Raw genomic sequence first — 57,004 nt, 5'->3', positions numbered from 1 at the left:
GCCGCCACCGCTGGGCAGCAGCGTCAACCGATAGCGCGGCCGCCGCGACGCCAGAGCCTGTCCGGCGGCCGCGCTGGAAGATCGCGCTCGGTGCCGCGCTCGTGGCCGCCGGCCTCGTGCTCGGCTACGGGATCGTCGTGGTGGCCACGGCGGACCTGCACCGAGCGGAGTCGGATGTGCTGGCCTCGGTTCCCGTGGCCAGCCAGCCTGCGGGCGATGGCGGGAACGGCTCCGGAGCGCCCAATGCCGTAGAGGACGATGCCTCCCCGCCCGGGGACGGCGGGGACACGGCCGCCCCACCCAATGCGGAGGTCCCGGGGCCTTCCGCAGCGGCACCCGGAGCGAAAGGCCTGGTCGTGCACGTGGCAGGTGCCGTCAAGAAGCCTGGCATCGTCAGGCTCGCCGCCGCGGCACGCGTCTTCGAGGCCTTGGAGGAAGCGGGCGGCGCGCTGCCCGAGGCTGACCTGGCGGCGCTGAACCTCGCGGCAGTGGTGAGCGACGGGCAGCAGATTTTCGTGCCGTCTCCGCAGCACCAGCCCTCGGGCGGGGCCGCTGCCGGAGACCCTCCGGGTACGTCCGGCGGCCCGGCCAACGCGGACGGACGGGCCGCCGGCGGGGAGGCTGGCGGCAAGGTCAATCTCAACACAGCGACCATCGAGGAGCTGACCGGGCTGCCTCGTGTCGGGCCGGTGCTGGCACAGAGGATTATTGACTACCGGGAACAGCACGGCGCCTTCACCCGGCCGGAGGACCTCGACGCGGTACCAGGGATCGGGGAGGTGATGCTGGCCAACCTGATCGAGCTGGTCACGGTATGACGGGCAGGCCGCGCTGGCACGACTATGCCGCCGCCGCCCGCGTCCGGACGCCGGCTGACTTGGGGAAACGCGGCGCCGGGGAGACCTTGGGCCGCGGGGAGCCTGCGGGCCTCAGCCAGCCTTTGGGCCGCAGCCAGCCTTCCGGCCTCAGGGGAGGCGAACGCCTCGTCGGCCTAATCCTCGCGCGTGCCCGGGCTATCAAGCAGGACCGGGGAATCCTGTCCCACCGGGACGCCAGCACGGCGCGGCTGGACCTGCGACTCGCGGGTGCGGCCCTGACCGGATGGCTCCTCGTCTTGGGCCTGCTGCGCGCCAGCGCAGGCGTGAGCCTGTCCCTGGCGGGGTTCTGCAGCGGAGCGGCGCTGGTCCTCGCGGGCTGGCTCGTGCTGCGCCGCCGGCGGGGGAAGCAGCTTGGTCTGTTGGCCGGCACCGCGCTGCTGCTGGTGTGCCTGCTGGCGCTGCTGTCGCTGGTCACCGGCGTGAGGCTTGCCGAACGCCTGTCAGGTCCAATCGCCGAGACAATCGGCACGAAGGCTTACGTCACCGTCGAACTGGTGGCCACGTCGGACGCCGCCCGGTCCAGGGCTCCGTCCCGTTTCGGAGGCGAACGGTACCTGGTGTCTGCGCGGATTGTGTCCGCGGCGGGCGGCGGCAGGAAGTTCGAGGCGGCAACTCCGGTACTGGTCCTCGGCAGCGAAGCATGGAAGTCCGTGCGCTACGCGGACCGCATCAGGACCGCGGGGACACTCACGGCCAGCGAACCCGGGTCGGCGGAGCAGGCGCTGCTGAACGCGTCGGCCGCACCGGCGGCTGTCGGCTCGCCGGCATCGGCAGAAACAGTCAATCGCATCCGGGCGGCCTTCATCGTGATGACGCGGCCCCTGCCGGAGGACGCCCGCGGGCTGCTGCCCGGAATGGCCTTCGGAGACCGGGAACAGCAGACGGACGAGCTCGCGGACGCAATGCGGCGTACCGGGCTGACCCACCTGCTCGCTGTCAGCGGTGCCAACTGCAGCTACCTGCTGGGTTTCGTGTTCTTGCTGGCTCAATCCTGCCGGGTATCCCGTTGGTGCGCCGCGGTCTGCGGAGTGGCAGCCCTGGTGGGATTCGTCATGCTGGTGCGGCCCGAGCCCAGCGTGCTACGCGCGGCGGTAATGGGCGCGGTGGGCGTTGCTGCGCTCCTGACCGGGCGGCGGCGCGCATCGCTGACGTTCCTGTCGGTGGCAGTCCTGCTGTTGCTGGTGGCCGATCCCTGGCTGGCCGGGGAATACAGCTTTATCCTCTCTGTCCTGGCGACGCTGGGCCTGGTGTTGTTCGGCAGCAGATGCTCGGAATGGCTGCAGCGGTGGCTACTGAAACCGCTGGCCGATGCCATGGCCGTCCCGATCGCGGCGCAAGTGTTCTGCACGCCCGTCCTTGTCTTGCTCCGGCCCGAGCTGGCCCTCTATTCCGTTCCGGCGAATATTCTCGCCGCACCGGTGGTCCCGATCGTTACGATCACGGCGATGGCCGCGCTGGCACTCCTCCCGCTCCTGCCACTGGTTGCAGGCTGGCTGGTTTATGCCGCCGGTCTGCCGACACTCTGGGTGGCCTGGATCGCACGGACGTTTTCCGAGCTGCCCTTTGCCGCGCTGCCGTGGCTCCAAGGCGGTGCAGGCTCTTTGGCCGCCGCAGCTGCCGGCGGCGGCGTCCTGCTGGCGCTTTGTCTGGCCGCCACATGGAATACGCGGCGCGAAGGACAGGAAGCGTTGGCGGGCCGAGCACGCTCCTTGATGCGGCCCTGCCTACGTCTCCGCTCGATCGTAAGGGCTGCACGACGGCCAGGCCGGAGGACTGTACGGGGACCCGCTCTGCGAGTCGGCAGACGGAAGGACTCCGCGCGGTTGGCGGCCTGGACGCTGGCACCGGCGCTGGCCGTCGGCTCGCTCGCGGGGTGGCTGGATGGCCAGTCGGCGGGGAGTGCATCGGCGGACCGCTGGGATGTGGCCGCGTGCGACGTGGGGCAGGGGGACGGGATAGTCATCCGCACGGGGCCGTCCCGTGCCATGGTCATTGATGCGGGTCCGGAGCCGGGACCGATGGACACCTGCCTCGACCAGCTCGGTATCGAGAGCGTCGGGACATTGGTGCTGACGCACATGCACCTGGACCACTACGGCGGCATGGCAGGAGTCTTCGACGGCCGCGAGGTCGGATCGGTGCTGCTCGGCAGCGCGAAGCCGGATCTGCCTGGGGAGGTTACTGCCGAACTACGGCGCCAAGGTATCACTCCCGAGCGCGGGGCTGCGGGCCGGCACGGCGCGGAAGGCTCCGCTTCCTGGAGTGTGCTGTGGCCGACGAAGGCCGGGGCCGGAGGTAACGAGAACGATTCCAGCATCGTCCTGCTCGTCGAGGTCCGCGCCGAGGACGGCGCCGCCTTTCGGCTGCTGCTGACCGGGGACCTTGAATCTGAAGCGGCCGGGGTCATGCTCCGCGGACTCGGAGGGCAAGCCCCGGTGGTTGACCTGCTCAAGGTCAGCCACCATGGGGCCCGCAACGGCGGCACCAATATGCTCGAGCGGCTGCAGCCCCGTGCGGCGCTGATTTCGGTCGGCAAGGACAACGACTATGGCCACCCCGCCCCGGAAATCCTGTCGGCGCTGTCCCGGCATCAGATCCCGGTCTTCCGGACCGACGTGATCGGGACGGTGCTGGTGGAGCTGCGTGACGGGCGCATGCTGGTCACGGGCCTGCCTTGAGATCCATGCCGCGCTTGGGAAATCGCCGTCGCCGTGGAAAAGTTGAGGATTGGAATGAGGAGGCCCTGACCAGTGAACCCCAGCCCGGCACGTCCGGCGAACCGCAAGACCGCTGCCCGGACCGTATCCTGGCGGGATGTCGAACCCGCCGGCGTTGTCCTGATCAGCGGGCCCGAAGAGTACCTCGCGCATCGTGCCAAGGACCGGATCCGGTCTCTCGTCCGCGGAATTCATCCGGACGTGGAGCTGACGCAGCTCGACGCTTCCAGCTACGCGGCCGGCCAGCTGACGATGGTCGCAAGCCCGTCGCTGTTCGGCGAATCCAAGCTGGTCGAAGTCGCCTCCGCCGCGCAGATGAATGACGACTTCCTGGCCGACACCTTGGCGTACCTGAAGACTCCGGCCGAAGAAGTCACGCTGGTTATCCACCATTCCGGCGGGACACGCGGGAAGAAGCTGCTGGATGCGATCAAAGCCAGCGGATCCCCTGTGGTGGACTGCCAAGCCATGAAGAAGGACTCGGAGAAGCTGGAATTCGTCCGCGCCGAGTTCAAGGCCGCGCGAAAGGGACTCGAGCCGGCCGCCGGGCAGGCATTGGTTGCGGCCGTCGGAGCCTCGCTTCCGGATCTGGCCGCAGCGTGTTCCCAGCTGATCTCGGACGCGCAGGGCACGGTAACCGAAGCCACGGTCGATCAGTACTACGGGGGACGCGTCGAAGCCACAGGCTTTAAGGTCGCGGACGCAGCGATTGCAGGCCGCGGAGCAGCGGCCCTGTCGATGCTGCGCCATGCCCTGGCGACTGGACTGGATCCGGTGCCCATCGTCGCCGTCCTGGCGATGAAGCTGCGCCAGATTGCCAAGGTCAAGAGTGCCTCGGTCAGCGCGAAGGATGCGGGGATGGCGCCGTGGCAGTTCGACCAGGCACGTAAGGAGGCGCGGGCTTGGGACTCGGCGGCACTCGCGCGGTGCATCCAGTTGCTGGCGGAAACCGATGCCCAAGTCAAGGGTGCGGGGCGGGACCCGGAATACGCCGTCGAGCACGCCGTCCGCATCATCGCCTCCAGCGTAGCCCGGCACTGACGCGGCACTACAAAGCGCGGCGCTGGAAAGCCGGCCTCGTCGGCTGCCGCCGCTGAAGGCCGGGCGGAGAGCGTGGCAGCCGGTGCCAGCAGCACTCATCTGGCACAGCGGTAGAAGAGCTCATCGGCGTCACGCCGAAGCGGCCGGCCCGCACCTACCGCTTCGCCGCGACCGTGTTCGCGATCAGCCCCACCGGACCGGTCGACTGGGGCGACCTCGCCGGTGGCGCAGGCTACTTCGACCAGGCCCACTTCGGCCACAAATTCCGGGCCCTCACCGGGCTCGCGCCGACCCGGTACGTCGAAGTCCGGCTGCGCTTCCTGCGCGAACATCCCGGGCACGCGCTGGACGGCTGGCCCGCTGCCGGCCGATCAATTTCTTACAAGAGCGACAGCTCACGACACGCTAATATGGGGGCACCCAAAGCAGAGGAGAGCCCCGTGGGCAAGGTGGTCATGTACGGCTCGGTGTCGGTGGACGGCTTCGTTGCGGACGAGAATGACCAGCCCGGACCGCTGTTCGACTGGTTGACCAGCGGTGACGTGCCGTTGGACGAGAGCGGCGAGGTGAAGGTGTCGCAGATCTCCTACGACTACACCCGGCCGTACTGGGACCGGATCGGGACGACAATCGCCGGCCGCCACGTCTTCGACATCACGGACGGCTGGGACGGGAAGCCTCCGGCCGGGGTCGACCACGTGGTCGTCGTGACGCATCGGCCAAAGCCCGTGGGCTGGGACCCCGAGGCGCCGTTTCACTTCGTCGACGGCGTCGAGGCAGCCGTGGCCAAGGCGCAGGAACTCGCGGGTGACCGCATCGTCGAGGTCGCCGCTGGCGACGTCGGTGGCCAGGTGCTCGCCGCAGGCCTGGTCGACGAGGTGCGCATGGACGTCGTGCCCGTCGTGTTCGGGTCCGGCAAGCGCTACTTCGGGTCGGTCCACGCACAGCACCTGTTGGATGATCCCGACGTTGTGATTCAGGGCAACCGGGTGCTTCACCTGCGCTATCGGGTGCGCCGTTGACCGATCTCAGCGGGTACGCGAAGAAGTCCACTGCGAACGGTGACACAAGGGTGACACAAGGTTGGGCCTCCGGCTGCGTTTGCGCATCGCTGCCCGGACCGACGCGCCAGCCAACATCCAGCCAGCGATTACACCCTCAACTGTGAAGAGCCCGTTAAGCGTCCTGGCCGCTTGCTGAGCCGACATGCCGGTCACCGGTCGAATCTGCCATCGGGCAAGCTACCCCGGTTAAGCAGTAGGGGCTCCCGCTCAATCGAGCGGGAGCCCCTACATCCTCGGTCCGGCAGACCTTGGAAAAACCGGGATCCTAGAGGGCGTTGACCTTCTTGGAGATTGCCGACTTGCGGTTGGCGGCGTTGTTCTTGTGGATGACACCCTTGCTGACGGCCTTGTCCAGCTTGCGGCTGGCGGCGGTCAGTGCAGCCGAGGCGGCATCCTTGTCAGCGGAATCGACGGCCGTGCCGACGGCGCGGATGGCAGTCCTCAGTTCGGACCGGACAGCGGCGTTGCGCTGGCGGGCCTTCTCGTTGGTGAGGATGCGCTTCTTCTGGGACTTAATATTGGCCACTTATAAACTCTCTTTGTATTGCGGACTGGTCGGTGAGGGCAGTCAGACCCGGCCATTGACTGAGCGGCGTGGGGATACCGTAATGGCAGCCGGGCTGAGGTGCCCGTCGACCTGCGCGGACACACAGCTGACAATGTTAGCAGATCAGCGGCCGGCGTGCGCGTTGCAGGACGGTGCGGCGCGGCGTTTCCTAGGTCCACTCGTAGCGGCGCCGCAGTTCCGCCGCCACTCGCTCGAAGGCGGCCCGGTCCAGCACCGCTCCTTCCCGGCGGATGTCCTGGGGATGCACCTGCAGGATCCGGTCGAGCTTGACCTCGCTCGGGCGCCGCTGCCGGTCCCAGCGGCCCGTTCCGACGTCGACGTAGTCCGGATCGCTGCTCCGGCCATTGTTGCGGTCCTTGGTGGTCAACATGAGGGCCAGCAGCCTGCCGCCGTGGTGTCCGACCAGCAGTACCGGCCGGTCCTTGCCTTGGGTGTGGTCCTCTTCGTAAGGCACCCAGGTCCAGACAACTTCCCCCGGATCCGGCTGGCCGTCCGGTTTGGGGGCATACGCGATGCTGGCGGCGCCCCGGAAGTCGCCGGCGTAGGGGGAGCTGAGCGTCGGCGCCTGGGCCTGCGGAACCTGCCCCGCCACGTCGCGTCCGCGGGCCGGGGGAGGAGCAGCTGCGCTCCGCTGCAGTTTGCGCAGTACATCGGCGGCGCCGCGCAGGAGACGTCCGATCGTGTTCGCATTGAAGGCCATGGTGCAACGCTAGCGCCCGGTTGCCGGTGCGGAGCCATGCGCAACGTGGCGATTCTCGTGGGAGACTATTAACTTGGCATCTGTTGCAGCCAACCCCCGCACCCCGCTTGACAGTTAGGAACCCGCTGTGTCCCCCAAGGCCCGCACCGCACCGGTGCCTGCCGCCACAGATCCGGCGCTCATCAGGAACTTCTGCATCATCGCGCATATCGACCACGGCAAGTCGACGCTGGCCGACCGGATGCTGCAGCTGACCGGGATCGTCGAACAGCGTGACATGCGGGCCCAGTATCTCGACCGGATGGACATCGAGCGGGAGCGCGGGATCACGATCAAATCCCAGGCGGTCCGCATGCCGTGGGCCCTGGACGACGTCGACTACGCCCTGAACATGATCGACACCCCGGGCCACGTGGACTTCACCTATGAAGTGTCGCGCTCACTGGCAGCTTGCGAAGGCGCAATCCTGCTCGTGGACGCCGCCCAGGGCATCGAGGCCCAGACGCTGGCCAACCTGTACCTGGCCATGGAAAACGACCTGACGATCATCCCGGTGCTCAACAAGATCGACCTCCCGGCGGCGCAGCCGGAGAAGTACGCCGCGGAACTCGCCACCCTGATCGGCGGGGACCCCAAGGACGTCCTGAAGGTTTCCGGCAAGACCGGCGAAGGCGTCGAGGCACTGCTCGACAAGATCGTCCGGGATCTGCCGGCCCCCGTCGGCGACGCGGACGCTCCGGCACGCGCGATGATCTTCGACTCCGTGTACGACTCCTACCGGGGCGTGGTGACCTACGTGCGCGTGGTGGACGGGAAGCTCAATCCGCGCGAACGGATCCAGATGATGTCGACCAGGGCGAGCCACGAGCTGCTGGAGATCGGCGTCAGTTCCCCCGAGCCGACGCCCACCAAGGGCCTCGGGGTGGGCGAAGTCGGCTACCTGATCACCGGCGTGAAGGACGTACGGCAGTCAAAGGTCGGCGACACGGTGACCAACCTGGCCAAGCCCGCCGCGGAGTCCCTCGGCGGCTATGCAGACCCCAAGCCCATGGTCTTCTCCGGCCTGTACCCCATCGACGGCAGCGACTACCCAGTGCTGCGCGACGCCCTGGACAAGCTCAAGCTCAACGATGCCGCGCTAATCTACGAGCCGGAGACCTCGGCGGCGCTCGGCTTCGGCTTCCGCGTCGGCTTCCTGGGCCTGCTGCACCTGGAGATCGTCCGGGAGCGGCTGGAGCGCGAATTCAACCTTGACCTGATTTCCACCGCCCCGAACGTGGTGTACGAAGTCACGCTCGAGGACAAGAAGGTCATCACGGTCACCAACCCGAGCGAATATCCGGACGGCAAGGTTTCCGAGGTCCGCGAACCCATGGTCTCCGCGACCATCCTCGCGCCCAACGAATTCGTCGGCGCCATCATGGAGCTCTGCCAGTCGCGCCGCGGCGATATGAAGGGGATGGACTACCTCTCCGAGGACCGGGTGGAGCTGCGCTACCGCCTGCCGCTGGCGGAGATCGTCTTCGACTTCTTCGACATGCTCAAGTCCAAGACCCGCGGCTACGCGTCGCTGGACTGGAAAGCGGACGGGGACCAAGTCGCGGACCTGGTCAAGGTGGACATCCTGCTGCAGGGCGAACAGGTGGACGCGTTCAGCGCCATTACGCACCGGGACAAGGCCTACGGCTACGGCGTCATGATGACGTCGAAGCTGCGCGAGCTGATTCCGCGCCAGCAGTTCGAGGTCCCCATCCAGGCGGCGATTGGCTCCCGGATCATCGCCCGCGAAAACATCCGCGCCATCCGCAAGGACGTGCTCGCGAAGTGCTATGGCGGCGACATCAGCCGTAAGCGCAAGCTGCTGGAAAAGCAGAAGGAAGGCAAAAAGCGCATGAAGATGGTCGGGCGGGTTGAAGTGCCCCAGGAGGCCTTCATCGCGGCGCTGTCTTCGGATGATTCGAAAGACAAGGCCAAGAAGTAGCCGCATGAGCATTACGACGACGGCGGTCCGCCGCCGTGCCTAGTACCCTTCCGCTGGGCGATCCCGCGCCGGCAGACGGCTTGCTGCCGGCGCAGGCCGCCGAGGGAGCAGCAGGACGCGACTTCTGCCTCTATGTCCACATTCCCTTCTGCGCCGTACGCTGCGGCTACTGCGACTTCAATACCTATACCGCCAAGGAACTGGGCGGCGGCGCATCGCAGGCCGAGTACGCCGGCACAGCCAGCGCCGAGCTGGATTTCGCCGCCCGGGCCATGTCCGCCTCCGGCCTGCCGGAACGGAAGCTCTCGACCGTCTTCTTCGGCGGGGGAACACCGACCCTCCTGCCGGCGGCTGACCTGGCGTCGATCCTGCGGCGGGCAGAGCGGCTGTGGGGCCTCGAAGCCGGAGCTGAAATCACCACGGAAGCCAATCCCGATTCGGTGACGCCTGAATCGCTGGGCCTGCTGGCGGAAGCCGGCTTCACGCGGGTGTCCTTCGGCATGCAGTCGGCTGTCCCGCATGTGCTCAAGGTGCTGGACCGCACCCACGACCCGGAGCGCGTGCCGCTCGCCGTGCAGTGGGCACGGGAGGCCGGGCTGAAGGTGAGCCTCGACCTGATCTACGGCACGCCGGGGGAGTCCATGGCCGATTGGGAGACCAGCTTGCTGGCGGCCATCGCCTGCGGCCCGGACCACATCTCCGCCTACTCGCTCATTGTCGAGGACGGCACGAAGCTCGCCGCCAGGATCCGGCGCGGGGAAATGCCCGGGATTGACGACGACGACCATGCCGCGAAATACCTGCGGGCCGAGGAACTGCTTGGCGCCGCCGGCTACTCCTGGTACGAAGTCAGCAACTGGGCCCGTTCCGAGGCAGACCGGTGCCGCCACAACCTGGCGTACTGGCGCGGGGCGGACTGGTGGGGTGCCGGCCCCGGCGCGCATTCGCATATGGGCGGGGTGCGGTGGTGGAACGTCAAGCACCCGGCGGCTTATGCGCAGCGGCTCGCGACCGCGGTTTCTCCGGCTGCTGGACGGGAGACCCTGGACGAGGAGACCCGCCGGATGGAGCACATCATGCTGCAAACCCGGATCATCGATGGACTTGGCACCGCGGAACTAGATGCCGAGGGACGCAAAGCCGTCGCCGGGCTGATCGCGGAGGGACTTCTGGACGGCGCCGCCGCTATCGCCGGCACGGTCAGGCTGACGCTGCAGGGCAGGCTGCTGGCGGACGCCGTCGTACGCCGGCTGCTCGGGTACTAGGCCGGGCAGCCGCCCCTGGCCGCGCCTAGCGGATGAAGCGCAGGTTGAGCGGGTACTGGTAGGGCCGACCGCGGTTGACCTCAATGCCCGCCTTGACGGAGAAGACCGTCAGGAAAACCCAAATCGCGGCCGCCACCACGGCGAAGAATCCACTCACCGCCGGGATCAGGATCAGCAGGTTGGCGACGATGGCCACGACGGTCGGCGGCAGGGTGAAGTTCAGCGCCTCCTTCGATTCCTGCGCGGTGAATGGCCCGCGGTCCTTGAAGATCAGGTAGATCACCAGCGAGGGGAGGCAGCCCAGGATGCCGCCGAAATGCGCCATCGTGGCCCACTGCCGGTCCTCGGACGGCGTCAGCGGCAGGGCCGATGAAGCAGCGCTTTGGTACTGCGTCCGGCGCGCCGGTGGACGCCCCGAAGGCTCGTTGCGCGCGGTGTTGTCTGACACAGGACCTGCCTCGTAATAAGTGGTGTTGCTCGATTTCACTTCTATGAGGGTAAGTTGAGCACGCAGTGGCTGCAAATGGCAGATTGGTCGCTGCATGGTCCCAAAGGCCCTCAGGCGGTGAGGAAATCGATCACTTCCTCCACCCGCCCCAGCAATGACGGTTCGAGGTCGGCATAGGTTCGGACGCTGCCCAGCAGCCGCTTCCAGCCGTCCGCGATGTCCGCCTGCGTGCTGTGCGGCCACCCGAGTCCGGTCAGGATCCCGGTCTTCCAATCGGTGCCGCGCGGCACGGTTGGCCACTTGTCCAGCCCGATAACCGAGGGCTTGATGGCCTGCCACACGTCCACGTAGGGGTGCCCGACGATCAGCACGTTGCCACGGGCGGCCGGAACGGCCATCGCGGCTTCGGCGATTCGCCACTCCTTGGTGTTGGGGAGCAGATGGTCCACGAGGATGCCAAGCTTCCGGTCCGGCCCGGGGCCGAAGCTTTCGACGGCGGCAGCCAGGTCGTCGACGCCGTGCAGGGGTTCGACGACGATGCCTTCGACCCGCAAATCGTGCCCCCAGACCTTCTCGACCAGTTCCGCATCGTGCTTGCCTTCGACCCAGATCCGGCTCGCCTTGGCGACCTGGGCGCGCAATCCCTCCACCCGGACGGAACCGGAAGCGGTTCGCTGCGGACCGGCGGGCCGCGCCTTCGGCGTCGCGGCGACGACCTTCACCGGCTCACCCTCGAGCAGGAAGCCGAAACCCAGGGGGAAGGACTTGGTCTTCCCGCGCCGGTCCTCGAGCGAGACAAGGTGGACGCCGCCCGACTTTTCCACGCGGACGACGGCGCCGACCCAACCGGACTGGACGTCCTCCAGGACAAGGCCGGGCTCGGCTGGGACCTCGCGCAGCTGCCGGGCCTTGGGGGCGGAGAGATCCTGCGGGCCCCAACCGTAACTGCTCATAGCGACTTCCTTTGTTCGTGCCGTAGTGAGTGGAGAAGACGGGAGCGGCTTCCGCCGCGGCGGGGCCGCCAGCGGAACCGCGGGACGGCCTCGGGCCGCCCGACAATGCTAACAACGGCCGTAACGTATTAGACTTAGCACTTAGGCGTGTTGAGTGCTAATGCTGTGCGCGTGCCGGCCAAGCAGAATCAGGAGGTGTACCGTGAGCGAAGTCCGACGGCTGGAAGTGCTTCGCGCGATCGTTGAAGACTACGTTCATTCGCGCGAGCCTGTCGGTTCGAAGGCCCTCGTGGAGAGGCACCACCTCGGTGTTTCATCGGCCACGATCCGCAACGATATGGCGGCGCTGGAGGAAGAGGGGCTCATCGTGGCCCCGCACACCAGTGCAGGGCGCATCCCGACGGACAAGGGCTACCGTCTGTTCGTGGACCGCATCTCGGACGTCAAACCGCTCTCGCAAGCCGAACGCCGGGCGATCCAGACCCTCCTAGAGGGCGCGGACGACCTCGATGACGTGATGGAGCGGACGGTGCGGCTGCTCTCGCAGCTCACGCACCAGGTCGCGGTCATCCAGTACCCGCAGCTGGGCCGCGCCAGGCTGCGGCATATCGAGTTCGTCCTGCTGGCGCCAGCGCGGGCCCTGGTCGTGGTGATCGCGGACAACGGCAAGGTTGAGCAGCAGGTCATCGGCCTCCCCGCGGAGGTGACGGACCAGCAGCTGTCCGACCTGCGGACCGCTTTCCTGTCCGACTTGTCCGGCCACCCGCTGGAAGCCCTGCGCCGTCTGGTGGACGGCACGGTGCAGAGTGTCCGGCCCGAATCGGCCGCCGTGGCACGGGAACTCGGGGCGGCGCTGGTGAAACTCGCCGAAGCCACCCACGAGGAGCGGATCCTGCTGGCTGGCACGGCCAACCTCGCCCGTTCCACCATGGATTTCCCGCTGACCATCGGGCCCATCCTCGAGGCCCTCGAAGAGCAGGTGGTCATGCTCCGGCTACTGTCGGAGATGCAGCAGGATGCGCGAGGCGTCTCGGTGCGGATCGGCAGCGAGAACCCGTACGGTTCGCTGGCCGAGACCTCCGTGATTGCCACGGGCTATGGACCGGATGCCTCCGCGAAGGTCGGCATCCTCGGTCCGACCCGGATGGACTACCCGACGACGATGGCGGCAGTACGTGCGGTCGCACGCTACCTTTCGAGGATCCTCGCCGGCTAGGTGCCGGCAGCAAGCAGCAGTTGGACAGCCACTGTCCGCCAACCGATTCCAGGAAAGAAGTTAACCAGGTGAGCAACCACTACGACGTTCTCGGTGTCAGCCAGGATGCCACGGCTGAGGAAATCAAGAAGGCCTACCGCAAGCTGGCACGGAAGCTGCATCCGGATGTCAACGATGGCCCCCAGGCGGCCGAAGAGTTCAAGCGTGTCAGCCACGCCTACGAAGTGCTCTCCGACCCGCAGAAGCGCCGGGTATACGACACGACCGGCAACGAGAACGGTACGGACAGTGGATTCGGCAGCGGCTACTCCGGCGCAGGCTTCGCCTTCCAGGACATCTTTGAGACCTTCTTCGGCGGCCCCGGAGGCGGCGGGGGACCGGCCTCGCGCCGCCAGCGCGGGCAGGACGCCCTGATCAACGTAAAGATCGACCTTAAGGACGCCGTTTTCGGCGTCAACAAGAAGATCGAGGTGGATACCGCCGTCATCTGCCCGACCTGCGACGGCAGCTGCTGCCGCCCAGGCACCAGCCCGCGCACCTGCGACATCTGCGGCGGGTCCGGCCAGGTCCATCGCGCCGTCCGCTCCATCCTCGGCCAGGTCATGACCGCCGCCCCCTGCGGCAGCTGCCAGGGCTACGGCACGGTCATTCCCGATCCGTGCAACGAGTGCAACGGCGAGGGCCGCATTCGCAGCCGCCGGTCGCTGACCATCAAGATCCCGGCCGGTGTGGCCACCGGCACCCGCATCCAGCTGGCGGGACAGGGGGAGACCGGTCCCGGCGGCGGACCGCAGGGCGACCTGTATGTGGAGATCCGCGTGGCCCAGGACAAGAACTTCCTGCGGGAAGGCGATGACCTGCACGTCACGATGTCCGTGCCCATGACCGCGGCCGCCCTTGGCACCGAGCTCGAGCTGGACACCTTCGACGGCCCCCAGCAGCTGGACATCAAGCCCGGCACGCAGGCGGGCGAGATTATTAACCTGCGCGGCCTGGGCGTCACGCACTTGCGCGGCTACGGCCGCGGCGACCTCAAGGTCCACATCCACGTCGAGACGCCGACCAAGCTCGATTCAGAGCAGGAGAGCCTGCTGCGGCAGCTGTCCCAGGCCCGCGGCGAGCAGTACACCGAAGGGAAGCTCGCCGGCAGTGGCACCGGCGTCTTCGCCCGGCTCCGCGACAAGCTCGGCCACCTCTGACCCATGACCAACCCGGTCTTTTTCGCTGAGCCTTCAGAGTTCGACGGCGTTGCCCCCGGCGCGCTGTTCGTCCTCACCGGCGCGGAGGCGCGGCACGCCGTCGCGGTCAAGCGCCTGGCCGCCGGTGAAGCGGTGGACATCGTGGACGGAACCGGGAAGCGCCTCTCCGGCACGGTTACTGCCGTTGCGCCCCAGGAGCTGACCGTCCGGGCCGAGTCGGTAGCCGTCGATCCCGCGCCTCCCTACAGCCTGACGCTGGTCCAGGCGCTGGCGAAGGGCGACCGGGACGAGATGGCCATCGAAGCCGCCACGGAGCTCGGCGTCGACCGCGTGGTGCCGTGGCAGTCGGAGCGCAGCATCGTCCGCTGGCGGGATGCGAAGGCGGCCAAGGGACAGGCGAAGTGGGAGGCGACGGTCAGGGCGGCGGCGAAGCAGTCGCGCCGCGCGGTCATCCCGGAGGTCGGCACGCTCGTGGGCCTGAAGGACCTGTGCCGGCTGATTGCCTCCAGCCGAGTTGCGCTGATCCTCCATGAAGACGCAGCGCGATCGCTGGCTGACGCGGTGGCAGAGGCCGGACTGCCAAGTGACGGGGATGGCAGTGTCCTCATGATTGTGGGGCCGGAAGGCGGCATGAGCCCGCAGGAGGTCGAGCAGATGCTCGCCGCCGGCGCGGTCGCCGTCCGGCTGGGGCCGCATGTGCTGCGCTCGTCGACCGCGGGACCCGCGGCCGTCACGCTGCTGAGCGTCCAGCTGCGGCGCTGGTAGCCGCGCCGGCCTGCCCGCTACTGCTGGATGAGCGGCTACTTGACGCTAAAGGTCTTGCTGTCCGGATTCAACTCCGTGGCGGCCGCCCCGTCCTGGGCGGCATCGAACACGCTGAGCCGGTACGTCCCCGCGGGGAGGTCGAGACCGAACCGGAACTCTCCGGAGGCGCCGTCGGGGGCGTTGATCCCGACTGTGCCGGACTTGACCTTGCTGCCGCTGCCGGTGTCCTCGGCATCCTTCAGCCGGGAGACCTGCCACGACAGCTCCGCGTCGATGGCGACGGCGCGGCCGTAGACCTCCAGCCGGTCGTTCAAGGCTGCATCCTGCTGGGGGTCGATGACCCAGATCGGCGCCGTCAGTTCAGGATTTCGGGTCATCAGGGCGCCGAGTTTCACATAGCCGAAGGCCATGTACCCGCGGTGGCCGTCCACCAGGATTTCCACTTCGAGGGGGTTGCCCGGGGTGCTAAGGCCGGCGTTGGCGGCGGCGGCCGTGGCTGTGTAGACCAACTGCTGGATGGCGCGCTCGGCGATGCCTTCGTCGACGTTGGCCTTGAAGGCGTCCGAGGAGATGTCCAGCGTGATGACCGAGCCTTTGGTGATCGACGTGCCGACCTTGGAAGCCGGCCGCCACGGATTGAAGTAGTCGGAATCGAGCGGCTGCAGCGACAGAGCGGCGTTGACCGCCGTCGTGATGGGATCTCCGAGGTCCTCCGCCGAACGGAACTCGCGGTAGAGGAAGACGCTGTCCGCGTTCTCGCCGAGCCAGTACACGGGCGAAAGCGACGTGCTCTCCGGTGTCTCCAAGGGGGCACTGGTGACCAGCGGGCTGCTCATGATGGTGGGGCCCCCCGTGCTGGGCGGCATCGACGTTCGTGGCTCACTGCCGGGACCCGCCGGGGAACAGCCGATCAGCACGACGCTGCCGAGCGTCAGGACGGCCAGCCAGGCGCGGAACTTGCGCGTCGGGGCCGGGTGCCGGGTCTGTTCGGGGGAAATAGCTGCGTTCCTTTATCTTGCGGCTGCGTTCGTCGTCCAAGTCCAAGGAGGACCTGCGGAAACCGGCCGGTGCCGGTGTCCGAGAGACTAGCTTGGCACATACCCGGTCCGTGCCGGGGACGATTCGGGTCCTCTCAACCGGACTGATGCAGGATCGAAACAGGATCGATACCGAACGGCCGGTGCGCGCACCATGGGTCGACGGCGGTTGCGTGCCGTAGCATTGATGTATGAATCGCGCGCCCGTTCGGGCGGGCGGAACCGAGCAGTAGGCCAGCAGCCGAACACTACTGAAGGGGCGATGGAAGGCCGGGTCAGGCCGCACTATGTCGGAAACACAATTGGATGTTGATCCGCTAGGATCCGGTAGTCTCTCTGTGCACTTCGAATCGCCCGAGCATATGGTCAGGGCACTGGGTGCCCAGGACGAGGTGCTGCGGCTGATCGAGTCCGAGTTCACCGACGTGGACCTGCACGTGCGCGGCAATGAGCTGTCCATAACGGGCCCGCCCCAGGCCGTGGAGCGCACCGGGCGGCTGCTGGCAGAGATCAGGACCCTGGCCGCCAATGACACGCGCGTGACGCCCCAGGTCGTCGAGCAGCTGCTGCGCATGCTGAGCGAACAGTCGGTCGCCAGGCCTTCCGAGGTCCTGACGCTGAACATCCTGTCCTCGCGCGGGCGGACCATCCGGCCCAAGACGCTGAACCAGAAGGACTACGTCGAGGCCATCGACAACCACACGATCGTTTTCGGGATCGGCCCCGCCGGCACGGGCAAGACCTACCTGGCCATGGCCAAGGCGGTCCAGGCCCTGCAGCACAAGGAGGTCAACCGGATCATCCTGACGCGTCCCGCTGTCGAGGCGGGGGAGCGGCTCGGCTTCCTGCCGGGAACGCTCAGCGACAAGATCGACCCGTACCTGCGCCCGCTCTACGATGCCCTGCACGACATGATGGACCCGGACTCCATCCCGCGCCTGATGGCTGCGGGCACCATTGAAGTGGCGCCGCTGGCCTACATGCGCGGCCGGACGCTCAATGACGCATTCATCATCCTCGACGAGGCCCAGAACACGACCCCTGAGCAGATGAAAATGTTCCTGACCCGCCTGGGGTTCGGCTCCAAGATGGTGGTCACCGGCGACGTGACGCAGATCGACCTGCCCGGCGGTTCCAGCTCGGGCCTCAAGGTGGTCAGCGAGATCCTGCAGGGTGTCGAGGATGTGAGCTTCTCCATCCTGGATGCCTCCGACGTGGTGCGGCACCGGCTGGTCAGCGACATCGTGAATGCCTACAGCCGCTGGGACGACACCCGGCGGCAGCGCGTACCCGCCAGGAACAGGCCCCCGAGGGAAGGACAGCATTGAGCATCGAGGTCAATAACGAGTCAGCCATGGCCGCGGACGAGGCCGAGCTGGCGCGGCTGGGCCGCTTCGTGCTCGACAGCATGTATGTCCACCCCGAGGCTGAGCTCTCCATCATCCTGGTGGATAAGGAGGCCATGGAGCGCCTCCACATTGAATGGATGGACGAACCCGGGCCCACCGACGTCCTCTCCTTCCCGATGGACGAGCTTCGCTCGGGTACGCCTTCCCAGAAGACCCCGGCGGGTGTGCTCGGAGACGTCGTGCTCTGTCCGCAGGTCGCCGAGGAGCAGGCCCGGAAGGCCGGGCACAGCATCGGCGAGGAGCTGCTCTTGCTGACGACGCACGGGATGCTGCATCTGCTCGGCTACGACCACGCCGAGCCCGAAGAGGAACAGGAAATGTTCGGGCTGCAGCGGCGGCTGCTGGCCGACTTCCTCGGCAAGGAAGCGCCCACGGAGACCACCCTTTGATCATTTGGATGCTGACCGGCCTCGCGCTGGTCTTTATTCTGCTGGCCGCCGTCCTCACCGCCGCGGAAGCGGCCTTCACCTACCTGCCCCGGCAGGAAGCGGAGCAGCTGCTCTCCAGCGGGCGGGGCCGCCGGCTGGCCACGATCCTGCAGGAGCCGGTGGCGCACATGCATGCACTGCGCTTCTGGAGGATCTGGTTCGAGACCGCCGGCGCGGTCGCCGTAGCACTCCTTTTCTACGACCTGATGCGCAATGTTTGGCTGGCCGGGCTGCTGGCGACCGCCGCCATGGCGGCGGTCGGCTTTGTCCTGGTCGGCGTTTCGCCCCGGCAGTTCGGCCGGATGCACGCCACGGGCGTAGTCCTGGCGACCGCCCCTGCGATCAGGCTGCTGTGCGGGATCCTTGGCCCGATCCCGGGATGGCTGGTCCGGCTGGGCAGTGCCGTCACCCCTAACGCGCCGCGGGCGGACGCCGCCTTCTTCTCCGAGGAGGAATTCCGCGACTTCGTGGACCGGGCCAGCGAGGCGGACATGATCGAAGACGCCGAGGCGGAACTGATCCAGTCCGTGTTCGACCTTGGCGACACGAAGGTGCGGGCCGTGATGGTCCCGCGCACGGACATCGTCACCATCGATTCCGGCGCTTCGCTGAAGCAGGCGATGTCGCTCTTCCTGCGCTCGGGCTACTCCCGGATCCCGGTCATCGGCGAGAACACCGACCAGATCAAGGGCATCCTCTACCTGAAGGACGTGGCCGCCCGCCTCCACACCAGGCCGGAGTCGGCGGCCCGGACCTCCGTGGACGAAGCGTGCCGCGACGTCCGCTACGTCCCCGAGTCGAAGGCCGTCGGCGAACTGCTCAAGGAACTGCAGCGCGAGTCGACCCATGTGGCGATCGTCATCGACGAATACGGCGGCACCGCCGGCCTGGTGACGCTCGAGGACCTCATCGAGGAGATCGTCGGCGAGATCGTGGACGAGTATGACTCCGAACGGCCGGAAATCGAGGCCCTCGGGCAGGGCCGCTACCGGATCAGCGCGAGGACCTCGATCGACGACGTCGGCGAGCTCTTCGGGATGGACCTCGACGACGAGGAAGTGGACACCGTCGGCGGCCTGCTGGCCAAGTCCCTCGGCCGGGTGCCGATCGTCGGCAGCGAGGTGACGATCGACGGGCTGCACATCCACGCCGAGCGGCTGGAAGGCCGGCGGAACCGGGTGTCGCACGTGCTGGCATGGCGGGAACCCGCCGCGACCGAGGCCGCCGCCGGCGGCCATGAACCAAGACACACCCCTGCCAGAGCAGAACCGGAGCCGGAAAAATGACAGCACACGATGACAAAGCCATGGCCATGGCCACCAGCGGATGGCCCGAGGACTACCGTGCCGGTTTCGTCTCCCTGGTGGGGCGGCCCAACGCCGGGAAATCGACCCTGACCAATGCCCTGGTCGGCCAGAAGGTGGCCATCACCTCGGCGAAGCCGCAGACCACCCGGCACACGATCCGCGGCATTGTGCACCGCGCCGATGCCCAGCTGGTGCTCGTGGATACACCGGGGCTGCACCGGCCCCGGACCCTGCTGGGCCAGCGGCTGAACGATCTGGTGGCGGACACCCTGTCGGAAGTCGACGCCATCGGCTTCTGCCTCCCGGCCAATGAGAAGATCGGCCCCGGGGACCGCTTTATCGCGAACCAGTTGGCTGCGCTGTCGCGCAAGCCGGTCGTAGCGCTGGTCACGAAGACGGATCTGGTGGACCGCAGCGCGCTGGCGGAACAGCTGCTGGCCGTTGCCGCCCTGGGCACGGAAGTTTTCGGCGCTGACGGATTTGCCGACGTCGTTCCCGTGTCCGCGGAGGATGGCTTCCAGGTGGACACGGTCGCCGACGTGCTCGTCTCCAAGATGCCGCTGTCGCCTCCTCTCTATCCGGACGGTGAGCTGACGGACGAGCCGGAGGCTGTCATGGTCGCGGAGCTGATCCGTGAGGCCGCATTGGAGGGTGTCCGCGATGAATTGCCGCATTCGCTGGCCGTCGTGGTGGAAGAGATCGTGCCCCGCGAGGGCCGCAGCGAAGACAATCCGCTGCTCGACGTGCGGGTCAACCTCTTTGTCGAGCGGTCCAGCCAGAAGGCCATCATCATCGGCAAGGGCGGAGCGCGGCTGCGCGACGTTGGCACCAAGGCCCGGCGCGGCATCGAAGCACTGCTGGGTACCCGTGTGTATCTCGATCTGCATGTGAAAATTGCCAAGGACTGGCAGCGGGATCCGAAACAGCTGGTCAGGCTCGGTTTCTGAGCGGGCCAGGGCGCCGGGAACTTTTGTCGTTACGTGTCCGTGTGCATGAATAGCACTCTTCACGTTTATCCTTTTATCTGGTCCGTGCTGGTATTACCCCCGAAAGGCAGGCATCCGTGGGTCGTCGCGGCAGTTCGAGTGATGATCCGCTGCATCACGAAGGCGGTGTTCCTCCGCGGCCGGCAGCTCAAAGGCATCCGGCTGTGCACGGAAGTGCCCGGCACATGCGCTCGGGGAAGCGGTTCACGTGGCTGAAGATCGTTTCTGCCGTTCTCGCCTGCGCCCTGGTTGCCGGGCTCGGGGTGATCGTCGTCAAGGTGGTTGGCCTGCGCGCCAGCCTGACGACGGAGCCGCTGAACCTCGGCACGGAGGCCCAGGGCCTGCCGGTCGACCTGAGCACAGATCCGGTGCAGATCCTGATCCTGGGCACGGATTCCCGGGCCAAGACCGGCGGTTCGTACGGCCGTGACCCGTCGTCGGACGGCAAGGGCAATTCCGACGTCATGATGCTGATGAACCTCTCCGCGGACCGCCAGCGGGTCACCGTCGTGAGCCTGCCCCGGGACCTCCTCACCGACATCCCCGCCTGCGAGGATCCGCAGACCGGCGAGATCTACCCCGAGCAGCAGTCCGCCCAGCTCAACATGGCGCTGAGCTACGGCGGTGCCGGCTGCACCGTCGCGGCGATCAACCAGCTCACCGGCATGGAGATCGACCATTTCATGATGGCCGACTTCAACGCGGTCAAGGAACTGTCGACCGTCATCGGCGGCGTGCAGGTCTGCGTCAATGAGCCGATCAACGACACCTACTCCAAGCTGACGCTGCCCGCCGGCATCAGCGAAGTGCAGGGCGAGCAGGCGCTGGCGTTCCTCCGTACCCGCCACGCCTTCGGCGACGGCGGCGACCGCGGCCGGATCCGCGCCCAGCAAAGCTTCCTGGCGTCCATGGCGCGCAAGCTCACTTCCGAGGGGACGCTGACCAACGTGCCGCGCCTTTACAACATCGCCGACGCCATTGCCCGCAACCTGACCGTTGACGAGGGGCTCACCGACGTGTCGAAGCTCCTGGCGCTGGCCGACCGGCTGAAGAACGTGGACCTGGGCAAGGTCGCCTTCGTCTCCCTGCCGACGACGCTTTACGAACCGAACCCCAACCGCCTGGTGATGGATGAGGTCGAGGGGGAGAAGCTGTTCAGCATCCTCAGGGCCGACGGCGATGTCACCGCCACGGCCGAAGAGAAGCCCTCCGCTTCGCCGTCACCTGGGCCCGGCGATGACGCCTCCACCCCGGCCACTCCCGAGCCGGAGGCGCTGCCCTTCGATCCCGCGACGCAGCCGGTGGAGGTCGTCAATTCCTCGGGCGCAAAGGACCGCGGCGCTGAACTCGCCGAGCAGCTCCAGGCGCTCGGGTACGTGCTGGCGTCGGGTACCGAGACGGAGAAAACCAATCCGGCGACCCAGATCTTCTACTCCTCCGGGTTCGAAGCCGTGGCCAACCAACTGGCCAAGGAACTCAACGTTCCCAAGGCCAGCGTCCTCTCCTCCGAAAGCAGCTACGGCGTCCGCATCGCGGTCGGATCGGACTTCACCACCGGCAAGAAGCTCAAGGCCACCGGGGGAGTCGGCGGCAACCTCCGCGGCCAGACGGCCGACCAGGTCACCTGCCAGGGTTCCGGCGGTTTCTGACCTGGAGCAGGTTCCCCGGCAAAAAAACGAAGGCCGTGCCTCCCGAGCCCGAAGGCGATCGGGAGGCACGGCCTTCCTGCCGGCAGCTACCAGATCCGGACGCGCTCGGCCGGATCGAGCCACAGACCGTCGCCGGACTGCACCTCGAAGGCGGCATGGAACTCGTCCATGTTCCTGACCACCTGGTTGCAGCGGAACTCGTTGGGCGAATGCGGATCAATGGACAGCCGCCGCTGGGACTCTTCGCTCCTGATCTTCTGGCGCCAGCATTCGGCCCAGGAGTAAAAGAAGCGCTGGATCCCCGTGAGCCCGTCTATCACGGGCGGCTCCTGTCCGTCGAGGCTGAGCTGGTAGGCCTTGTAGGCGATGATCAGGCCCCCGAGGTCGCCGATGTTCTCGCCCAGCGTGAGCTCGCCGTTGACCGTCTTGCCGGCCGCCTCTTCGGGGCTGAGCTTCGCGTACTGGTCGACCAGCCGCGCCGTCAGGGACTCGAAGGCTTTGCGGTCTTCGTCGGTCCACCAGTTGCGCAGTGCGCCGGTCCCGTCGTACTGCGAGCCCATGTCGTCGAAGCCATGCCCGATTTCGTGGCCAATGACTGCCCCGATGGCGCCGTAGTTGGCGGCAGGGTCTGCCTCGGCGTCGAAGAACGGCGGCTGCAGGATCGCGGCCGGAAAGACGATTTCGTTCATGGTCGGCATGTAGTAGGCGTTCACCGTCTGGGGGGTCATGTGCCACTCTTCGGTGTCGATCGGCCCGCCCAGCTTCTCCAGGTTCCGGCGGACCTCGAATTCGTTGGCGCCCAGGACGTTCTGCCAGACATCACCACCCGGCAGATACGAGGAGTAGTCGATCCACTTGGTCGGGTAGCCGATCTTTGTCCGGAACGCCTGCAGCTTCTCCAGGGCACGGCCGATGGTCTCGGCGCTTAGCCACTCGAGCGAACCGATGCTTTCGCGGTAGGCGCCGATCAGGTTGGCTACCAGTTCCTCCATCCGCTCCTTGTGGGACGGCGGGAAGTGCCGGGCGACGTACTCCTGGCCGATGGCTTCACCCAGGGCGCCTTCAACGAGGGCGACGCCGCGGCGCCAGCGTTCCTTGATCTCGGGCGTTCCGCTGAGGATCTTTCCGTGGAAATCGAAGTGCGTCTGGACCGCCTCGCCATGCAGGTACGGCGCTGCCGAGGTCAGCAACTGGAGCCGGAGCCAGGCCTTCCAAACCGCGAGCGGCTCGTCTTCGATCAGCCGTGCCAGGAGGGCAACAAAGTCCGGCTGGGACACGACCACCTCCGTAATGCCCGCCCCTTGGCTGCCCAGACCTTCGAGCCACTGCCGGATGCGGGGAAAGCTGCCGGCCAGCTCGTCGACGCCGCGAAGGTTGTAGGTCTTCTGCGGGTCCCGGCAGGAAACCTTGTCCAGATGCCCGGCCGCGAGCTTGTGCTCCAGCCCGATCGCTGCCGTAGCCTCGGCGGGATCGAATCCTGCCTGCTCCATGATGGCCGCAGCGTACTCGGCGTAGCGCGCCCGGATGTCCTTGAACTCGTCTTCGCGGTAGTACGACTCGTCCGGCAGACCCAGCCCCGCCTGGTAAAGGTAGACGAGATACCGGGTGGGGTCACCGGCGTCGTTGTTGACGTAGAACGCCAGCGGGTAGGCAGCACCCTGGCGGGTGAACTTCGCCAGCAGGTCCAGCAGCGCGTCCCGGTCCGCCACCGCGTCGATCTCCGCCAGATGGTCCGCAAGGGGGGAGAACTTGCGGGCCTCGGCCCCGGCTTCGTCCATGAAGCTGGAATATACGACGCCGATCTTGCCGGCCGGGGTGCGCGCGTCCGGATCCGCTGCGGATGCCTCGATGATCTGCCGGACCGCGGCCTCGGCCTCGTCCCGTAGCGCGGTGAACGAACCCTCCAGCGGGCGGTCGGGGCGGATAGTGGTTTCGGCCAGCCACCTGCCGTTGACGTGGCGGAACAGGTCGTCCTGCGCGCGGACGGAGGGATCAACGTGGTCAAGGACGATGCCGGAACGGGTCATGGCAGCACCTTTCTGAAGTAGCAGCGGTTGACATGTTCTTCCTCATCCTACGCACCGTGCTAGGGTGAAATTGTGCGTGCTGGAATGCTTCTTCTTAGCTGCCGCGGCGAGGCCTAAAGAACTCTTGTTTGACGGCCGAATCCTCGCCGCGGAGTTCGTGTTGCCCGGCCGATGCCGCCACAGGAATTAGCAGAAAAGGCCAAGACCATGCGAAACGCGCAGAAACCCTCCGGAATGCCCATCCATAAGTACATTCCGTTCCAGGACCAGATCAACGTCCACCTCCCCGACCGCACCTGGCCGGACAAGGTCATCACGAAGGCGCCGCGCTGGTGCGCCGTGGACCTGCGGGACGGAAACCAGGCCCTGATCGACCCGATGAGCCCGGAGCGCAAGCACAAGATGTTCGACCTGCTGGTCAGGATGGGCTTCAAGGAGATCGAGGTCGGTTTCCCGTCCGCATCGCAGCTGGACTTCGACTTCGTGCGGCAGCTGATCGAGGGCGATCGCATCCCGGACGACGTGACCATCCAGGTGCTGACGCAGTCGCGCGAGCATCTCATTGAACGCACCTACGACGCGCTCGAGGGTGCGGACCGGGCCATCGTCCACCTGTACAACTCCACGTCCGTGCTGCAGCGGCGGGTGGTATTCAACCAGGACATGGACGGCATCGTGGACATCGCCCTGCAGGGTGCACGGCTCTGCCGCAAGTACGAGGAGGGGCTGAAGGGAACCGACGTCACCTACGAGTACTCGCCCGAGTCCTTCACCGGTACCGAGCTGGAGTTCGCCGCCCGCATCTGCAACGCGGTGACCGACGTCTTCGAGATCTCCCCGGACCGCAACGTCATCCTCAACCTGCCGGCTACGGTCGAGATGGCCACCCCCAACGTCTACGCCGACTCGATCGAGTGGATGTCGCGGCACCTGGACAACCGGGAGAACGTCATCCTCTCGCTCCACCCGCACAACGACCGCGGCACCGGCGTGGCGGCGGCCGAGCTGGGCTACCTGGCCGGCGCGGACCGCATCGAGGGCTGCCTGTTCGGCAACGGCGAGCGGACGGGCAACGTTGACCTGGTCACCCTGGGGCTGAACATGTTCGGCCAGGGCATCGACCCGATGATCGACTTCTCCAACATCGACGAAGTCCGCCGGACGGTCGAATACTGCAACCAGCTGCCGGTGCCCGAACGCTCTCCCTACGGCGGCGACCTGGTGTTCACCGCGTTCTCCGGCTCGCACCAGGACGCCATCAAGAAGGGCTTCGAGGCCATGGAGCGCGATGCCGCGGCCGCGGGGAAGACCGTCGACGAAATTCCGTGGGCCGTTCCCTACCTGCCGGTGGATCCCAAGGACCTGGGCCGCAGCTACGAGGCCGTCATCCGCGTCAACTCGCAGTCCGGCAAGGGCGGGGTGGCGTACCTGCTGAAGAACGAGCACAGCCTGGACCTGCCGAGGCGCGCCCAGATCGAGTTCTCCGGCGTGATCCAGCGCCGCACCGACACGGTGGGCGGCGAAGTCAGCGGCGCCCAGCTGTGGGAAATCTTCAACGACGAGTACCTGCCGATTCCCGAGCGTCCGTGGGGACGCTACACCCTGGGCTCGGTCAAGACGGACTCCGCCGAAGACGGCTCGTTCCAGCTGAGCGTCTCGCTGATCGTGGACGGCGTGCAGCAGCGCAGGACCGCGGAAGGCAACGGTCCGATCGCCGCACTGCTGGACATCTTCCGCCAGGACGGCGTGGATGTCCGGGTCCTGGACTACAGCGAGCACGCGCTGTCCGAAGGCGGCAATGCACGCGCCGCGGCCTATGTGGAATGCGCCGTGGCGGAGCGAGTGCTCTGGGGTGTTGGTATCGATACCAACACGACGATGGCGTCGCTCAAGGCGGTCGTGTCCGCAGTGAACCGGGCCATCCGGGACAACGTGGCGCAGTCCGCGGCGGCGGGCGAAGCCTCGGCCCAGTAGCCCGTCCGGCCGCGCCCGGCCCGCCGATGTGCGGGCCGGGCGCAGTCAGTGGGACAATGGGCCTGTGTCCAACCGATCCTTCGCCTCCCGAACCTACCGGGATGAAGGCGTCATCCTGCGGACCCACAAACTCGGCGAGGCAGACCGCATCATCGTCCTGCTGACCAAACGCCACGGCCAGGTCCGTGCCGTCGCGAAGGGAGTCCGGCGCACCAGCAGCAAGTTCGGCGCGATGCTTGAACCGTTTATGGTGGCGGACCTGCAGCTCATTGCCGGACGCAACCTCGACATCGTCACGCAGGCGCAGACGCTGGGCCCCTACGGGCGCGAAATCGTCGCCGACTACGCCAAGTACACCGCCGCAGCAGTCATCTGCGAGACTGCTGAGAAGCTGACCGACATCGACGGCGAATCCGCGGCGGTGCATTATGGCCTTGTCATCGGTGCACTGTCCGCCCTCAGCCGGAGCCGGCACGCACCGGAGCTCGTGCTCGACTCCTACCTGCTGCGGGCCCTGGCAACCGCAGGCTGGGCCCCGAGCTTCACGGACTGCGCGCGCTGCTCGGCGCCGGGACCGCATTCGGCTTTTTCTGCACCGCTGGGCGGCGCCGTCTGCCACGACTGCCGCCCGCCCGGCTCCGCATCCCCGGCACCGGAGACCATGTTGCTGCTGGCCGCGCTGCTCAGCGGTGACTGGCCGGCGGCCGACGGATCGGCGCAGACCTCCCGGCGGGAAGCCGCCGGCCTGGTGGCCAGCTACCTGCAGTGGCACCTGGAACGATCCGTCAGATCCCTCAAACACGTGGAGCGAGTGTGACTACCCTGAACCCGAGCAAACCTGCTCCCCATCCGTCCGGCGCCCGGGCCCCCCGGCTACCGAACGGTTTGGTCCCGCAGCACGTCGCCATCGTGATGGACGGCAACGGCCGCTGGGCCAACCAGCGCGGCTTGCCCAGGACGGAAGGGCACCGCGCCGGCGAAGCTGCGCTGCTCGACGTCATGGCGGGCGCGATCGAGATCGGGGTGCGCCACGTCAGCGTCTACGCGTTCTCCACCGAGAACTGGAAGCGGTCGCCGGAAGAGGTCCGCTTCCTGATGGGCTTCAGCAAGGATGTGCTGCGCCGCCAGCGGGACCAGCTTGACCAGTGGGGTGTGCGCATCCGGTGGTCGGGCCGTCGCCCCCGCCTGTGGCAGTCGGTCATCAAGGAGCTTGAGGTGGCCGAGCGGCAGACCGCCGGCAATGACGTCTGCACGCTCAACATGTGCGTCAACTACGGCGGCCGGGCGGAAATTGCCGACGCCGCGGCGGCCATCGCGGCCGAGGTCGCCGCCGGCCGGCTCAAGCCTTCCGCCGTGACCGAGAAGACGATCCAGCGCTACCTCGATGAGCCGGACCTGCCCGACGTCGACCTCTTCCTCCGCACCTCCGGGGAACAGCGCTTCTCCAACTTCATGCTCTGGCAGTCCGCCTACGCGGAGATGGTCTTCATGGACATTCTGTGGCCGGATGTGGACCGCCGGACGCTCTGGGAAGCCGTGGATACCTACGCTCGGCGGGACCGGCGATACGGCGGCGCGGTGGACGCCGCCTCCGTATCCGCCGGCTGAACCGGCTGCACTAGCTGGCCAGGATGTACGCCTTGGCCCAGCGCTCCAGCCGGGCGTAGGCGTCGGCGCGGACCTCGGGCGGCGACAGGAAGATGTCGTGGAGCGCCGCCTCGATCCGCTCGACGGTGACGCTGGAGCCGAGTTTGACCGCGCTGGCGGCCATCGTGCCCACGTCGAGGACGGCGTCGGCCGCCTTCATGTCCTCGTGCCACAGTGGCCCGTAGACGCTCCGCGCCGACGTCAGGACCAGGATCGGCACCGCAATGGCGAGCCCCTTGTCCACTTCGGCCTGCCCGTGCCAGATGGCGCTGAGCCAACCGGCGCGGACGGGGAACGCGAACGGCGGGCGGAGGTCCGGGTCCAGGTCCCACTCGCCTTCCGCTGTGCTGCTGATGGTCCGCCAGTAGAACCCGCGGGCCGGCAGTTTGATCTCCGCCTCCGGCTTGAGCCGGGAGAGCGGGTCGAGGACCCTGGCCGCCGCACGCCGCACGAGCGAGCTGCGGTGCATCTCGAGCCACGGGCTGTTCAGCACCAGCGCCTTGACCGCGCCCGGGTTGCGGTTGGCCCACAGCGCTGCCACGAGGCCCCCGGTCGAGTGGCCCATCAGGGTGAGCGCGATGTCTGCCTCCGCCAGCCCAAGCCGGGCCGCGCTGTCCTGGCGGACGGCTGCCATCGCAGTGGCAATCTCGTCGTCGTAATCCCTCAGGTCCGAGGCGTAGCCGGCCAGGTCGCCGCCACCGACGGTCCTGGCCCCGGGATCCGCTCCGGAGGAGTCGTCCGCGGCCGCGTCGGCCGGGTCCGGCTCTCCGATCCGCAGGTTCCGGCCGTGGTTGTGGACGTCGAGTGCGTAGAACGCCACCCCCAGCTGGTGCCAGAAAGAGGCAAGCTCGGTATTGAAGAAGTAGTCGCTCCAGCCGTGCAGGTACAGCACCACGTTTCCGCCCTGGGCCGGGCCGCGGTTCGCGGGGAGATGCCGCACCAGCGTGGCCCGCCGCGTCCTGCTCCCGGCCGCCGGAACCTCCAGCGCCGTCGATTCGAATCCGGCGCCGAGAATGTCCTCGATCCAGACCGTTGGCATCCTACTTCCCTTCCTTGCCTTCATGCTAAGCCTGCCCGGTTTGGCCGAAGGATGCCTTTGGCGGAAAACTAGGCTCATGCGTCTGTACCCACTCTTCTTCCGCGCCGCCTTCTCCTGGATGGACCCGGAACGTGCCCACACTATCGGTTTCCGGATGATCCGCCTGGCCCACTCGGCCGGTGCCGGCGCGCTGCTTCGGCGGGTCACGGCGCCCGCGCCCTCCCTGCGGACCGAGGCGCTGGGGCTGACGTTCCCGTCGCCGTTCGGACTCGCGGCGGGCTTCGACAAGGAAGGCCACGGCATCGAGGCGCTGTTCGACCTGGGCTTCGGCGCCGTCGAGGTCGGGACCATCACGGGATCGGCCCAGCCCGGCAATCCGAAGCCGCGGTTGTTCCGGCTGGTCGAGGACCGTGCGGTCATCAACCGGATGGGATTCAATAACGACGGCGCAGCCGCCGTCGCGCCGAGGCTTTCCGCTGCGCGGCGGTCCATCGAGCGGCGCTTTGGCGCGAGCCGGCCGGTGATCGGCGTCAATATCGGCAAGACCAAGACCGTGGAACTGGCGGACGCCGTCGACGATTACCTCAAGAGCACCCGCCTGCTGGCCCCGCACGCGGACTACCTGGTGGTCAACGTGAGCTCACCAAACACCCCCGGGCTCCGGCTCCTGCAGAGCGTGGAGACCCTGCGGCCGCTGCTGGCCGCGGTGGGGGAGACGGCCGATTCGGTGGCGCGGAGGCACGTCCCGCTGCTGGTCAAGATCGCGCCGGACCTGAGCGACGAGGACATCGACGACGTGGCCAACCTGGCGTTGGAGCTGAAGCTGGATGGCATCATCGCCACGAACACCACGATCGGCAGGGCAGGCCTGAAGTCGGACGCGGCCAAGGTCGCTGCCTGCGGGGACGGCGGCCTGTCGGGGGCACCGCTGAAGCAGCGTTCACTCGAGGTGCTCCGGCGGCTGCGGGTGGCCGCGGGGGACAGGCTGGTGCTGGTCGCGGTCGGGGGCGTGGAAACCGCGGACGACGTAAGGGAGCGCCTGGACGCCGGCGCGACGCTGGTCCAGGGCTACACGGCGTTCCTCTATGAGGGACCGTTCTGGGCGGCGCGCATCAACCGCTCCTTGGCCCGCCGGCGGTAGGGGCTTAAGACCAGAACGGGCCGGTTCCCACAGTGGGAGCCGGCCCGTTCGCGATGTTGGTCCGCTGCTGCAGAGCCGGTCAGGAGGGGTACTGGCCGCGCTTGACCTGGGGCTTGGGCAGCCGCATCCGGCGGAGCTGCAGGCCGCGCATGACGCCGTACCAGATGGCGCCGCGCTCGACCTCGCCGAACTTTGCCACCAGTCGCGACTTGAGCTGCCGGCCAAGAATGAAGGCGTCGACCGCCACCAGGCCCAGCAGCACCCAGAAGCCGACGAGGATGAAGGCCTGGACGTTCAGGTCGCGGACAAAGCTGAGCAGGACGAAGATGAGGGCGAAGATGATGAGGAATTCGCCCAGGACCCAGCGGGCGTCGACAAAGTCGCGCACGAAGCGTTTCTGCGGGCCCTTGTCCCGCAGCGGGAGGTAGCGTTCATCCCCGGTATCCATCGCCTGGCGCATCCGGATCCGCTCTTCCTGGGCGGCATGGCGGCTGGATTCCTTGGCGGCCTTGCGGTCGTTCGGCACCAGCGGCCGCTTGCGCGCGGCTTCCTGGTCCTTCCGGCGAGGAGTCGGCGTGCCCTTGCCCGGGCCGCGGTTGGCCTCCGGTGCAAGCTGGTCTGTGGTTTCCGGCGCGTTCGCAGCCTCTTTTTTACGTCCAAACACCCATCAAGAATACCCTGCAGGCGCTTGCCTGCCGCGCGCCCGCCGGGAGTAGGGTGGCCGGTATGACCACTCGTGAAGAAACCGGCCGACCTGCACCGCAATCCGACGAATGGAACGTCGACGCTGCTGCCTTGGCTGCCGCCGTCGACGGCCGAATGGGCCAGACGATTTCGACGCTGGAGCAGCTCGTTGCCATCCCCGGCATCGCCTGGGAGGCCTTCGACCCGGCGGACCTGCTGCATAGCGCCGAGACCGTGGCGGACCTGATCCGCGGCCTGGGAATCGAGGACGTGCAAGTGCTGAGTGTTCCCAACGGCGAAAAGCCCGGCGGCCCGGCCGTCGTGGCCCGGCGCCCGGCCGCACCGGGCAAGCCGACCGTCCTGCTGTATGCGCACCATGACGTCCAGCCGCCCGGGGACCTCTCGCTCTGGAAGACGGAGCCGTTCGCCGCCACCGAGATCGACGGCAGGCTCTACGGCAGGGGGGCCGCGGACGACAAGGCAGGCATCATGGCGCATGTCGGCGCCGTCGAAGCACTTCTGGCGCACCAGGGCGATGATTTCGGCCTCGGCCTGACGTTCTTTATCGAGGGCGAGGAAGAAGCAGGCTCCCCAACCTTCCGATCCTTCCTGGAAACCCACCGTGAGCTGTTGCAGGCCGACGTCATCATCGTGGCGGACTCCGGCAACTGGCGGGTGGGGGTGCCGGCGCTGACCACGAGCCTGCGGGGACTGGTCGATGGCGTGGTCGAACTGCAGGTCCTTGACCACGCCGTCCATTCCGGTATGTTCGGCGGGCCGATCCTCGATGCGCCGACGCTGCTGGCCCGGTTGATCGCGACCTTCCATGATGAGACGGGCGCTGTGGCCATCGAGGGGCTGGTCAGCACGGAGTCGGCCGCGGTCGACTATCCAGAGTCCGACTTCCGCCGGGACAGTTCGGTCCTCGAATCCGTCCAGCTGGCCGGGACGGGGCCGATCGCGGACCGGCTGTGGAACAAGCCGGCTCTGTCCATCATCGGGATGGACGTCCCCAGCGTCGCCCTCAGCTCCAACACCTTGTTGCCCTCGGCGCGCGCAAAGCTCAGCCTCCGGCTGGCACCGGGCCAGGATCCGGCGGCGGCCGTGGAAGCCCTGGCCGCCCACATTGATGCCCATGCTCCTTTCGGCGCAATAGTGCGGTTCGTTCCGGGCGAGCAGGGCAGCGCGTTCGCCACGGACACCACCGCCCCGGCCGCCCAGGCCGCGCTGTGGGCGCTCGGCAAGGCGTGGGGGACCGGGCCGGTGGAGACGGGCGTTGGCGGCTCCATCCCGTTCATCGCGGACCTGGCCGAGCTCTACCCGGCTGCCCAGATCCTGATCACCGGCGTGGAGGACCCGGACTCCCGGGCGCATTCTGCGAACGAGTCCCTGCACTTGGGAGATTTCCGCAATGCCATACTCGCCGAGGCCCTGCTGCTGGCCCGGCTCGACAGCGAAGGCCTGTAGGAGGACGGACCGGTGGCCGTCGGCAGCCAGCATGTCACGCCCGCCGGCGGCAGTGCTGGAACCAAGTTCCAAGCGACGTACCATGGAAGCGGAGCCACAGCACCACTGAGTGATAGCAGAAGGTCAACTGATGGCCGCCTCAGAGATAAGGACAAAGCAATGACCGAAACCACCAGCGCCGCCACCGAAAACGCAGCTGCAACGGAACTGCCCACCCATGAAGTCAAGCTGACCGACGTGGCAGCGGGCAAAGTCCGCAGCCTGCTGGAGCAGGAAGGACGCACGGACCTCCGGCTCCGCGTTGCCGTCCAGCCCGGTGGTTGCTCCGGGCTGATCTACCAGCTGTACTTCGACGAACGCATGCTGGACGGGGACGCCGTGCGTGACTTTGACGGCGTCGAAGTCATCGTCGACAAGATGAGCGTGCCTTACCTCAGCGGCGCGACCATCGACTTCGAGGACACCATCTCCAAGCAGGGCTTCACCATCGACAACCCCAACGCTGGTGGTTCCTGCGCTTGTGGTGATTCGTTCCACTAAACCGCTGCAGGAGCCAGCCGGACTGGGGTTGCAAACGGCGACGCACTGCCTCGATCTGTCACATCCAGGTCATCGGGGCGGGTAAGCTCTACAGTGAGTAGTAAAACTAATATGCAAGCGTGCGCAACGGGGGAATAGCCGTGCCACGCGGGCATCACTTGCACGAAACAAAAAGGAAGGGCCGTCTGTGAGTTCGCAGGACCGAACCGGCAGTCGGCGCGCCAGGATCCTCAAGGCCACTGGTCTTGGGGCAGCCGGTGCGCTGTTGTTGACGGGTTGTTCAGAAGAAGTCCAATTGGGATGGCTGCCCACTGAGCGGGGCACGACCAACCACACGGACCGGATCATCGATTTGTGGGTGAACTCCTGGATTGCCGCGTTGGCCGTCGGTGTTCTCACGTGGGCCCTGATTATCTGGTGCATCGTTGCCTACCGGCGCCGCAAGAACGAGACGGGTTACCCGCGCCAGCTCAGCTACAACCTGCCGCTGGAGATCTTCTACACCGCAGTTCCGCTGATCATGGTCCTGACCCTGTTCTACTTCACGGACCGGGACATGACTGCGATCAACGCCCGGGACGACAACCCGGACCAGATCATCGACGTGCGCGGCAAGCAGTGGTCGTGGGACTTCAACTACGTCACCGAGGACAAGCACGACGTCGGAGTCCAGGCCCACCTGGACGGCGAGACCGGTACGCCCGACCGCCTGCCCACGCTGTACCTGCCGGTCAACCAGAGCATCGAACTGCAGATCAACTCCCGCGACGTGATCCACTCATTCTGGGTTCCTGCATTCCTGCAGAAGATCGACATGATTCCGGGCAAGACGAACTACATCACCGTCACCCCGACCCGCGAGGGCGTCTTCGCCGGCAAGTGCGCCGAACTATGCGGCGAGTACCACTCCGAAATGCTGTTCAACGTTGCCGTTGTTTCCGAGGCCGAGTTCGCCCAGCGGATGTCTGCCCTGAGGGACGGCCAGATCGGCGAAGAATACGACCGTAACCCGTACGCGGAAGCGGCTGAGCAAGGAGCAGGGGAGAACTAGTGTCTACCTACGAGTACACCGCGGAGGAGACCGGCACGACAGTCGCGCCGCGTGTCGTCCCGCGTTCCAAGGGCCGGATCGTGGTCAATTGGATCACGACCACCGACCACAAGACCATCGGGTACATGTACCTGATCTCGTCGTTCATTTTCTTCTGCCTCGGCGGCGTGATGGCCCTGGTCATCCGCGCCGAGCTGTTCGAACCGGGTATGCAGATCCTGCAGACCAAGGAGCAGTACAACCAGCTGTTCACCATGCACGGCACGGTCATGCTGCTGATGTTCGCGACGCCGCTATTCGCCGGCTTCACCAATGTGATGATGCCGCTGCAGATCGGTGCTCCGGACGTCGCCTTCCCGCGCCTGAACGCGCTGGCCTTCTGGTTCTTCCTCTTCGGCAGCACCATCGCCGTCGCAGGCTTCATCACCCCGCAGGGTGCCGCGTCCTTCGGCTGGTTCGCCTATGCGCCGCTCTCGAGCACGACGTTCTCACCGGGAGCGGGCGGTGACCTGTGGGTCTTCGGCCTGGCACTCTCCGGCTTCGGCACCATCCTGGGCGCGGTCAACTTCATCACGACCATCATCTGCATGCGCGCCCCGGGCCTGACCATGTGGCGGATGCCGATCTTCACCTGGAACGCGCTGATCACCTCCATCCTGGTCCTCATGGCGTTCCCGCCGCTGGCCTCCGCACTGTTTGGCCTGGGAGCCGACCGCCGCTTCGGTGCTCACATCTTCAACCCGGAAAACGGCGGCGCGATCCTCTGGCAGCACCTGTTCTGGTTCTTCGGCCATCCCGAGGTCTACATCATCGCCCTGCCGTTCTTCGGCATCGTTTCCGAGATCTTCCCGGTCTTCAGCCGCAAGCCGATCTTCGGCTACAAGGGCCTGGTCTACGCCACCATCGCGATCGCGGCCCTGTCCGTGACCGTCTGGGCGCACCACATGTACGTCACGGGTTCGGTCCTGCTGCCGTTCTTCGCCTTCATGACGATGCTGATCGCGGTCCCGACGGGCGTGAAGTTCTTCAACTGGATCGGCACCATGTGGCGGGGGTCGATCACCTTCGAAACTCCGATGCTCTGGAGCCTGGGCTTCCTGGTCACCTTCCTCTTCGGCGGCCTGACCGGCATCATCCTGGCCTCCCCGCCGCTGGACTTCCACGTCTCGGACACCTACTTCGTGGTGGCACACTTCCACTACGTCGTGTTCGGCACGGTCGTGTTCGCCATGTTCGCCGGCTTCTACTTCTGGTGGCCGAAGTGGACCGGCAAGATGCTGAACGAGCGCCTGGGCAAGATCCACTTCTGGCTCCTGTTCCTCGGCTTCCACGGCACCTTCCTGATCCAGCACTGGCTGGGTGTCATCGGCATGCCCCGCCGCTACGCGGACTACATGCCGGAAGACAACTTCACTGCCATGAACCAGTTCTCGACGATCGCTTCGTTCGTCCTGGGCGCCTCGCTGATCCCGTTCTTCTGGAACGTGTACATCACGTGGCGTCATGGCAAGAAGGTACAGGTGGATGACCCCTGGGGCTTCGGTGCCTCGCTCGAATGGGCCACCTCCTGCCCGCCGCCGCGTCACAACTTCACCTCGCTGCCCCGCATCCGGTCGGAACGCCCTGCCCTGGACCTGCACCACCCGGAACTGGCTCCGAAGCACACGCCCAAGGAACCCGTACCGGCAGCACAGATCTTCGGCCCGGCCGACCGAGAGGACGCGTAACCCATGAAAATCGAATCCTGGCTGTTCACCGGGGGTGTCATCTTCTTCACCCCGGTGGCCATCGTCTACGGCTTCATGACGAACTGGAGCGAGTGGGTCGGCATCGTCGGCTTGTTCCTGCTGATCGGCCTGTCCTTGATGATCGGCTGGTACCTCAGGACCACGGCAAAGCGCGTCGGGGCCCGCCCCGAGGACCGCTTGGACGCAGAGATCCATGAGGGCGCCGGCGAGCAGGGGCACTTCAGCCCGTGGAGCTGGTGGCCTCTGGTGCTCGGCGCGGCCGCCGCAACCGGCTTCCTGGGTATCGCTGTCGGATTCTGGATTACCTACCTGGCAGCCGGCCTCGCCGTCGTAGCTCTCATCGGGTGGGTCTACGAGTACAGCCGCGGCGACCACGCCCACTAGTTCGACACACACAAAAGGGAGAAGCCTGGAGCTCACTGCTCCGGGCTTCTCCCTTTTGTGTATCGGCTTGTGTATCGGGACATGGGTGGTCTAGACCGGATTGGGCTAGGCTGAGTGGAGCCACGGTTGTCCAGGAGGAGGGGTGTCAGTTGGCATCGAGGGGAGCAGCTGCCATTGAGGGCGCCATCGACGAAGCCTCGCAGGTGGCTAAACACGTCCAGCTGCGGGAGATCCTGCGGCGGCATGCGAAGGAGAAGTGCGAACCGGGCGGACCTTTTCCCTCGGAACGCGAACTGACCCAGCGGTTTGGCCTGGCAAGGATGACTGTCCGCCAGGCCATCGATTCCCTGGTGTCCGAGGAGGTCCTCGAGCGCATCGTAGGGCTGGGAACGTTTGTCAGCCAGCAGAAGCTGGACCTCCAGGTGAAGCTCACTTCCTACAGCGAAGAGATGCAACGCCGCGGCATGGTGCCGGACGCGCGGGTACTCACGTTCGAGCAGATCGGCGCTGCACCCTTCGTGGCCCGCGAACTCCAGCTGGAAGAAGGCCAGCCCGTCATTCGCTTTCGGCGGCTGCTCCTGGCCGACGGCGACCCCATGAGCGTGGACGAAAACTTCATCCCCGCCCAGCGGGTGCCCGGCATCCTCGACGACCCGCCGCCGTCGTCCCTGTACAACGTCCTGAGCGAGCGCTATGGACTCGTCATTGAGTGGGGCGAGGACACCATCGAAGCGACGGCCGCCCAGCCATCGATCGCGCGGCTGCTCAATGTCGACATTGGCGCGCCGCTGCTGAAGATCCAGCGTCACGCTTATGCATCCAAGACGATGGTGGATTTCTCGGTCTCCTACTACCGTGCCGACCGGTACAAGCTCTGGGTGCCCCTCCAGCGGCCGGGAGTCCGTTCACCGCGTTCCTATAACGTCAAGCGCTTCTGAGCATCCCAGGGGCGAGCTGGGGGCCTGCAGTGCCTCTTTGCCAGGCTAGGGCGGGCGGGCCAGCCCTTTCGTCGCAGCCACCGCTCTGGACGCACACCCGAGGTGGTGGACATGCACCCATTGCTGCCCCCGTCGATCCGATCCTGGGACCAAGCCGCTCGACGTCGACCGGTACTGCACTGAGGCCGATACCGATTTCGGCGAGGGCAAGAGCCGCGGGGCGCGGCCTGTGCCGCTGAGCCCTTCGCCTTCACCGTACCGCTGGCCCCGAGATTGCCCGGGAAGCCTGCCGGCGTCTCCCGCTCACTGCCTGCCTCAGCGGATCCATATCCGGCTGTCGCTATCCATCCGCTCAGTCGAGCGACGGACGAATGCCCGATCCGGAGGAATGCAATTAAACGACGAGGCCGGCCGGGGGACTTGCGTCCCGCGACCGGCCTCTTACTGCCGTAGTTAGCGGCTGGTGACTTCAGCCTTGGGCTTGGTTTCCTCAACCTCGGCATGGCCGTGGCCGTGGGCTGCTTCGAGCTCGGCGGGCGTCACCGGCGCGACACGGTCTTCGAAGAAGAAGCGGGACAGGCGTCCGCGCAGCTTCTCCGTCCGCGTGATGCGGCCGTTGGCGTCCGGTACAGCGGGCTGGACGGCCGGCGACTCGAAGTCCACCAGGCGATGCAGCTTGTACTCGTTGAGCGGCTCGTGAACCTCGATGAACTCACCGTGCGGCAGACGGACGATGCGACCGGTTTCGCGGCCGTGCAGGACAATCTCCCGATCCTTGCGCTGCAACGCAAGGCAGATCCGCCGCGTGACCATGAAGCCGACGATCGGGCCGATGAAGAACAGCGCGCGGAGCCAGTAGGTCACGTCGTTGAGCGAGACATGGAAGTGCGTCGCGATCAGGTCGGAGCTGGCAGCAGCCCACATGACGCAGTACCAGACCACGCCTGCGACACCGGTGGCCGTCCGGAACGGAGCGTTGCGCGGACGATCCAGGATGTGGTGTTCGCGGTTGTCCTTGGTCACCCAGCGTTCGATCCACGGCCAGGTGAACATGAGGCCGAACAGGATGCCGGCCGGCACCAGGGCCGGAATCAGGACGTTCAGCGACAGCGTGTACCCGCCGAAGATCACGTACTCGAAGGGGAAGCCGCCGAGAACGCCCGGCATGAGACGAAGCGCGCCGTCCACGAAGCCGATGTACCAGTCAGGCTGGGTACCCGCGGAGACGGGGGAGGGGTCGTAGGGGCCGTAGTCCCAGATCGGGAGGATCTGGAAGTTGGCAGCGATGACCGCGACGATACCGAACACGATGAAGAAGAAGCCGCCGGCCTTGGCCGCGTAGACCGGACCAACCGGGAAGCCGACAACATTGTTTTCGGTGCGGCCCGGGCCGGGGTACTGCGTGTGCTTGTGGACGACGACCATGAACAGGTGGATGGCGATCATCAGGAGGATGAGGGCCGGTACCACCAGGATGTGCATGACGTAGAGGCGGCCCACGATGGCAGTGCCCGGGAACTCCCCTCCGAAGATCAGCATCGACAAGTAGGTGCCGATCAGCGGAATCGCCTTGATAACGCCGTCGATAATGCGCAGGCCGTTACCGGACAGCAGATCGTCCGGCAGCGAGTAGCCGGTGAAGCCGGCAGCCAGTGCAAGGATCAGCAGGGTGCAGCCGACAACCCAGTTGAGTTCGCGCGGACGGCGGAAAGCACCGGTGAAGAAGACGCGAAGCATGTGCACGGAGACCGACGCGACAAAGAGCAGCGCGGACCAGTGGTGCAGCTGGCGCATGAACAGGCCGCCGCGGATATCGAAGGAGATATCCAGCGTCGACGCGTAGGCGACGGACATTTCCACGCCCTTGAGCGGGACGTACGAGCCCGTGTAGTGCGTTTCGGCCATTGAAGGGTCGAAGAACAGCGTCAGGAAGGTTCCGGACAGCAGCAGAATGACGAAGGTGTACAGCGCCACTTCACCGAACATGAAGGACCAGTGGTCAGGGAAGACCTTGCGGCCGAACTCCTTGACGATGGACGAAGCGCCGACGCGTGTGTCAATGAAGTTGCTGATACGGCCAACGCTGGTCTTGGGCTGGTACGTATCGGGTGATGTCGAAGCACTCATGGTTAGCCACGCTCCCAGTAGCTAGGTCCGACAGGTTCGTGGAAGTCGCTGGTAGCCACGAGGTAACCTTCGCTGTCCACGCTGATGGGCAACTGCGGCAGTGCGTGTGAGGCCGGACCGAAGATGACTTTGCACTCCTGGGTCAGGTCGAACGTCGACTGGTGGCAGGGGCAGAGCAGATGGTGTGTCTGCTGCTCGTAAAGGGCGACGGGGCATCCCACGTGCGTGCAAATCTTGGAATAGGCAACAATGCCGTTGTAGTTCCAGTCTTCGCGGCCGGGGGAGACCTGCAGATCCTCGGGGTTGAGGCGCATCAGCAGGACGACGGCCTTGGCCTTTTCTTCCAGCTTGTGCTCGGCTTCGTTCAGCCCTTCCGGGATGACGTGGAAGGCCGAGCCAATGGTGACCTCCGAGGCGCGGATGGGGGTTCCGTCCGGGTCGCGGGTCAGGCGGACTCCTGCGTCCCACATGGAGTGACGCAGTACGTCCGGGTTGAGGTCCTTGGACAGGTCGCGCAGGATGCCAATGGCCGGCAGCGGCGCCAGGACCATTGCCCCAAGGAGCGTGTTGCGGATCAGCGGACGGCGCTTGATGCCCGACTCCGAGATGATCTCGCTGACCATCGTTTCCGCGATCTGGCGATCCTCTTCGGTACGGACTGCATGCCGCTCTTCGGCGATCTCGTGGTCGGGCATCAGGGTCTTGGCCCAATGCACAATGCCGACGCCGATCCCGAGCATGGCAAATGCGGTACCCATACCGAGCGTGAAGTTCTGCAGACGCAGCGTTGATATGGTCTCATCCAAACGGATGGCAAAATACCCCACGAAGAAAAGCAGTGTACCGATGACGGAGATTACGAAGAGTATCGCAACCTGGCGTTCGGCACGCTTTTCGGCCCGGGGATCCTTGTCGGCAAGGCGCGGACGATGCGGAGGAAGTCCAGGATCCTGAAACTTCTCCACTTCGCCTTGGCCAGCCGTAGCAACGGTGCCCGAGGATTTCGGACCGCCGTGACTATGGTCGCCCATGATCCCTCTCATCCTTCTCTGTAGCTCTCAAGTTTACTCAGTGCGTGTGTTTTTAGTAGTTACCCGGCGGCTGGTCAGCCGCCGGGTTTTCAGCAGTTAGGACGACCGCTGGGTCAGCCAGATCGTGAACGCGATAACCACGCCCAGGCCGGCGGTCCAGATCAGCAGGCCTTCGGATACCGGACCCAATGAACCGAGGGCGAAGCCGCCAGGGGCTCCCTGGGCCTCGATGGTCTTGAGGAACGCGACGATGTCCCGCTTGCCCTCAGGAGTGATGTTGGCGTCGTTGAAGACCGGCATGTTCTGCGGACCGGTAACCATGGCCTCGTAGATGTGCTCTTCGCTGACACCCGCCAGGGAGGGCGCGAACTTGCCTCGGGTCAGCGCGCCGCCGGCGGCCGCAGCGTTGTGGCACATGGCGCAGTTGACGCGGAACAGCTCGCCGCCCTCGGCCGGGTTGCCCTGGCTCGTGTCAAGGATCTCTTCGGAGGGAATTTCCGGACCGGCGCCCAGCGATGCGACGTAGGCGGCCAGCTGAGTGGTCTGTTCTTCGGTGAACTGAGCCGGCTTCTTCTGGGCCTGCGGCCCCGTCATCTGCATGGGCATGCGGCCGGTTCCGACCTGGAAGTCAACGGCTGCAGCGCCGACGCCGATCAGGGAAGGACCTGCCTGGTTGCCATGGGCGCCTTCAGGAGCTCCGACAGCACCGATTCCGTGACAAGTTGCACAGTTGGCGACGAAGAGCTTTTCGCCCTCTTGGATGTCCTGTGCGGAATAGGTGGTGGTCGCGGCTTGGGCTTCGTTGACGGTCCCGGCTACGGCGTACAGGCCGCCGGTGACCAGCAATCCCATGAGCAGTAGGGCAATGGCCGCCAGCGGATGTCTCCGCTTTTGCGAGAGTGCCTTCACTTGGTCGTTCCTAACTTTATGGTGCGTGTGGCGGATGCAGCTTCTTGAATTCTGTCCTCTGTAGAAGAACAGTCAAGTAAGGCTTACTTCAGGAAGTAAATGACGACGAACAGCGCGATCCACACCACATCCACGAAGTGCCAGTAGTAGGAAGTCACGATCGCCGAGGTGGCTTCGAAATGGCCGAACTTCTTGGCGACGTAGGCGCGTCCGATGATCAGCAGGAAGGCCACGAGCCCGCCGGTCACGTGCAGGCCGTGGAAGCCGGTGGTGATGTAGAAGGCGGAGCCGTAGGCGTTGGAGGAAAGCGATACGCCTTCGGAGACGAGCATCGCGTACTCGTACGCCTGCACGGAGACGAAGATGGCACCGAGCAGGAAGGTCAGGAGGAACCACTCCACCATGCCCCACTTGGCGATATTGAAGACGCCGCCGGTGCGGCGGGCCTGGAGGCGCTCTGCGGCGAAGACGCCGAACTGGCAGGTGAATGAGCTGGACACCAGGACGATGGTGTTAGCCAGCGCAAACGGCACGTTCAACTTCGCCGTCTCGTCCGCCCACATTTCGGGGGACGTCGCGCGCAGGGTGAAGTACATGGCGAAAAGACCGGCGAAGAACATCAGCTCGCTGGCAAGCCAGACAACGGTTCCAACGGAAACCATATTCGGGCGATTGAGCGTAGGATGCGCCGGTGTACTGGGGGCGTGGGTTGCAGTTGTCACCTAGCCATTATGTCTATAAAACTGCCGAGTTCACCAATGCGACGGAACCATCGGCGAGCCGTGATCGTTTGGGTTCCGCGTGTTTCCGCGGAAAGCCGAGTGGTTAACAAACGACGGGTTTCTACAAAACGTAGATAACCTAGGGGAGTGACTTCCATTAGCAGCCCCCAGTCCGCACCCACTTGGCCCGTTCTGCTCTCAGCCCTGATAGCCGGCGAGAACCTCGGTCGGGAGCAGACGCAATGGGCGATGGGCGCCATCATGGGCGGGGAAGCAACGGACTCGCAGATCGCCGGGTTCCTGGTGGCGCTTCGGGCCAAGGGCGAGACCGTCGAGGAGCTGACCGGCCTCGTTGACGCGATGGTGGCGCACGCCCGCCCGATCGATATCCCGGGGGAGAAGCTGGACATCGTCGGCACCGGTGGCGACCGGCAGAACACCGTCAACATCTCTTCGATGGCTGCGCTGGTGTGCGCCGGAGCGGGAGCCCGGATCGTCAAGCACGGCAACCGCGCCGCGTCCTCGTCCTCGGGGTCGGCAGATGTTATCGAGGCACTCGGCGTGCGTCTCGACCTGCCGGTGGAGCGCGTCGCCCGGACCGCCGTCGAAGCCGGCATCACCTTCTGCTTTGCCCAGGTTTTCCACCCCTCGATGCGCTACGCCGGCGCCGTCCGCGCCGAACTCGGCGTGGCGACGGCATTCAACTTCATGGGTCCCATGACCAACCCGGCCAATCCCACCGCGTCGGCCATCGGCGTCGCCGACCCGCGCCTGGCCCCGCTGATCGCCGGAGTCCTCGCGACCCGCGGTCGCCGTGCCCTGGTCTTCCGGGGCGAGGACGGACTCGACGAGCTCACCACCACCGGAACGTCGGCCGTATGGGAGGTGCGGGACGGCAGCGTGACCGAGTCGGTGATCGATCCCCTGGACCTCGGCATTCCCCGTGCCACCCTGGATGATTTGCGCGGTGGCGATGCCAAGGCCAATGCGGAAGTAGTCCGGCGCGTGCTGGCCGGTGACCGCGGTCCCGTGCGCGACGCCGTCGTCCTTAACGCCGCCGCCGCTCTGGTTGCCCTGGATGATTCCGCTGAAGGCCCGCTGCAGGACCGGCTGGCCAAGGCGCTCGTGCGCGCAGGCGAATCCATCGACAGCGGCGCGGCCGCCGCTGCCCTGGACCGCTGGGTAGAAGCTACCCGTTAGCGGACGCGCGAAGGGGCCGGAAGATTGATCTTCCGGCCCCTTCGCGCCTGCGGAATTAGTGGTCGAAGCCCAGCGAGAAGGCCGCGTCCAGGTCGTGCTTGGAGTACGTGCGGAAGGCGATGTGCGTCGTCGTGGCCTCCACGCCGGAAACCTTCGACAGCTTGTCCGCGATGACGTCGGCCAGATCCTCATGCTTGGACACGCGGGCCACTGCGATCAGGTCCCATTCACCCGTCACCGAGTAGACCTCGCTGATGCCCTCGATCTCCGAAATTTCCTGAGCGCACTCCGGGATCCGGGACGAGTCGGTCTGGATGAAGACAAATGCTGTAACCACGCTGGCAGCCTTTCGTTCGCTAATGAATTCCTACTTTCGAGGTTATGCCACCGCGCGGCGATTCCGTATCCGTGTGACTGCGGCCGCCACAAGCCGCCAGCCGAGCAGGAAGACGGCCAGCGTCACCGTGGTGACGATCTGGAAGGCAACGGCGAGCCCGCCCCCGGAGAGCCCGCGCAGGGCCAGCCCCAGGATCACGGCACAGAGCCAGATCGCGATCCCGGCCGGCCACACGGCGAGGGGGCGCCGCCAGGCCCGTGACAGCGCCCAGCCGATCAGTGCGCCCGCGAGGAACGGTGCGGCGGTCAGCAGGATGCCTGCCGGGTCCAAGCCGTGTTCGTGGGTGTCCCGGCCAATGGCGGCAAAGAGAACGACGGCGGCGGCGTCCGCCGCGAGGGCCAAGACTATGCTGGAGGTGCTGGAGGGGGCGGGGGATCGGTTCACCTTTCCAGCCTAGCGCGGGCGTCACGGCGGCCGGCTCCGGGGGCCGGCTCCTGGAGGGGAGGACGAATGGGGATCATCCAGGTGGCGCAGCACGCGGAGGATCTTGGGCGTGCCGCCAAGTTCTATGCCGACCTGCTGCAGCAGGAGCCGGCCGCCAGGTTCGACCCGCCGGGGCTGGTGTTCTTCGTTCTCGACGGCGTGCGGCTGCTGCTGGAGCGGGAAGCGCCGTCGTCGCTCATTTACTTGTCCGTGCAGGACGTGCGGTCCCGCATCGAGGAGCTGCGCGCGGCCGGTGTAGAGGTAGTCGGCGAGCCGACGTCGATCTTCCAGCACGCGGACGCCAGGCTGGGGCCGGCTGGCGCGGACGAGTGGATGGCCTTCGTCAGCGACAGTGAGGGGAACACCGTGGGTCTGGTGAGCCAGTACCGCGGCTTGTAAACGCGCAGACAAGGTTCCATACTTGTATATATTCGAACAAGGGTGGCGATTTGTGATGTTTGTCCTGACGGTTGACCAGAGGAAGTCCCGGCAACGTCAGGATCTTGTCGAGGCAGCCATGGACGCGCTCAACGGCGATGCGCTGCGTCCGCTGGTCCTGCCGTTCGACCGGACCGCCGGGGACGAGATGCAGGCTGTCGTCGCGGAGCCGGCCGTAGTGCTCAGCATCGCCATGGAGCTTGCCGCAAGCTCGTCGTGGAGCGTCGGGATCGGGATCGGGCCGGTCAGGGAGCCGTTGCCGGACAACACCAGGGCCGGCGCGGGGGAGGCGTTCGAAAGGGCTCGGACTGCCGTCACGGCGGCCAAGGCCGCCTCGGGCAATATTGCGGTCTCAGGGGAGAGCCCTTTGGCGGCCCAAGCCGAGGCCCTGCTGCAGCTGCTGGTGCTGCTAGCGCGGAAGCGCAGCAAAATGTCGGAGGAGGCGGGCATACTCAGCGATCAGGGGCTGACGCAGCAGCAGATCGCCCGGCAGCTGGGGATCAGCCAGCAGGCGGTCTCCAGCCGGTTGCAGAGCGGTCTCTGGCAGGAGTCGCGCCGGGTATTGTCGGTAGCCGAGTCACTTTTGGAAGGAGCTGATCGTTGAGTTCGGCAGGGCTGATTATTCTGTGCATCGCTGCCTTGGTGTCCGCACCAATGTATTTCCAGCGCATGCGGGGGAGCGGCAACGCAGTCCTGTACACGCTCAGCGCGCTGACCGTCCTGCTGCTCGGGCTTGCCGGGTTGCTGGCTTCGCTGGGGGATGCCGGATTAGGGGCCGGTGTCTACGCCTTTGCCGTCGCGGCCGCGGCCATAGGCGGCGGCCCGGTAACCGTCGCGATCCTGCGGCTGTCCTACAACGCCACGCATCCGGAGAACGTCACGGAATCCGAGGAAGAGCCTGTGCTCCGCGGCGGCGCCTGGATCGGCGTCCTGGAGCGGACCGGCATTGCATCTACGCTGTTGGCCGGCTGGCCCGAGGGTCTGGCAGTTGTCCTGGCGGTCAAGGGGCTCGGGCGCTACTCCGAACTCGGCCAGTCCGGCGCAGCCGAACGATTCATTCTCGGGACGTTCTCCAGCGTCCTCTGGGCTTCCGCCGCGGCCGGGATCGCCGTCCTGGTGCGCTGACCGGCCGCCTCGGGACGGCCGCTACCTGAGTCGAAACCTCCGTGCCGAGGGGAAGCGGACGGGGGAGTCCGGGGGAAGGACGCGGTCAGTTGGTCCGGTAGTCCCATGTTGAGGCCGAGGCGCAGGCATCGCAGTGCTGGCGCTGATTGTGACAGAAAGGCAATTGTGCAGATTGAACTCGAGGCGCCAGCCAGAGAAGACGTGTACGAACTTCTGGGGGAGCATCTGAAGGACATGCATGCCCAGTCTCCGGCGGAGAGTGTCCATGCCCTCGACACCGAGTCGCTGTCCGCGCCGGGCATCACCCTGTGGTCCGTGCGTGACGCCGGCATCCTGCTCGGCTGCGGCGCCCTCAAGGAACTGAGTCCGGATGCGGGTGAGATCAAGTCCATGCGCACCGCCACCGCCGTCCGAGGCCGCGGCGTCGGTGCACGCATGCTTGTCCATCTCATGGAGACCGCCACGAGGCGGGGATACGTCCGGCTGTGTCTGGAAACGGGAACCGAGGATTTCTTCGCGCCGGCCCATCGGCTGTACAAAAAGCACGGCTTTCGCGACTGCCCGCCGTTCGGGGACTACCGGCCCGATCCGCATAGCCTTTTTATGGCCCTCGATCTTCAAGTCTGAAAGGGGAATGCAATCCCGGTACTGCTGCACAGCCGCTGCCGCGAGTGCCCGGAATGGAATCCGCGGGCGGCAGGGGCGCTCCAGCATCACCGTCCCTGGCACGACCGCACTGTGGGATTCAGTGCTATCGAGGTTCAGCCGACGTAAACCGCTCTTGAGGCTAGGGCTCTAGCCGCTTGCGCAGGAGGCAGAACTCGTTGCCCTCAGGGTCGGCCAGGACGTGCCACTGCTCGTCGCCGGTCTGCCCGACGTCGGCCGGACGGGCGCCGAGCGCGAGCAGCCGTTCCAGTTCGGCGTCCTGGTCCCGGTCCACGGGGTTGACGTCGATGTGCAGGGGGAGCTTACCGGTCCGGGGGTCGCTGCCGGGGCTCAGGATGATGGTGGGCTGCAGTCCGCCGAATCCGGCTTCGGCCGGCCCGATCTCGATCGCACCGTCCTCCCGGTCCAGTTCCACGTAGCCGAGGACCCCGCACCAGAACCTCGCAAGGCGTTCGGGGTCGGCGCAGTCGAGGACCAGTTCGCTGATGCGGGATGTCATGCACCTCAGTGTAGGAGGCGCCCGGCGCGAACGCATTCGCTTCCGTGTCGATGGGCTCACGGCGCTCCGAAGTGGGCGTAATCGGGGAGTGCGAAGGCATCCGTCGGGTTGCGGCCCCGGCCCAGACGCGCCGCGATGCCGCGTACCAACGGGGTGCCGGCGGCACGAATTGCGGCCTGCAGAATGGTGACACCTGGCCGGGAAATGGGGTTGGCGATCCTGGGCGTTCCCGGCGGAAGTTTCTGCACCTGCTCGGCCCACGGTCGCATGATCCGCTCGTATCCGCTCAGGGCTTCGCCCAGGGCCGCGTGCGAGGCGATCTCTCCGGCCAGCACATAGGCGCCGACGACGGCGAGGGTCGTTCCCATGCCACTCACCGGCGAGGGGCAAGAGGCGGCGTCACCGAGCAGCACGACAGGTCCGGACGACCATCGGGCAGCGCGCACTTGCCCAATCGCCTCGAAGTACAGGTCATCGACGTCCTCCAGCGCCTCGAGCACGCGGTCGGCTTCCCAACCTGCGCCGGCAAAGGTCCATCGCAGCAGGGAGCGCTGTTGATCCGGGGTCCGCTGGTCGGCGGGGTCGTGACGCTCTGCCCGGGACAGCGTGCGGGTAACGAGCACCCGCATGGTGCCGTAGCGGTCCGGGCGCAGGGATATCGTGCCTCCGGGGGCATTGAACCAGCGCCACCAGTTGGTGTCCGAAACGGTCCGCGGGATCGTCGCCCAAGTCGCTTCCACTCCCAGGGACCGGACGGACGGCTCGTCGCCGAAGACCAGTCGGCGGGTGTCGGATCCGATGCCGTCGGCGGCGACGACGAGGTCGAATCTTTCTGCGGGGGCGCGGTCGAACGAGACCAGAGCGGCCCCGTCTTCCTGCTTCACGCCGGTGATCCGGTCCCCGAAACGGTACTCGGTGCTGTTGCCCGTCGCCGATACCAGCAGTTCAGCGAGATCACCGCGCAGAATCTCCACCTCGGCGGTCAGGCTCATGCCGCTGGTGTCTCCGACCGGAAAACGAGCCAAAACCTGGCCGCGTGCCCCGACAAACTCCAAGCCCAGCTCTCCAGTGTGCGCAGCGCGGACCTGCTCCTCCAATCCCATGCGGCCGATGACCTCCAGTCCGGCACCCTTGAGGTCGACGTTCTGCCCGCCCGTGCGCAGCGCCGATGCCCGCTCGACGACCGTCGTGCGCCAGCCGCAGCGTGCAAGCCAGAAAGCGAGAGCCGGTCCGGCGATGCTCGCCCCTGAAATGAGGGCGGAAGGAGCGGTCATCTGCCGAGGATAGCTCGGCAGCCGCAATGCGGCCCGTGGACACGAGCGCCCGAGCCCTCTAGAACCGGGTGCTGGATCGTTCTGTGCGGCATTGAGTGCGAATGGACCGAGGCGTTGACCGACAAGCAGGTGCCATTGGTGCTGTCCCTGAGGCGTGGGCGGAGGAGGGGTTGATCCTGTCGATCAGGAGGCAATCAAAACGCTACTTGACATAATGTAGATTATCGGCGAACTGGAGAAGGGCCTGGGAGGCAGGGTTCTGTGCGCTGACACGTCACCGTGTTGGCTCGTCGCGGGTCGCCATATTCGGATCAACTGACCTGCATCTGATGTAGTCACAGGAAGCTGTGTTTGGATGAGCTGAACCGCAGCTAGCTCGACCACCGCTAGGGCCAGCGTCTTGCGCTGGAGCGGTTTGGTGAAGACCAGCCATCGTTCCTGTGCGGATGCATGCACTCACGCCGCTGTGCGGCTTGCTGTTCGAATATGTCGGTTCGAGGTAACCCGCTGGCCGTGGCCCCGCCGGGAAATTATCGGCTTCGATTGCCTGCGGTCAGCCACCCATGCTGGCGGCAATGTGGTGCGGAGCCTCTGGTAGCAACCGGGCATGATCGATGCCGAGTGGACGGGCCCTCGCCTCATGGCACCGCCGGTGCGGCCGACAGAAACGGTTTACTTGACATAATTCTTACCCAAGGGCCGAGAATTCCCTCCGCTTGATCAGCGGCTCCGGCAACACGGACTGGAGGCACTCTGCATGCTCGTCCGCCAGTTCCAGTTCCCGCCCGTTGCCGCCCAGCCACGAATGTTCGCGCTGTACGGGCGTGGGAAGTCATTCGATGACCGTATTCGTAACACCATCCAAGATCTTCACGACCATGCCGGAGTGTTTGGCAACACGCCTTAAGGCCCGCGAGGGCCGCGGTAATCGGCACTCCGCTCCCCCTCGAAGACTCCGGCTGCTGCTGTCGCCGAAGTGAAGGGCGAGGCCGGGAGGGGTTTCGTCCGCCCTCTCCCGGCCGTGCCTCAGCGGCCGACGTACGCGGCGAGGTGCTCACCCGTGAGTGTGGACCGGTCGTGGACGAGCTCACTGGGCGTGCCCTCGAAGACGACCCTGCCGCCGTCGTGGCCGGCCCCCGGTCCGAGATCGATGATCCAGTCGGCATGCGCCATGACCGCCTGGTGATGCTCGATCACTATGACCGACTTGCCGGAATCGACGAGCCGGTCGAGCAGGCCGAGCAGCTGCTCGACGTCGGCGAGATGCAGGCCTGTCGTCGGCTCGTCCAGGACATAGACATCACCCTTCTCGGCCATCTGGGTGGCCAGCTTGAGCCGCTGGCGCTCACCACCGGACAGCGTGGTCAGGGGCTGGCCGAGGGTGAGGTAACCGAGTCCCACGTCGTGGAGGCGGTCGAGGATCTTGTGGGCTGCGGGTGTGCGTGCCTCCCCGGTACCGAAGAATTCCTCGGCTTCGGCCACCGGCATCGCCAGCACCTCGGCAATGTTCCGGCCCCCGAGCGTGTAGTCCAGCACCGCAGCCTGGAACCGCTTGCCCTCGCACTCTTCGCAGGTAGATTCGACCGTCGCCATGACACCCAGCTCGGTGTAGATTACGCCCGCACCGTTGCATGTGGGGCAAGCGCCCTCGGAATTCGAGCTGAAGAGAGCCGGCTTAACACCGTTGGCCTTGGCGAATGCTTTGCGGATTGGCTCGAGAAGGCCGCTGTACGTGGCGGGATTGCTGCGCCGAGAGCCCTTGATCGCGCTCTGGTCGATCACGACGACGCCCGGCCGGCGGGCTACCGAGCCGTGGATGAGGGAGCTCTTGCCGGAGCCCGCCACACCGGTGACGACGCACAACACCCCGAGGGGGACGTCGACGTCGACACCCTTGAGGTTGTGCGTTGCCGCGCCGCGGATCTCGAGCGCCCCGGAGGACTGGCGGACCGTTTTCTTGGGGCTCGTCGTGTCGCCGAGGTGGCGACCGGTGATGGTGTCGCTTCCGCGCAGCCCCTCGACGCTGCCCTCGAAACACACGCTGCCGCCGCCGGTGCCAGCGGCCGGACCGAGGTCGACGACGTGGTCGGCGATGGCGATGGTTTCCGGCTTGTGTTCGACCACGAGCACCGTATTGCCCTTGTCCCGCAGCTGCAGGAGCAGGTTGTTCATCCGCTGGATGTCGTGGGGATGCAGGCCGATCGTCGGCTCGTCGAACACATAGGTCACGTCCGTGAGTGATGAACCGAGGTGGCGGATCATCTTGGTCCGCTGCGCCTCTCCCCCGGACAGTGTGCCTGCCGGCCGGTCCAGGGACAGGTAGCCCAGGCCGATCTCCGTGAAGGAATCGAGCAGGTGCCGCAGCCCCTTCAGCAGCGGCGCCACCGAGGGCTCATCGAGGTCCCGTACCCATCCGGCCAGGTCGCTGATCTGCATCGCGCAGACGTCGGCGATGTTCTTCCCGCGGATCTTGGAGGACAGCGCCTCCTGGGCAAGACGGGTGCCGGCGCAGTCAGGGCAGGTGGTGAAGGTGATCGCCCGGTCGACGAAGGCCCGGATGTGCGGCTGCATTGCCTCGCGGTCCTTGGAGAGCATGGACTTCTGGATCTTGGGGATCAGGCCCTCGTACGTCAGGTTTACGCCCTCGACCTTGATCTTCTCCGGCTCGCTGTAGAGCAGCTTGTGCAACTCCCTCTTGCTGAAGTTCGCGATGGGCTTGTCCATCGGCAGCCCGGCGCCGCTGAAGATCCTGCCATACCAGCCGTCCATGCTGTACCCGGGCACCGTCAGCGCGCCCTCGGCGAGGGTCTTGGTGTCGTCGTACAGCGCCGACAGGTCGAAGTCGCTCACCGAACCCATTCCCTCGCAGCGCGGGCACATGCCGCCGAGCCGGTGGAACGTGGCCTTCTCGGCCTTGGTCTTCCCGCCGCGTTCGACGGTGATGGCGCCGCTGGCCGACACCGAGGGGACGTTGAAGGAGTAGGCGTTCGGCGAACCGATGTGCGGGTCGCCGAGCCGGCTGAAGAGGATGCGCAGCAGCGCGTTGGCGTCGGTGGCCGTGCCGACGGTAGAACGGGGGTTGGCGCCCATCCGCTCCTGGTCCACGATGATCGCCGTCGTCAATCCTTCGAGCAGGTCGACCTCGGGCCGCGCGAGCGTCGGCATAAAGCCTTGGACGAACGCGCTGTAGGTCTCATTGATCATCCGCTGCGACTCCGCGGCGATCGTGCCGAAGACCAGCGAGCTCTTGCCCGAGCCCGAAACACCGGTGAACACCGTCAGGCGTCGCTTGGGAATCTCGACGCTGACGTCTTTGAGGTTGTTCACGCGCGCGCCCTCTACCCGGATCAGGTCGTGGGTGTCGGCAACGGGCAGTCCTGGCGACTCTGACGTCGTCCTCGTGTCCATGCTCATCGTGTCTCCATCTCTCTATCAGCTGTCCTGCCTCGGCGCGGCGCGCGGCAACGGTCCGTTGTCCACCTTAATCGAGTGGCCCGGTACGCGCTCCGCCGAAACGGCGCTGCCCTTGGCGCGCTGACTCCGGGCGGGGCACCGCAGCGCTCAGCGCAATTCCTGGAGGCGGATCAGGTTGCCCGCAGGGTCCCGGAAGGCGCAGTCGCGGACGCCGTACGGCTGGTCGATGGGCTCCTGGACCACCTCGGCGCCGGCGGCCTGCAGACGCGCAAAGGCACCGTCGAGATCGGTGGTCGCCAGGAGGACGCGGGCGAACGTCCCCTTGGCCATCATCTCGGCAACGGTGCGGCGCTCGTCGTCGGTAACACCCGGATCGGCCATCGGCGGCTCCAGCACGATGGACGTAGCGGGCTGACCGGCGGGACCAACGGTGATCCAGCGCATGCCGCCATAGCCGACGTCGTTGCGGACCTCGAAGCCGAGCGTGTCGCGGTAGAACGACAGGGAGGCCTCCGGGTCGTTGTGGGGCAGGAAGCTTGAGTGAATGGTGATGTCCATGGCTGTCATGCTAGTTGCGCTTCGACGGCCGGCGCTTCTCGATTCCTGACCGGTCTGACCACCTGCTTTGCCACGCAGGATGGCAACCCGGCTTCCCCGCGCGCGGCCCTGCGGCGGTACACGCTGGGCGGCACCCCGACCAGTTCGGTGAACCGCGTGCTGAAAGTTCCCAGCGACGAGCAACCCACGGCGAAGCAGACGTCCGTGACGCTGAGGTCGCCGGTGCGCAGCAGGGCCATCGCGCGTTCGATGCGCCGCGTCATCAGGTAGGCGTACGGGGACTCGCCGTAGGCGCGCCGGAATTGGCGGCTGAGGTGCCCGGCGGACATGTTTGCTCCGCGAGCGAGTGCTTCGACGTCCAGCGGCTGCGCGTACTCCCTGTCCATCCGGTCACGAACGCGACGTAGCCGTGCGAGGTCACGCAGGTGATCCGTTTCGGGTTTGGCGGGCACGTGCGCGATCGTGCCACGTCGCGGGGCGGTTGTCCAGCGTCCGGCTGCCCGCCACCGGAGTGCCCCATCGCGGGAGGTTGTCGAAGGCGTACGACGACGGCGCGTGCCTGGGCGCCGGTCGTTCCGCCGGGTGTCGTTCCTCGGGCAAGATGGGAAGAGACCCGCACCTCCAACCCCCGAAAGGCCGGACCTGCGCGCATGAGTGAAGCCTCGCCGTCGTCAATCCGCTCCGCGGTGGAAAGCGTCCTCGCCGAGCCGCTGCCGGCCATCGTCCAGGTCGGCCATCCGGTGCTGCGGCGGCCGGCTGTGCCCTACGACGGCCAACTGGACGACACGGTCCTAGACGCGTTGCTCAAGCTGATGCGCCGGGTCATGCATGCCGCGCCGGGCGTGGGACTCGCCGCTCCGCAACTGGGCATCCCGCTCCGGCTCGCCGTGCTCGAGGATCGGTACGATGTGTCGCCGGAGGTCGCGAGCACGCGCCAGCGGGAGCAACTGGATTTCCTGGCGGTGATCAACCCTGCCTACCGGTCGCTGGACGGTGGAACCGCGGCCTTTTACGAGGGCTGTCTCTCTTTCGCCGGGTACCAGGCCGTGGTGGAGCGGCACCGCCGGGTCGAACTGAGCTACCAGCGGGCGGACGGGGTCGGTGCCGACGTCGAGCTCAGCGGCTGGCAGGCGCGGATCGCCCAGCACGAGACCGACCACTTGGACGGGACGATCTACATCGACAAGGCACTGAGCCGATCACTCTGCAGCAACGCTGAATACGCCCACCGCTGGACCCAGCCGGACATCACCCGCGCCCGCGCCGAACTGGGCTTCTGAACTCGCCCGCCGCCGGCAGCTAGGATCGGTCTATGCCGCCGCTCCGCAACCCGCTCGACGCCGTCGCTTTGCTCCGCTGCCCCGTCTGCTCCGCCCCAGTGGCCCCGGCATCGGACACCGTGGCCGGCGGCATCCGCTGTGCCGGCGGGCACGCTTTCGACGGCGCCAGGCAGGGGTACGTCAATCTGCTGACCGGGAAGGGCACTTCCTTCATCCCGGACACCGCGGACATGGTGGCCGCCCGCTCGGCGTTCCTCGACGCCGGCCACTACCGGCCGCTGATGGACGCCGTTCGCGCTGCCGCCGCACGGCTGCTGGCCGGCGCCGCCGAGCCGGTCGTGGTGGACGCCGGTGCCGGCACGGGACACTATCTTGCCCCGGTTCTGGAGGCCGTTCCGCAGTCCCGCGCGGTGGCACTCGACCTGTCGAAGTATGCCCTGCGCCGTGCCGCCCGCACGTGTCCGCAGGCGCTCTGCGTGGTCTGGGACCTGTGGCGCGCGCTGCCCTTGGCGGACGGCGCGGCAGACCTCGTGCTGAACATCTTCGCACCGCGGAACCCCGAGGAGTACGCGCGGATCCTGCGGCCCGGCGGCCGGCTGCTGGTGGTTACGCCCGCCCCCGGCCACCTGGAGACGCTGCGGAGCATCGTCCCGCTGCTGGCCATCGACACCGATAAGGCCGAACGGCTGGCTGCCTCCCTCGGCAGCCATTTTGAGCCCGCGGGCACCGAAGAGCTGGCGGTGCCCCTGGAGCTGGGCCCGGAGGATCTGCGCAACCTCGTCATGATGGGCCCGAATGCGCACCACGTCGATCCGGTCTCCCTGGATAAGGCCGCGGGGGCGCCCCTGGCGGGCGTGGAGGCCCGCTTCACGATCAGCATCTTCGGCAAGCGGCACTGACCCTTCGCTGCCGCCGGCGGCGGGTCACGAATCCACAACAGTTCCGCCTGCGGGGACGTTCCAGCGGCCGCAGTCCCGCACGGGCCCCGATTATCCTGCATCATGGTGATGTCGGTAACATTCGGGGCTGGCTGCCGGCGGCCGGCCACTGACCAGGGAGGCAGCTGTGCTGGATTGGCTCATCACCAGCAGTTGGGTCCTGTGGCTGGCGCTCTTCCTGCTCCTGGCCATCATCGAGATTGTGACGCTCGACCTGCTGTTCATCATGATGTCCTCCGGAGCGCTGGTTGCCCTGTTCGCTGCGCTGCTGGGCTGGCCTTTCTGGCTGCAGGTCGTCGTCTTCTGCGTCGTGGCCCTCCTGATGGTGCTCTTTGTCCGCCCGGTCGCGCTCCGCCACCTGCGGCGCGGTTCCCGGGAACAGGCGACCAACGTCGAACGCCTGATCGGCGAACAAGCGTTGGCGCTGGAGACGGTCACGGACCACTCGGGAATGGTCAAGATCGGCGGCGATACGTGGACGGCCCGCTCGAGTGACGGCTCGGCCATACCCGCAGGCGCGCGCGTGGCGGTCGAACGCATCGACGGTGCCACCGCCGTCGTTTATCCCACCGCCGGCCCGGGCCCGTACCCGGCCCAATAGGCGGAACTGCTCTAGCGAAGGGGAAGCATGGACAACAGCCTCGGCCTCTTGATCGTCCTGGCGGCACTGATCGTCTTTGTGGTGATCGTCCTGGCCCGCGCGATAAGGATCATCCCGCAGGCCCGCGCCGGCGTCGTCGAACGCCTCGGGAAGTACCAGCGGACGCTGAATCCCGGGCTGACGCTGCTGATCCCGTTCGTCGACAGGCTCCTGCCCCTGCTTGACCTCCGGGAACAGGTCGTGTCCTTCCCTCCCCAGCCGGTCATCACTGAAGACAACCTCGTGGTGTCCATCGACACGGTGGTCTATTTCCAGGTGACGGATCCGCGCGCGGCCACGTACGAAATAGCCAACTACATCCAGGCGGTCGAGCAATTAACGACGACGACGCTGCGCAACGTCGTGGGCGGCCTGAATCTTGAAGAGGCGCTGACCTCGCGCGACCAGATCAACGGCCAGCTGCGCGGAGTGCTGGACGAGGCCACCGGGCGGTGGGGCATCCGGGTCTCCAGGGTGGAGTTGAAGGCCATCGATCCCCCACTGTCCATCCAGGACTCGATGGAGAAGCAGATGCGCGCCGAGCGGGACAGGCGGGCCGCGATCCTCACCGCCGAGGGCACCAAGCAGTCCCAGATCCTCACGGCCGAGGGCCAGCGGCAGGCCGCCATCCTCGCCGCGGAGGGCGACGCCAAAGCGGCCATCCTCCGCGCCGACGGCGAGTCCCAGGCCATCCAGAAGGTCTTCGATGCAATCCACAAGGGCAATCCGACCCAGCGGCTGCTGGCCTACCAGTACCTCCAGACGCTGCCCAAGCTCGCCGAAGGCAGCTCCAACAAGCTTTGGATCATACCCAGCGAGGTCGGCGAGGCGCTCAAGGGCATCGGCGACGTCCTGGGCCGGACCGATTCCCGGCAGCCCGCGGCATCGGAGCCGCCCGCTCCCCTCGCCCAGGGACAGGGAGAGGGCGGTCTGCGCGAGTAGCGCCGCCCCGTCCGGCCGTTGCCTTTGCCCGGCAGGGCCGCGATGGACTACTATTGGTTATTTGCCGGGATGCTGGTGCCCGCCTGCCCGGAACCGGGAACAGTTCCGGTGGCGCACGCGTTGAATATTGTGCGGGCCACACCGGGATGGTGCGTTGCGCCGTCCCAGACAAGACAAGAGGGAGAAACCATGAGCGATCGTAGCCTTCGGGGCATGCGCCTTGGAGCGCAGAGCATGGAGACGGAAGCCGGTGTCGAACCGGCGCCGCGCCAGCGTGTCGAATACCGCTGCGAGGACGGCGAGCAGGTTTTCGTGACTTTCGCCGCCGAGGCCGAGATCCCCTCGACGTGGGTATCGAAGACGGGCAAGGAAGCCGTGCTGGTCAACGGCGCCAAGCCCGACGACAGCAACGAGAAGCCGGTCCGCACGCACTGGGACATGCTGCTTGAACGCCGCTCCGTTGAGGAGCTGGAGCAGATCCTCGAGGACCGCCTCAACAAGCTGCGCGAGCGCCGCGGGGAACGCCGCTCCGCCTAGTAGCCTACGAAAAAGGAGGGCACCGTTGGTGCCCTCCTTTTTCGTGCCTGCTACGTCCGGCCATCCTGCCGACGGGGCGGCTCGGGCCATTCCGGGCGGCTCGTCAGACCCGGCTGGAGGCCTTGCTGCCCCGAAGCGCCTGCCACCGTGAACGCAGCCCCCACTTCGTGACCAGCATGATGGATTCGAGCACGATGTTGCCGCTCATCTTGGAGTCGCCGAACTCGCGCTCCACGAAGGTGATGGGCACTTCGCGTACGGAGAGCCCTGCCTTGAGGGTCTTCCAGGTCAAGTCGATCTGGAAGCAATAGCCCACGGACTCGACGGATTCGAGGTCGATCCGTCGCAGGGTCGTGGATTTGAAGGCGTTGTAGCCTCCGGTGATGTCTTTGATGCCCACGCCCAGCAGGATGCGGGAGTACAGGCTGCCACCCAGCGAGAGCAGCTTGCGGTGCAGCGGCCAGTTGACGACCTTGCCGCCCCTGATCCAGCGGGAGCCCTTGGCCATGTCGGCGCCGGCGTCGAGGGCGTCGAGGAGGCGCTGCAGCTCCTCGGGCTGGTGCGATCCGTCCGCGTCCATCTCGACGAGCACATCGTAGCCCGCGTCCAGTCCCCATTTGAAGCCTGCGATATAGGCGGCGCCCAGGCCTTCCTTCCCGCGGCGGTGGAGGACGTGGATGGCGCTGTCCCCCGCGGCTAGCGAATCCGCCAGCTTCCCGGTCCCGTCCGGCGAGTTGTCGTCGACGACCAGCACGTCGGAGGCTGGGACGGCGGCGCGGAGCCGTGCGACGGTCCTGGGCAGCGAATCGATCTCATTAAACGTCGGAATGATGGTGACGACCCGCAATCAGCTGCCTTTCAGTTCTGTCTACTGCTCGCGCAGATTCCACAGCGAAGCCGGTCGATGACCTGGGAACGACGCCGGCTGTCCAGTATATGCGACGGAGCCTGTCGCCGACGGGGGTGCTTGCGGTAGGTCCGCCCGCCTTCGGGCCAAGAATCCGGACCGGAATCCGGCAGGGGACTTGTTTTCTACTGACGGACGGACCTACCCATTGGAAGCTCCGGACTGTGGTTGGCACTTCCGCGGGTCCGTGGAGACGCACCTGCAGGATGTCCGGCACCTGGACCGCTTCGTCATTTCGAAGGGATCCATTGAGCCAAAAGTTTACGGACTGAGAATCTTCTGTCAATGTCGAGCTGATCTGGAGCTACAAGCAAAACCGCAGGTCAAAGACGTTTAAGCTCAAATGTCGATGGAGACATTTAACCATCCGTTCACCTTTGGCGGACGTTCCCGGAGCCAATGCAGCGGTGCCCCTTGAACTAAGAACCGGCGTCGAATATGGTCGCGCCTTCCACGACGGTCCGGACACACTCGGGCAGCCGGCCGGTATCCAGCGAGGGCAGCAGCGGCGTACCCGCGCGTGCGTCCGTACTCCATGCCGAGACCCGGGAATCGGCGGTCTGGACGGACAGTTCGTCCACATCCCAGACGGCGAATGTCGCCGGGGTCCCCGGAGCCAGCTGACCCTGCATGGGATTAGGCTCGTTGGCTGCCCTCCATCCGGCCCGGGTGTGGGCCAGGAAGGCTGCCCGGGCCGAGATTCTCTGGTCGGGATTGTTGTGCTCG

General features: G+C 66.5%; 55 protein-coding genes (2 of these 55 running past the window's edge). 34 read left to right on the top strand and 21 right to left on the bottom strand.

Annotated elements, in window-relative coordinates; genetic code table 11:
* The 4 genes from OC550_RS07010 to OC550_RS06995 form a co-directional block, all read left to right on the top strand.
* On the top strand, positions 1 to 818 hold the 3' portion of the coding sequence (locus OC550_RS07010; RefSeq protein WP_262104611.1) for a ComEA family DNA-binding protein. Its footprint begins 4 nt before the window's first position; only the last 818 of its 822 coding nucleotides appear in the window; its start codon lies beyond the left edge, outside the window; it ends in the stop codon at positions 816 to 818.
* Complete coding sequence (locus OC550_RS07005; protein ID WP_262104609.1) at positions 815 to 3,556, top strand: ComEC/Rec2 family competence protein; 2,742 nt, start codon at positions 815 to 817, stop codon at positions 3,554 to 3,556. The genes OC550_RS07010 and OC550_RS07005 overlap by 4 nt, the downstream gene beginning before the upstream one ends.
* Positions 3,557 to 3,628: 72 nt before the next feature.
* Positions 3,629 to 4,636 carry a DNA polymerase III subunit delta gene (holA, locus tag OC550_RS07000; RefSeq protein WP_262104607.1) on the top strand — a complete coding sequence of 336 codons (1,008 nt, stop codon included), beginning with the start codon at positions 3,629 to 3,631 and terminating at the stop codon, positions 4,634 to 4,636.
* Between the two features lie 440 nt (positions 4,637 to 5,076).
* Positions 5,077 to 5,658, top strand: coding sequence for a dihydrofolate reductase family protein (locus tag OC550_RS06995; RefSeq protein WP_262106278.1), 582 nt, complete (start codon positions 5,077 to 5,079; stop codon positions 5,656 to 5,658).
* A 307-nt stretch (positions 5,659 to 5,965) separates the two neighbouring features.
* Here OC550_RS06995 and rpsT read toward each other — a convergent pair whose 3' ends face one another.
* Together rpsT and OC550_RS06985 are read right to left on the bottom strand one after the other, a co-directional pair.
* A complete protein-coding gene (rpsT, locus tag OC550_RS06990) occupies positions 5,966 to 6,226 on the bottom strand; it encodes a 30S ribosomal protein S20 (RefSeq protein WP_262104605.1) in 261 nt (86 codons plus the stop codon).
* A gap of 190 nt (positions 6,227 to 6,416) precedes the next feature.
* Entirely contained in the window at positions 6,417 to 6,968 is a 552-nt protein-coding gene (locus OC550_RS06985; RefSeq protein WP_262104603.1) for a type II toxin-antitoxin system PemK/MazF family toxin, read from the bottom strand.
* Positions 6,969 to 7,095: 127 nt separating this feature from the next.
* Here OC550_RS06985 and lepA point away from each other — a divergent pair, with 127 nt between their 5' ends.
* Entirely contained in the window at positions 7,096 to 8,949 is a 1,854-nt protein-coding gene (gene lepA, locus OC550_RS06980; protein ID WP_262104601.1) for a translation elongation factor 4, read from the top strand.
* A 35-nt stretch (positions 8,950 to 8,984) separates the two neighbouring features.
* A complete protein-coding gene (hemW, locus tag OC550_RS06975; protein ID WP_262104598.1) occupies positions 8,985 to 10,214 on the top strand; it encodes a radical SAM family heme chaperone HemW in 1,230 nt (409 codons plus the stop codon).
* 25 nt (positions 10,215 to 10,239) lie between these two features.
* Here hemW and OC550_RS06970 read toward each other — a convergent pair whose 3' ends face one another.
* Positions 10,240 to 10,662 (bottom strand): DUF4870 domain-containing protein, encoded by a 423-nt coding sequence (locus OC550_RS06970; protein ID WP_262104597.1) that lies wholly within the window; start codon positions 10,660 to 10,662, stop codon positions 10,240 to 10,242.
* A 110-nt stretch (positions 10,663 to 10,772) separates the two neighbouring features.
* On the bottom strand, positions 10,773 to 11,615 hold the full coding sequence (locus OC550_RS06965; RefSeq protein ID WP_262104595.1) for a DUF3097 domain-containing protein: 843 nt from the start codon (positions 11,613 to 11,615) through the stop codon (positions 10,773 to 10,775).
* 202 nt (positions 11,616 to 11,817) lie between these two features.
* Between OC550_RS06965 and hrcA the strand changes: the two genes are divergently transcribed.
* From hrcA to OC550_RS06950, 3 genes are all read left to right on the top strand, one after another.
* Positions 11,818 to 12,831 carry a heat-inducible transcriptional repressor HrcA gene (gene hrcA / locus OC550_RS06960; RefSeq protein WP_262104593.1) on the top strand — a complete coding sequence of 338 codons (1,014 nt, stop codon included), beginning with the start codon at positions 11,818 to 11,820 and terminating at the stop codon, positions 12,829 to 12,831.
* Between the two features lie 68 nt (positions 12,832 to 12,899).
* Entirely contained in the window at positions 12,900 to 14,030 is a 1,131-nt protein-coding gene (gene dnaJ / locus OC550_RS06955; protein ID WP_262104591.1) for a molecular chaperone DnaJ, read from the top strand.
* A gap of 3 nt (positions 14,031 to 14,033) precedes the next feature.
* Positions 14,034 to 14,795 (top strand): 16S rRNA (uracil(1498)-N(3))-methyltransferase, encoded by a 762-nt coding sequence (locus tag OC550_RS06950; protein WP_262104589.1) that lies wholly within the window; start codon positions 14,034 to 14,036, stop codon positions 14,793 to 14,795.
* Positions 14,796 to 14,830: 35 nt separating this feature from the next.
* Here OC550_RS06950 and OC550_RS06945 read toward each other — a convergent pair whose 3' ends face one another.
* On the bottom strand, positions 14,831 to 15,631 hold the full coding sequence (locus OC550_RS06945) for a GerMN domain-containing protein (RefSeq protein ID WP_262104587.1): 801 nt from the start codon (positions 15,629 to 15,631) through the stop codon (positions 14,831 to 14,833).
* A gap of 488 nt (positions 15,632 to 16,119) precedes the next feature.
* Here OC550_RS06945 and OC550_RS06940 point away from each other — a divergent pair, with 488 nt between their 5' ends.
* From OC550_RS06940 to OC550_RS06920, 5 genes are all read left to right on the top strand, one after another.
* Positions 16,120 to 17,160: a PhoH family protein gene (locus tag OC550_RS06940; RefSeq protein ID WP_262104585.1), complete on the top strand. Its 1,041-nt coding sequence runs from the start codon at positions 16,120 to 16,122 to the stop codon at positions 17,158 to 17,160.
* Complete coding sequence (ybeY, locus tag OC550_RS06935; protein ID WP_262104583.1) at positions 17,157 to 17,630, top strand: rRNA maturation RNase YbeY; 474 nt, start codon at positions 17,157 to 17,159, stop codon at positions 17,628 to 17,630. The genes OC550_RS06940 and ybeY overlap by 4 nt, the downstream gene beginning before the upstream one ends.
* The gene (locus OC550_RS06930; RefSeq protein WP_262104581.1) at positions 17,627 to 18,955 is read left to right on the top strand and encodes a hemolysin family protein; all 1,329 of its coding nucleotides are present in this window, start codon (positions 17,627 to 17,629) and stop codon (positions 18,953 to 18,955) included. Before ybeY ends, OC550_RS06930 begins: the two co-directional genes overlap by 4 nt.
* A 20-nt stretch (positions 18,956 to 18,975) precedes the next feature.
* Positions 18,976 to 19,923, top strand: coding sequence for a GTPase Era (gene era, locus OC550_RS06925; protein WP_262106277.1), 948 nt, complete (start codon positions 18,976 to 18,978; stop codon positions 19,921 to 19,923).
* Positions 19,924 to 20,147: 224 nt separating this feature from the next.
* Positions 20,148 to 21,611, top strand: coding sequence for an LCP family protein (locus OC550_RS06920; RefSeq protein ID WP_262104579.1), 1,464 nt, complete (start codon positions 20,148 to 20,150; stop codon positions 21,609 to 21,611).
* 86 nt (positions 21,612 to 21,697) lie between these two features.
* Here OC550_RS06920 and OC550_RS06915 read toward each other — a convergent pair whose 3' ends face one another.
* Positions 21,698 to 23,638: a M13 family metallopeptidase gene (locus OC550_RS06915; RefSeq protein ID WP_262104577.1), complete on the bottom strand. Its 1,941-nt coding sequence runs from the start codon at positions 23,636 to 23,638 to the stop codon at positions 21,698 to 21,700.
* Positions 23,639 to 23,845: 207 nt separating this feature from the next.
* On the opposite strand from OC550_RS06915, the gene leuA reads away from it, so the two are divergent.
* The 3 genes from leuA to OC550_RS06900 all read left to right on the top strand — a co-directional run bounded on the left by leuA (position 23,846) and on the right by OC550_RS06900 (position 27,220).
* On the top strand, positions 23,846 to 25,612 hold the full coding sequence (gene leuA, locus OC550_RS06910; RefSeq protein ID WP_262104575.1) for a 2-isopropylmalate synthase: 1,767 nt from the start codon (positions 23,846 to 23,848) through the stop codon (positions 25,610 to 25,612).
* Positions 25,613 to 25,676: 64 nt separating this feature from the next.
* Positions 25,677 to 26,429: a DNA repair protein RecO gene (gene recO / locus OC550_RS06905; protein ID WP_262104572.1), complete on the top strand. Its 753-nt coding sequence runs from the start codon at positions 25,677 to 25,679 to the stop codon at positions 26,427 to 26,429.
* Complete coding sequence (locus tag OC550_RS06900) at positions 26,426 to 27,220, top strand: isoprenyl transferase (protein WP_262104571.1); 795 nt, start codon at positions 26,426 to 26,428, stop codon at positions 27,218 to 27,220. Before recO ends, OC550_RS06900 begins: the two co-directional genes overlap by 4 nt.
* Before the next feature lie 10 nt (positions 27,221 to 27,230).
* Here OC550_RS06900 and OC550_RS06895 read toward each other — a convergent pair whose 3' ends face one another.
* Positions 27,231 to 28,298 (bottom strand): alpha/beta hydrolase, encoded by a 1,068-nt coding sequence (locus tag OC550_RS06895; protein ID WP_262104569.1) that lies wholly within the window; start codon positions 28,296 to 28,298, stop codon positions 27,231 to 27,233.
* A gap of 76 nt (positions 28,299 to 28,374) precedes the next feature.
* Between OC550_RS06895 and OC550_RS06890 the strand changes: the two genes are divergently transcribed.
* Positions 28,375 to 29,439, top strand: coding sequence for a quinone-dependent dihydroorotate dehydrogenase (locus OC550_RS06890; protein WP_262104567.1), 1,065 nt, complete (start codon positions 28,375 to 28,377; stop codon positions 29,437 to 29,439).
* A 79-nt stretch (positions 29,440 to 29,518) separates the two neighbouring features.
* On the opposite strand, the gene OC550_RS06885 is transcribed toward OC550_RS06890, so the two are convergent.
* Complete coding sequence (locus OC550_RS06885) at positions 29,519 to 30,103, bottom strand: DUF3043 domain-containing protein (RefSeq protein ID WP_262104565.1); 585 nt, start codon at positions 30,101 to 30,103, stop codon at positions 29,519 to 29,521.
* A gap of 62 nt (positions 30,104 to 30,165) precedes the next feature.
* Here OC550_RS06885 and OC550_RS06880 point away from each other — a divergent pair, with 62 nt between their 5' ends.
* The 6 genes from OC550_RS06880 to OC550_RS06855 all read left to right on the top strand — a co-directional run bounded on the left by OC550_RS06880 (position 30,166) and on the right by OC550_RS06855 (position 36,251).
* Positions 30,166 to 31,590: a dipeptidase gene (locus OC550_RS06880; RefSeq protein ID WP_262104563.1), complete on the top strand. Its 1,425-nt coding sequence runs from the start codon at positions 30,166 to 30,168 to the stop codon at positions 31,588 to 31,590.
* 159 nt (positions 31,591 to 31,749) lie between these two features.
* Positions 31,750 to 32,130, top strand: coding sequence for an iron-sulfur cluster assembly accessory protein (locus OC550_RS06875; protein WP_262104561.1), 381 nt, complete (start codon positions 31,750 to 31,752; stop codon positions 32,128 to 32,130).
* 187 nt (positions 32,131 to 32,317) lie between these two features.
* Entirely contained in the window at positions 32,318 to 33,181 is an 864-nt protein-coding gene (gene coxB / locus OC550_RS06870) for a cytochrome c oxidase subunit II (RefSeq protein ID WP_262104559.1), read from the top strand.
* Positions 33,181 to 34,908: a cytochrome c oxidase subunit I gene (gene ctaD / locus OC550_RS06865; RefSeq protein ID WP_262104557.1), complete on the top strand. Its 1,728-nt coding sequence runs from the start codon at positions 33,181 to 33,183 to the stop codon at positions 34,906 to 34,908. The genes coxB and ctaD overlap by 1 nt, the downstream gene beginning before the upstream one ends.
* 3 nt (positions 34,909 to 34,911) lie before the next feature.
* Positions 34,912 to 35,313 carry a cytochrome c oxidase subunit 4 gene (locus OC550_RS06860; protein WP_262104555.1) on the top strand — a complete coding sequence of 134 codons (402 nt, stop codon included), beginning with the start codon at positions 34,912 to 34,914 and terminating at the stop codon, positions 35,311 to 35,313.
* A 149-nt stretch (positions 35,314 to 35,462) separates the two neighbouring features.
* Positions 35,463 to 36,251: a GntR family transcriptional regulator gene (locus tag OC550_RS06855; RefSeq protein WP_262104553.1), complete on the top strand. Its 789-nt coding sequence runs from the start codon at positions 35,463 to 35,465 to the stop codon at positions 36,249 to 36,251.
* A 453-nt stretch (positions 36,252 to 36,704) separates the two neighbouring features.
* Here OC550_RS06855 and OC550_RS06850 read toward each other — a convergent pair whose 3' ends face one another.
* The 4 genes from OC550_RS06850 to OC550_RS06835 all read right to left on the bottom strand — a co-directional run bounded on the left by OC550_RS06850 (position 36,705) and on the right by OC550_RS06835 (position 41,040).
* On the bottom strand, positions 36,705 to 38,378 hold the full coding sequence (locus tag OC550_RS06850; RefSeq protein ID WP_262104549.1) for a ubiquinol-cytochrome c reductase cytochrome b subunit: 1,674 nt from the start codon (positions 38,376 to 38,378) through the stop codon (positions 36,705 to 36,707).
* A gap of 2 nt (positions 38,379 to 38,380) precedes the next feature.
* Positions 38,381 to 39,409 (bottom strand): ubiquinol-cytochrome c reductase iron-sulfur subunit, encoded by a 1,029-nt coding sequence (locus tag OC550_RS06845; protein ID WP_262104547.1) that lies wholly within the window; start codon positions 39,407 to 39,409, stop codon positions 38,381 to 38,383.
* 96 nt (positions 39,410 to 39,505) lie between these two features.
* On the bottom strand, positions 39,506 to 40,318 hold the full coding sequence (locus OC550_RS06840) for a cytochrome c (RefSeq protein WP_262104545.1): 813 nt from the start codon (positions 40,316 to 40,318) through the stop codon (positions 39,506 to 39,508).
* Positions 40,319 to 40,401: 83 nt separating this feature from the next.
* Complete coding sequence (locus tag OC550_RS06835) at positions 40,402 to 41,040, bottom strand: heme-copper oxidase subunit III (RefSeq protein ID WP_262104543.1); 639 nt, start codon at positions 41,038 to 41,040, stop codon at positions 40,402 to 40,404.
* A gap of 156 nt (positions 41,041 to 41,196) precedes the next feature.
* On the opposite strand from OC550_RS06835, the gene trpD reads away from it, so the two are divergent.
* On the top strand, positions 41,197 to 42,240 hold the full coding sequence (gene trpD / locus OC550_RS06830; protein ID WP_262106276.1) for an anthranilate phosphoribosyltransferase: 1,044 nt from the start codon (positions 41,197 to 41,199) through the stop codon (positions 42,238 to 42,240).
* A 55-nt stretch (positions 42,241 to 42,295) separates the two neighbouring features.
* Here trpD and OC550_RS06825 read toward each other — a convergent pair whose 3' ends face one another.
* Entirely contained in the window at positions 42,296 to 42,577 is a 282-nt protein-coding gene (locus tag OC550_RS06825; RefSeq protein ID WP_262104541.1) for an Lrp/AsnC family transcriptional regulator, read from the bottom strand.
* A gap of 42 nt (positions 42,578 to 42,619) precedes the next feature.
* Positions 42,620 to 43,021 (bottom strand): DUF3054 domain-containing protein, encoded by a 402-nt coding sequence (locus OC550_RS06820; RefSeq protein WP_262104539.1) that lies wholly within the window; start codon positions 43,019 to 43,021, stop codon positions 42,620 to 42,622.
* Positions 43,022 to 43,087: 66 nt separating this feature from the next.
* Between OC550_RS06820 and OC550_RS06815 the strand changes: the two genes are divergently transcribed.
* The 4 genes from OC550_RS06815 to OC550_RS06800 all read left to right on the top strand — a co-directional run bounded on the left by OC550_RS06815 (position 43,088) and on the right by OC550_RS06800 (position 45,250).
* Positions 43,088 to 43,459: a VOC family protein gene (locus tag OC550_RS06815; RefSeq protein ID WP_262104537.1), complete on the top strand. Its 372-nt coding sequence runs from the start codon at positions 43,088 to 43,090 to the stop codon at positions 43,457 to 43,459.
* Between the two features lie 55 nt (positions 43,460 to 43,514).
* A complete protein-coding gene (locus tag OC550_RS06810) occupies positions 43,515 to 44,102 on the top strand; it encodes a sigma factor-like helix-turn-helix DNA-binding protein (protein WP_262104535.1) in 588 nt (195 codons plus the stop codon).
* On the top strand, positions 44,099 to 44,623 hold the full coding sequence (locus OC550_RS06805; protein WP_262104533.1) for a hypothetical protein: 525 nt from the start codon (positions 44,099 to 44,101) through the stop codon (positions 44,621 to 44,623). Before OC550_RS06810 ends, OC550_RS06805 begins: the two co-directional genes overlap by 4 nt.
* Before the next feature lie 162 nt (positions 44,624 to 44,785).
* The gene (locus tag OC550_RS06800; protein WP_262106275.1) at positions 44,786 to 45,250 is read left to right on the top strand and encodes a GNAT family N-acetyltransferase; all 465 of its coding nucleotides are present in this window, start codon (positions 44,786 to 44,788) and stop codon (positions 45,248 to 45,250) included.
* Positions 45,251 to 45,410: 160 nt separating this feature from the next.
* On the opposite strand, the gene OC550_RS06795 is transcribed toward OC550_RS06800, so the two are convergent.
* The 5 genes from OC550_RS06795 to OC550_RS06775 all read right to left on the bottom strand — a co-directional run bounded on the left by OC550_RS06795 (position 45,411) and on the right by OC550_RS06775 (position 51,486).
* Positions 45,411 to 45,788 carry a VOC family protein gene (locus tag OC550_RS06795; protein WP_262104532.1) on the bottom strand — a complete coding sequence of 126 codons (378 nt, stop codon included), beginning with the start codon at positions 45,786 to 45,788 and terminating at the stop codon, positions 45,411 to 45,413.
* A gap of 56 nt (positions 45,789 to 45,844) precedes the next feature.
* Positions 45,845 to 47,062, bottom strand: coding sequence for an FAD-dependent monooxygenase (locus OC550_RS06790; RefSeq protein WP_262104530.1), 1,218 nt, complete (start codon positions 47,060 to 47,062; stop codon positions 45,845 to 45,847).
* Positions 47,063 to 48,088: 1,026 nt separating this feature from the next.
* The gene (locus tag OC550_RS06785) at positions 48,089 to 50,476 is read right to left on the bottom strand and encodes an excinuclease ABC subunit UvrA (RefSeq protein ID WP_262104527.1); all 2,388 of its coding nucleotides are present in this window, start codon (positions 50,474 to 50,476) and stop codon (positions 48,089 to 48,091) included.
* A 147-nt stretch (positions 50,477 to 50,623) separates the two neighbouring features.
* Positions 50,624 to 51,043 carry a VOC family protein gene (locus OC550_RS06780; protein ID WP_262104525.1) on the bottom strand — a complete coding sequence of 140 codons (420 nt, stop codon included), beginning with the start codon at positions 51,041 to 51,043 and terminating at the stop codon, positions 50,624 to 50,626.
* Positions 51,040 to 51,486 (bottom strand): helix-turn-helix transcriptional regulator, encoded by a 447-nt coding sequence (locus OC550_RS06775; protein ID WP_262104522.1) that lies wholly within the window; start codon positions 51,484 to 51,486, stop codon positions 51,040 to 51,042. The genes OC550_RS06780 and OC550_RS06775 overlap by 4 nt, the downstream gene beginning before the upstream one ends.
* 198 nt (positions 51,487 to 51,684) lie before the next feature.
* Here OC550_RS06775 and OC550_RS06770 point away from each other — a divergent pair, with 198 nt between their 5' ends.
* The 5 genes from OC550_RS06770 (at position 51,685) to OC550_RS06750 (ending at position 55,371) form a co-directional block, all read left to right on the top strand.
* Positions 51,685 to 52,314, top strand: coding sequence for a peptide deformylase (locus OC550_RS06770; RefSeq protein WP_262104520.1), 630 nt, complete (start codon positions 51,685 to 51,687; stop codon positions 52,312 to 52,314).
* A 32-nt stretch (positions 52,315 to 52,346) separates the two neighbouring features.
* Complete coding sequence (locus tag OC550_RS06765) at positions 52,347 to 53,213, top strand: methyltransferase domain-containing protein (protein ID WP_262104518.1); 867 nt, start codon at positions 52,347 to 52,349, stop codon at positions 53,211 to 53,213.
* Positions 53,214 to 53,379: 166 nt separating this feature from the next.
* Entirely contained in the window at positions 53,380 to 53,853 is a 474-nt protein-coding gene (locus tag OC550_RS06760) for an NfeD family protein (protein ID WP_262104516.1), read from the top strand.
* 27 nt (positions 53,854 to 53,880) lie between these two features.
* Positions 53,881 to 54,834, top strand: coding sequence for an SPFH domain-containing protein (locus OC550_RS06755; RefSeq protein WP_262104514.1), 954 nt, complete (start codon positions 53,881 to 53,883; stop codon positions 54,832 to 54,834).
* A 189-nt stretch (positions 54,835 to 55,023) separates the two neighbouring features.
* Positions 55,024 to 55,371, top strand: a complete 348-nt coding sequence (locus tag OC550_RS06750) for an RNA polymerase-binding protein RbpA (RefSeq protein WP_262104512.1) — start codon at positions 55,024 to 55,026, stop codon at positions 55,369 to 55,371.
* 103 nt (positions 55,372 to 55,474) lie between these two features.
* On the opposite strand, the gene OC550_RS06745 is transcribed toward OC550_RS06750, so the two are convergent.
* Both OC550_RS06745 and OC550_RS06740 read right to left on the bottom strand, forming a co-directional pair.
* A complete protein-coding gene (locus OC550_RS06745; RefSeq protein WP_262104510.1) occupies positions 55,475 to 56,218 on the bottom strand; it encodes a polyprenol monophosphomannose synthase in 744 nt (247 codons plus the stop codon).
* A gap of 479 nt (positions 56,219 to 56,697) precedes the next feature.
* Positions 56,698 to 57,004 carry the 3' end of an amidohydrolase gene (locus tag OC550_RS06740; protein ID WP_262106274.1) on the bottom strand. Its footprint extends 1,331 nt past the window's final position, so only the last 307 of its 1,638 coding nucleotides appear in the window; its start codon lies off the right edge, out of view — the gene reads right to left on this strand; it ends in the stop codon at positions 56,698 to 56,700.

This window comes from Arthrobacter sp. Marseille-P9274, from assembly GCF_946892675.1.
Classification (GTDB): Bacteria; Actinomycetota; Actinomycetes; order Actinomycetales; family Micrococcaceae; genus Crystallibacter.
The sequence above is the reverse complement of the archived record's forward strand: the minus strand, read 5'-3'. Positions and strand labels throughout refer to the sequence as shown.

What these genes read in the sequence shown, in the direction of transcription:
- OC550_RS07005 (WP_262104609.1), top strand. Translation starts at nt 815, where the DNA reads ATGACGGGCAGGCCGCGCTGGCACGACTATGCCGCCGCCGCCCGCGTC.
- OC550_RS06985 (WP_262104603.1), bottom strand. Translation starts at nt 6,968, where the DNA reads ATGGCCTTCAATGCGAACACGATCGGACGTCTCCTGCGCGGCGCCGCC.
- OC550_RS06965 (WP_262104595.1), bottom strand. Translation starts at nt 11,615, where the DNA reads ATGAGCAGTTACGGTTGGGGCCCGCAGGATCTCTCCGCCCCCAAGGCC.
- OC550_RS06950 (WP_262104589.1), top strand. Translation starts at nt 14,034, where the DNA reads ATGACCAACCCGGTCTTTTTCGCTGAGCCTTCAGAGTTCGACGGCGTT.
- OC550_RS06945 (WP_262104587.1), bottom strand. Translation starts at nt 15,631, where the DNA reads ATGAGCAGCCCGCTGGTCACCAGTGCCCCCTTGGAGACACCGGAGAGC.
- OC550_RS06940 (WP_262104585.1), top strand. Translation starts at nt 16,120, where the DNA reads ATGTCGGAAACACAATTGGATGTTGATCCGCTAGGATCCGGTAGTCTC.
- era (WP_262106277.1), top strand. Translation starts at nt 18,976, where the DNA reads ATGGCCATGGCCACCAGCGGATGGCCCGAGGACTACCGTGCCGGTTTC.
- OC550_RS06920 (WP_262104579.1), top strand. Translation starts at nt 20,148, where the DNA reads ATGCGCTCGGGGAAGCGGTTCACGTGGCTGAAGATCGTTTCTGCCGTT.
- OC550_RS06915 (WP_262104577.1), bottom strand. Translation starts at nt 23,638, where the DNA reads ATGACCCGTTCCGGCATCGTCCTTGACCACGTTGATCCCTCCGTCCGC.
- leuA (WP_262104575.1), top strand. Translation starts at nt 23,846, where the DNA reads ATGCGAAACGCGCAGAAACCCTCCGGAATGCCCATCCATAAGTACATT.
- OC550_RS06895 (WP_262104569.1), bottom strand. Translation starts at nt 28,298, where the DNA reads ATGCCAACGGTCTGGATCGAGGACATTCTCGGCGCCGGATTCGAATCG.
- OC550_RS06890 (WP_262104567.1), top strand. Translation starts at nt 28,375, where the DNA reads ATGCGTCTGTACCCACTCTTCTTCCGCGCCGCCTTCTCCTGGATGGAC.
- OC550_RS06880 (WP_262104563.1), top strand. Translation starts at nt 30,166, where the DNA reads ATGACCACTCGTGAAGAAACCGGCCGACCTGCACCGCAATCCGACGAA.
- OC550_RS06875 (WP_262104561.1), top strand. Translation starts at nt 31,750, where the DNA reads ATGACCGAAACCACCAGCGCCGCCACCGAAAACGCAGCTGCAACGGAA.
- OC550_RS06860 (WP_262104555.1), top strand. Translation starts at nt 34,912, where the DNA reads ATGAAAATCGAATCCTGGCTGTTCACCGGGGGTGTCATCTTCTTCACC.
- OC550_RS06850 (WP_262104549.1), bottom strand. Translation starts at nt 38,378, where the DNA reads ATGAGTGCTTCGACATCACCCGATACGTACCAGCCCAAGACCAGCGTT.
- OC550_RS06845 (WP_262104547.1), bottom strand. Translation starts at nt 39,409, where the DNA reads ATGGGCGACCATAGTCACGGCGGTCCGAAATCCTCGGGCACCGTTGCT.
- OC550_RS06815 (WP_262104537.1), top strand. Translation starts at nt 43,088, where the DNA reads ATGGGGATCATCCAGGTGGCGCAGCACGCGGAGGATCTTGGGCGTGCC.
- OC550_RS06810 (WP_262104535.1), top strand. Translation starts at nt 43,515, where the DNA reads ATGTTTGTCCTGACGGTTGACCAGAGGAAGTCCCGGCAACGTCAGGAT.
- OC550_RS06795 (WP_262104532.1), bottom strand. Translation starts at nt 45,788, where the DNA reads ATGACATCCCGCATCAGCGAACTGGTCCTCGACTGCGCCGACCCCGAA.
- OC550_RS06790 (WP_262104530.1), bottom strand. Translation starts at nt 47,062, where the DNA reads ATGACCGCTCCTTCCGCCCTCATTTCAGGGGCGAGCATCGCCGGACCG.
- OC550_RS06785 (WP_262104527.1), bottom strand. Translation starts at nt 50,476, where the DNA reads ATGAGCATGGACACGAGGACGACGTCAGAGTCGCCAGGACTGCCCGTT.
- OC550_RS06780 (WP_262104525.1), bottom strand. Translation starts at nt 51,043, where the DNA reads ATGACAGCCATGGACATCACCATTCACTCAAGCTTCCTGCCCCACAAC.
- OC550_RS06770 (WP_262104520.1), top strand. Translation starts at nt 51,685, where the DNA reads ATGAGTGAAGCCTCGCCGTCGTCAATCCGCTCCGCGGTGGAAAGCGTC.
- OC550_RS06765 (WP_262104518.1), top strand. Translation starts at nt 52,347, where the DNA reads ATGCCGCCGCTCCGCAACCCGCTCGACGCCGTCGCTTTGCTCCGCTGC.
- OC550_RS06755 (WP_262104514.1), top strand. Translation starts at nt 53,881, where the DNA reads ATGGACAACAGCCTCGGCCTCTTGATCGTCCTGGCGGCACTGATCGTC.
- OC550_RS06750 (WP_262104512.1), top strand. Translation starts at nt 55,024, where the DNA reads ATGAGCGATCGTAGCCTTCGGGGCATGCGCCTTGGAGCGCAGAGCATG.